The organism is Streptomyces sp. NPDC005402 (assembly GCF_040606575.1).
Classification (GTDB): Bacteria; Actinomycetota; Actinomycetes; order Streptomycetales; family Streptomycetaceae; genus Streptomyces.
Genome location: NZ_JBEXFB010000017.1, coordinates 170,021 through 219,784 on the forward strand (window position 1 = coordinate 170,021; position 49,764 = coordinate 219,784).

The following is a 49,764-nucleotide window of genomic DNA, read 5'->3' on the forward strand; positions in this document are numbered from 1 at the left end:
GAGACGCTGCGGTGGTCGCCGAGGACGAACAGGGCGTCGTCGGGAACCTCGACGTCGAAGGGCACCGAGGAGGGGCTGTCGCCGGGGTACAGGAAGCCCGACTCGTCGACCGACCGGCCGTTCACCTCGATCCTCCCCTTCTTGTCGCAGCAGACCACATGGTCTCCACCCACACCCACAACCCGCTTGATGTAGTCCCCGTCCCCGAAATACCCGGTTCCGTCGAACACGACCACATCTCCCCGCCGCGGCTCGGCACCGAAACGGTACGCCAACCTATTTACGAGAACGCGGTCCCCGATCCTCAATCCGTTTTCCATGGATCCGCTAGGAATCTGGAAAGGTCTGACCACGAACGTACTGATCAGCAAAAGAAGGACCAGGCAGAGCAGCAGGGTCAGGGAGATCCGGCCGCCGGGCAGCCACTGGGTGATTCTCGCCACCAACGCGAAACGCGACCGTCCCTCCACGGCCCCCGGTTCGGGGCGGGAGGAGCGGTCGCGCTCCGTCGGCTGTGCTTCGGTGTCCATCGGAGCCAGATGCTATCCGGCCCCGCTGTGACGTCCGAAAGGCGCTCAGTTGTCGCGCTTCTCCTTGATCTTCGCGGCCTTGCCGCGGAGCTCACGCAGGTAGTACAGCTTCGCGCGACGCACGTCACCGCGGGTGACGAGCTCGATCTTCTCGACGATCGGGGTGTGCACCGGGAAGGTGCGCTCGACGCCGACGGAGAACGAGACCTTGCGGACCGTGAAGGTCTCACGGACACCGGCGCCCTGGCGACGGATGACTACGCCCTTGAACTGCTGCACACGGGAGCGGTTGCCCTCGATGACGCGGACGTGGACGTTGACGGTGTCACCCGGGCGGAAGGCCGGGATGTCGCTGCGCAGCGACGCGGAGTCGACGGTGTCGAGCAGGTGAGACATTTTGTCTGCTTTCTTCGCCCATGCCACAGGTCATCGGCGGTAGCTAGGTTTCGTGAGGAGGCTGTCCGTGTCGGGGCGGGCGTCGTGTCCCCCTGTGGCAGGGGCGCGCGCCGGACGACGCACAACAGCGGCCTATTCTTCCACGCCTTCCGGCCTGCGCCAAAATCGGCCGTACGGCTCCCCCGCCGGGCCCGGCGCCCAGCCCAGGATGGAGAGCATCTCGCGGTCCTTCTTGTTGAAGGCCGCCGGGTCACAGCGCTCGATGAGGTCGGGCCGGTTGGCGGCCGTACGCCGGAGCGCCTCGTCCCGGCGCCAGCGGGCGATCTTGCCGTGGTGGCCGCTGAGCAGGACGTCCGGGATGCCGCGGCCGCGCCACTCGGGCGGCTTGGTGTAGACGGGCCCTTCGAGCAGGTTCGCCATGGCTCCGGGCGCGAAGGAGTCGTCCCGGTGCGACTCGGCGTTGCCGAGGACGCCGGGCAGCAGCCGGGCCACCGCCTCGGTGACCACCAGTACGGCCGCTTCGCCGCCGGCGAGGACGTAGTCGCCGATGGACACCTCGTGAACCGGCATCCTCGTGGCGTACTCGTCGATCACCCGCCGGTCGATGCCCTCATAGCGCGCGGGCGTGAAGATCAGCCAGGGCCGCTCGGAGAGCTCGACGGCGAGTTCCTGGGTGAAGGGGCGGCCGCTCGGGGTGGGGACGATGAGGGCGGGCGCGTGGGAGCCCGTCTCGTAGCCGTCCGCCAGCACGGCGTCCAGCGCGTCCCCCCAGGGATCGGTCTTCATGACCATGCCCGGGCCGCCGCCGTACGGGGTGTCGTCGACGGTGTTGTGGCGGTCGTACGTCCACTCGCGCAGATCGTGGACGTGCACGTCCAGCTGCCCACGCGCGCGTGCCTTGCCGACCAGGGAGACGTTCAGGGGGTCGAGGTACTCGGGGAAGATCGTGACGACGTCGAGGCGCATCTTCTACGACTCTCCCCGCGAGGACACGCTGGGCCCATCAGCGACTTCGTCGCCGACTGCCTGGTCGTCGATCAGCCCGGGCGGCGGGGTGATGACCGCCTTCTGCTCCGCCAGGTCGATCTCGGCGACGATCTCCTCCACGAACGGGATCATCACCTCGCTGCCGTCCGGCCGCTCCACGATGAAGAGGTCCTGGGAGGGCAGGTGCGAGATCTCGGTGATCCGGCCCACCTCCACGCCGTCCTCGGTCACGACGTCGAGGTCCATGAGCTGGTGGTCGTAGTACTCGTCCTCCTCCTCGGGCAGCTCCTCCGGATCGACCTCGGCGATCAGAAGGGTGTTGCGCAGCGCCTCGGCGGCGGTCCGGTCGCGGACGCCCTCGAAACGCAGCAGGAGGCGGCCGCTGTGGACACGGCCCGTCTCGATGGTGAGCGGGCCGGTGGCGGCCGGATCGGTCGCCAGTACGGCGCCGGGTGCGAGCCGGAGTTCCGGCTCGTCGGTACGGACCTCGACGGTGACCTCGCCCTTGATGCCGTGGGCGCGGCCGATCCGTGCGACTACGAGCTGCACTTCGGAAGATCTCCTGTCGTAGGGCCCGTAACGACTACGGGCCGGGGACGGCCCGATGGCCCTCCCCGGCCCGAGCCGGTGCTGCGTTTGACGTCAGCGGACGTGGTCGACGTCGACGAGGTCGACGCGGACACCACGGCCGCCGATGGCGCCCACAACGGTACGCAGGGCGCGTGCGGTGCGGCCGTTGCGGCCGATCACCTTGCCGAGGTCGTCGGGGTGGACCCGGACCTCAAGCACGCGCCCGCGGCGCAGGGTGCGCGAGGCGACCTGCACATCGTCGGGGTTGTCGACGATGCCCTTCACGAGGTGCTCGAGAGCCTCCTCGAGCATGCTCAGGCCTCGGTCGACTCGGACTCAGCCGCAGCCTCGTCCTTCTTCTCAGCCTTCTTCTTCTGGGTGATGGCCTCACCCTTGCCCTCGTCGTCGCCACCGAGGGCCTCGAACGAGGGACGCGCGGCCTTCTCGGCCGGCTGGAGCAGCGGAGCCGGGGCGGGCTCGCCCTTGAACTTCTGCCAGTCGCCGGTCTTCTTCAGGATGGCGAGCACGGGCTCGGTCGGCTGCGCGCCGACACCCAGCCAGTACTGCGCGCGCTCCGAGTCGACCTCGATGCGCGAGGGGTTCTGCACCGGGTGGTACAGACCGATCTCCTCGATCGCACGACCGTCACGACGGGTGCGGGAGTCGGCGACGACGATGCGGTAGTGAGGCGCACGGATCTTGCCCAGACGCTTCAGCTTGATCTTGACTGCCACGGGAGTTGGTTCTCCTGGATTTGACGTGGTTGGGCACGGCGAGACTGCCGCGTGGGGTTGCGGTACCCGAGTGCCCGATGGACGCGTCAGCCGGAGGCGAGAGGGTTCCTGTGCGGCTGTCGAGTACAGCTAGCCATTGTGCCACACCCCGGGGCTCTCCTCGGACCGAGGCCGCGCACGAGCATGCCCGAGGGGCACCCGGCACTCCAGGTGCCCCCGGGCAGGACCGCGACTGCCACGAGCAGCCGCGATCTCAGCTCGCCGCGCCGACGATCTCGGGAATACGGAACGGCTTCCCGCAGCCCCCGCAGACGATCGGCGCCTGGGCCAGGACGGAGGGGACGACCCGCACATTGCGGCCGCAGTCGCAGACCGCCTTGACCCGGACCCCGCCTCCGGAGGAGCCGTGACGCGCCGCCGGACCCCGGAAGGAGCGGGCGGTGTCGGCGGAGGTCGCCGCCGTGTGGGCCTTGAGGGCGCGCTGGAGCCGCTCGATGGTCGGGCGGTAGCGGCGCTTTGCCTCGGGGGTGAGCGTGACCAGTGAGAAGCCGCTGCTCGGGTGCGGCTCCTCGGGGTGGTCCAGGCCCATCTCCTCGGCGATCGCGAGGAATCTGCGGTTGTGGTAGCGGCCGGCGCGGGAGGTGTCGCGAATGCCTCGCGCGGCGGCGATGCCGTGGACTGCCTCATGAAGCAGTCGCTCGAAGGAGAGCTCGTGACCGCACGCGGACGACGACTCCCCGATCAGGGACTCTGGCGCGGCAAGGTCCGGCAGTTCGGGGTGGTACCGCTGAATGTCGGCCCACGCCTCTGCCAGCTCTGCGGCGAGAACTGGTGGTGTCTGTGTCGTGCTCACGTAATGACAACGAGCCAGAGTGCCCCTGTGTTCCTATTCCGGGGCATCCCAAATAATTTGCACGTACCCGTCAGTTGCCGCTGATGCGTGGAGACGAGGGCGGGTGCGCTGATCTGCGGAGAAGCCTCACAGCTCGTATCAAGCCGGTACGTAGTGTGAGGTACGCCCCGGCGCGTAGATCGTGTCCACGCGCCGGTGCGGTTGTGATCCGCAGGTGCGCAAGAGGCGTTTCGGTCGCTCTCGCACCGGAAGGGCGCTGCCTCAGTAAGCGCGCGCGACCACTGCGACGTTACCGGGGGCGTCATCGGTTCCCGGCACCGACCCGTCCTCAGCGACCAGACACCGTACGGTCACGGCGTGCCCGGCCAGCCTGGCCTCGCCTTCTTCGCCGAGAGTGGCCCACGGGATCCGCGCCCAGCCGCCGGCGACAGCGGCCTCGACGGCCTCGTCGAACGTCGACACGTCGGTCGTCCGGCACTCGCGGCGCTCGCGGGACTGGGCCAGCAGCAGCGCCTGGTCCTCCTCCAGGGCGGCGGGGAGCAGGCGTACGAGATCGTCGACGGCGACCGCCTCCTTGCCGCCCGGAATACGGCGGGCCACCATCGCGGTGCCGCTCTCCAGGTCACGGGGCCCGACCTCGACGCGGACCGGCACGCCCTTGAGCTCCCAGTCGACCGCGCGGCGGCCGAAGGGGGTGTCGGTGCGGTCGTCGACGTGGACGCGCAGCCCCGCCGCCTTCAGCCGGTCGCCGATCTCGCGGACCTTGGCCAGAACCGGCTCGTCGCCCTTGATCGCGAGGACGACGACCTGGGTCTGCGCCAGCCGCGGCGGGACGCGCAGGCCGTTGTCGTCGCCGTGCATCATCACCAGGGCGCCGATCATGCGGGTGGTGGAGCCCCAGGAGGTCTGCCAGACGAGTTCCTGGGTGCCCTCCTTCGACAGGTACGAGGTGTTGAAGGCCTTGGCGAAGTTCTGGCCCAGCTCGTGACTGGTGGCCATCTGGAGGGCCTTGCCGTCGCCCATCATGCCTTCGAGCGTGAGGGTGTTGATGGCGCCCGCGAAGCGCTCCCTGACGGTCTTGCGGCCGGGGACGACGTCCATGGCGAGGACGTTGGTCATGAAGTCCTCGTAGACCTGCCGGTGGATGCGTGAGGCGAACGCGCGCGCGTCCTGTTCGGTCGCGTGCGCGGTGTGGCCCTCCTGCCACAGGAACTCCGTCGTCCGCAGGAAGAGCCGGGGCCGGAGTTCCCAACGCACCACGTTCGCCCACTGGTTGATCAGCAGGGGCAGGTCGCGGTAGCTCTGCACCCACTTCGAGAAGTAGTCGTTGATGATCATCTCGGAGGTGGGGCGGACGACCGCGGGCTCCTCCAGCTCCTTGCCGCCGCCGTGGGTGACGACCGCGAGTTCGGGCGCGAAGCCCTCGACGTGGTCGGCCTCGCGGGCGAGGTACGACTGCGGGATCAGCAGCGGGAAGTACGCGTTCTGCGTGCCCGTCTCCTTGATGCGGGCGTCCATCTCGGCCTGCATCCGCTCCCACAGCCCGTACCCGTACGGTCGGATGACCATGGTGCCGCGCACCGGGCCGTTGTCGGCCAGTTCTGCCTTGGTGACCAGATCCTGGTACCAGCGCGGGAAGTCGTCCGTCCGGGGTGTGAGAACAGGTGCCTTTGCCATGGCGCGATGGTACGGGCGCACATTGCCGGGATGTGAATTCTTTTCCCCGGCACATGCCAACCCGCAAGCGGGGCCTTCTGCCTCTGGACGCGCGGTCGAGTGCGGAGTTACCTGGCCTACGGGGGAACTGCGAGCGCACATCACGGGGCTACGGAATCGGGCACCAAGTCAACTCTCGGCGGATTGGGGCGCTTATCCATGACATCTACGCTCGTGCGGCAGCACCTGCCTTCGACAGGAGAGACATCCCGTCGGGACCGCGGTGCACGCGCGCGTGACTGGTCCGAGATCCAGGAGCGGATGCTGGTTCCGCTGTACGAGGCCGTCTACGAGCGACTGGAAGTGGGCCCCGCGACGCGGCTGTTGGGCCTTGGCTGCGGCAGCGGGCTCGCCCTGCTGTTGGCGGCCTCCAGAGGCGCCGCGGTCGCCGGTGTCGAGCCCTCCTCCCCCGAACGCCTGGCGCTCGCGCGGGAGCGGCTGGTGCCGGAGGCGTGGGGCACGCGCGCGGGTGCCGGCGCCCGGCTCGTCGAGGGAGCGCCCGGGGGCGCCGCCGACGCCGGAACCGGCCCGTACACCCTGGTGACCGCCTTCGAGCCGATCGGGTGTCTCGCGGGCGACTCGGAGGGGCTCGGTGACCTTCTCGCCTCGGCGACACCGCTCGCCGAGCGGGGAGCGCCCGTGGCGCTCGTCGGCTGGGGTCCACCGGAGCGGTGCGCCACGTCGGCCGTGCTGCGGGTGGCCACCAAGCTGGCGGATCCGCTGCGCGGCACGGGCAGTTGGCGCCCGGCCCGGCGCGACGATCTGGAGGAGGTCGCGCAGCGGGCCGGCTTGAGGCCCGACGGCTCGGGGCGGGTCTCCTGCCCCTTCGGGTACGCCGACCTCGGCAGCGCGCTCAAGGGGCTGCTGTCGACCGGGCTCTTCGACGCGGCCATCGAGGCGACCGACCAGGCACAGGTGGACAAGGAGGTGACGGAGGCCCTGCATCCGTATCAGCGCCGGGACGGCACGGTGTGGATGCCGAACGTCTTCCGGTACCTGGTCGCCCGCGTGCCCTAGCCGTCGGTCTCACCGAGCGGCCGACCAGCTCCGGGAGGACCTGACCCTGCACAAGGTCATGGTCACCGCGGAGCCGGTCGCCGGCCGGTACACGCGGCGACGCACTCAGCCCATGAACTTCTTGAACTCGTCGGGCAGTTCGAAGTCCTGCGGGGCCTGCTGGCCGGGCACCCCGAAGGCGTTGCCGCCCTGGGCGGCCTTGCGCGCGGCCTCCTCGGCCTCCTGCTGCTTGCGCTTCATCGGGTTGCCGGAGCGCTGCTTGCCCTTGGCCTTCTTCGGCTGCTTCTTGGCGCGGCCGGGACCGCCGCCCATGCCCGGAATCCCGGGCATCCCCGGCATCCCGCCGCCCTGAGCCATGCGGGACATCATCTTGCGGGCCTCGAAGAACCGCTCGACGAGGTTCTTGACCGCGCTGACCTCGACGCCGGAACCCTTGGCGATACGGGCGCGGCGCGAGCCGTTGATGATCGTGGCGTCGGCGCGCTCGGCCGGGGTCATCGACTTGATGATGGCGGCGGTGCGGTCGACGTCACGCTCGTCGAGGTTGTTGATCTGGTCCTTGATCTGGCCCATGCCGGGGAGCATGCCGAGCAGCTTGGAGATGCTGCCCATCTTCCGGACCTGTTCCATCTGGGCCAGGAAGTCGTCGAGGGTGAAGTCCTCGCCCTTCTTGGACGCCAGCTTGGAGGCCATCTTCTCGGCCTCTTCCTGGCTGAACGTCTTCTCCGCCTGCTCGATCAGGGTGAGCAGGTCACCCATGTCGAGGATGCGGGAGGCCATCCGGTCAGGGTGGAAGGCGTCGAAGTCCTCGAGCTTCTCGCCGTTCGACGCGAACATGATCGGCTTGCCGGTGATCTGCCGGATCGACAGGGCGGCGCCACCGCGGGCGTCACCGTCGAGCTTGGAGAGCACCACACCGTCGAAGCCGACGCCGTCACGGAAGGACTCGGCCGTGTTCACGGCGTCCTGACCGATCATCGCGTCGACGACGAAGAGGATCTCGTCCGGAGAGACGGCGTCGCGGATGTCCGCGGCCTGCTGCATCAGCTCCTGGTCGATACCCAGACGGCCGGCGGTGTCCACGATCACGATGTCGTGGACCTTCGCCTTGGCGTGCTCGATGGAGTCCTTGGCGACCTTGACCGGGTCACCGACGCCGTTGCCCGGCTCGGGGGCGTAGACCGCGACCCCGGCGCGCTCGGCGACGACGCTCAACTGGTTGACGGCGTTGGGGCGCTGGAGGTCGGCGGCGACGAGCAGCGGCGAGTGGCCCTGCTCCTTCAGCCACCGGCCGAGCTTGCCCGCGAGGGTGGTCTTACCGGCACCCTGGAGACCCGCCAGCATGATCACGGTGGGCGGGTTCTTGGCGAACCGCAGACGCCGGGTCTCGCCGCCGAGGATCGTGACGAGTTCCTCGTTCACGATCTTCAGGACCTGCTGGGCGGGGTTCAGCGCCCGGGAGACATCGGCACCGAGGGCCCGCTCCTTGACGTTCTTGATGAACGACCGGACGACCGGCAGGGCCACGTCCGCCTCGAGGAGCGCGATACGGATCTCCCGCGCGGTGGCGTCGATGTCCGCCTCGGAGAGCCGTCCCTTGCCGCGCAGGTTCTTGAAAGTCGCTGAGAGGCGATCGGAAAGAGTATCGAACACGGCGCTCGCGGTCCTCGGGGTCGGTGGCAGCTGGGAATCGCCCTCCAGGGTATCCCGGCGACACACGTGGCCGGGATCCCCCGGTCAGCCCCGCAGGGTCTCCTCCAGCTTCCGGGCCACGGAAGCCGCTTCGCCGGCCCCGAGCGGGGCGCCCTTGCCGTCGGTGACGTAGAAGGCGTCCACCGCGTTGGCGCCCAGCGTCGACACATGTGCGCTGCGCATCCGTACCCCGGCGTCCTCCAGCGCGCGTCCGATGCGGAACAGCAGTCCCGGGGCGTCCTGGGCCCGCACCTCGATCACCGTGGCGTGCCGGGAGGCCGCCGAAGCGACCGTCACGCGCGCGGCGGGCGCGACGACACCCCGGCGCCTCGGATAGGCGGCGTCGCGCTCGGCGAGGCGCCCGGCGACGTCCAGCGACCCGTCCAGTGCCCGTACGAGATCGGCGCGCAGCCGGGCCGCCTGGGGCAGAGAGCCGTACTGGGCGGCGACCCGCCAGTTCAGCAGGAGCACGGAACCTTCGACACCGTCGGGCAGGTCCTGGGCGCTCAGCTCCGCGGTGCGGACGGTCAGCCGGTGCACGGCCAGGACTCCGGCGACCGCGGGCAGCACACCCGGCTGGTCCGGTACGGCGATCACGAGTTCCACGCCGAGCGGTTCCGGGTCGGCCGAGGGCTGGGCGTCCACGGGCGGTTCGGTCTGTGCGCGCAGGGACAGCACCGGGCCGCCCGTCGCGACCGCCTCGATGGCGAGCCGCTCCTGCTCGGCGGTGGGCGCGGCGGCCTCGGGCTCGTCGAGGTCGTCCCCGGCGAGCACCGCGGCCACCCGCTTGACCAGGTCGGCGACGAGCGAGCCCCGCCAGGACGACCAGGCGGCCGGCCCAGTGGCCAGGGCGTCCGCCTCGGTCAGCGCGTGCAGCAGCTCCAGCGTGCCCTGCGACCCGACCGCGTCGGCGACGGAGCGCACGGTGGCCGGGTCCTCCAGGTCACGCCGGGTGGCGGTGTCCACGAGCAGCAGGTGGTGCCGTACGAGAGCCGCGAGTACGGCGACGTCGTCGCGGTCGAAGCCGATGCGCGCGGCGACGTCCTTCGCGATGATCTCGCCGGCCACGGAGTGGTCGCCGGGCCAGCCCTTGCCGATGTCGTGCAGCAGCGCGGCGACGAGCAGCAGGTCGGGGCGGTGGACGCGCCGGGTGAACTCCGAGGCGCGCACGGCCGTCTCGATCAGGTGCCGGTCGACGGTCCAGATGTGCACGGCGTTGCGCTGCGGACGGCACCGCACCCGCTCCCAGTCGGGCAGCAACTGGGTGATCAGGCCTTCCGCCTCCAGCGCCTCCCAGACGTCGACCGTCGGGCGGCCGGAACCGAGCAGCGTGACCAGCTGTTCGCGGGCCTCGGCGGGCCAGGGCGTGGGCAGGGGGCGCGCGCCCGCTGCCATGCGCCGCACGGCGTGCAGGGAGAGCGGGAGTCCGGCCTGGGCGGCGGCGGCCGCGGCACGCAGCGGGAGCACGGGGTCCCGGTCGGGGCGCGCGGCACGGGCGAGCACCACCTCGCCGTCCTGCTCGACGACCCCCTCCGCCAGAGGTGACCTCTCGGCGACCGGCTTGCCGCCCCCGAGCATGGCGCGCAGCCGTGGCCGTACGGCACGCGACCTGAGGACGCGCCCCACCTCGCGCCAGGTGACGTCACTGGCGTACGAGATGACCCGGGCGGCCTCGTAGACCTGCCGCAGCAGGGTGTCGGCGTCGAGCAGGCCGAGTTCGGCGGCGACCTGGTCCTGTTCCTGGAGCGCGAGCCGGTCGGTCGCGCGGCCCGTGGTCAGGTGCAGGGCGTCCCGGACGTCGAGCAGCCGGCGCCGGGCGTCGTCGAGGCCCTCGCGCGGGGCGTCGGCCAGCCAGGAGGCGGCGACGGCGCGCAGGGCGGTGGCGTCCCGGAGACCTCCGCGGGCCTCCTTGAGATCGGGTTCCAGCAGGTACTGCAGCTCACCCTGGCGCTCGGCGCGCTCGGCGCACAGTTCCTGAAGCTCGGGGAGGCGCTTGGGGGCCTGGTTGCGCCAGTCGGCGAGGACGGTCGTACGCAATCCCGCCGTCAGGCCCAGGTCACCGGCGATGTGGCGGGCGTCCAGGAGGCCGAGCTGGACCTTCAGGTCCTCCGCGGCCGTCTTGCGGGCCTCGGCAGGCGTGCGCACGGAGTGGTCGAGGGCGAGGCCCAGGTCCCACACGGGGTACCAGATGCGGTCGGCCAGGGCGGCGACCGCGTCCGAGTCGCTGCCGTCGTGCAGCAGGACCAGGTCCAGGTCGCTGCGGGGCGACAGCTCGCCGCGGCCGTAGCCGCCGACGGCGATCAGGGAGACTCCGCGCAGCTGCTCGGCGCCCGCGGTGAACAGCCCGGAGAGCCAGTCGTCGGTCAGTTCGGCGAGGGCGGAACGGCGCGGCGGCCCGGACCGCGCCCCCTCCTGGAGGAGGCGCAGCCGGGCCGCCGCGTAGCCGCTGGGTCCCGAGTCCTCTGCATCCTTGCGCACGTTCGTGCTCGTCACCCAGCAGCTCCTGTTCTGTTCTTCGGTCAGAGCGCGTCCGGGCCGCGCTCGCCCGTCCGGACCCGTACGGCGGTCTCGACCGGCAGGGACCAGACCTTGCCGTCACCGATCTTGCCGGTGCGGGCCGCCTTGACGATGACGTCGATCAGCTGTTCGGCGTCGTCGTCCTCGGCGAGGACCTCGATACGGATCTTCGGGACCAGGTCCACGGTGTACTCGGCACCGCGGTAGACCTCGGTGTGGCCCCGCTGACGACCGTAACCGCTCGCCTCGGTGACCGTCAGGCCGTGGACGCCGAATGCCTGGAGGGCTTCCTTGATCTCGTCGAGCCGGTGGGGCTTCACGACGGCGGTGATGAGCTTCATGCGTCCACCTTCTTGGACTCGGAGGCGGGCGGGGTCGGCACGGCGCTGCGGTCGTAGCCACCGCCGGCGCCGCTGAAGTCGTATGCGGTCTCGGCGTGCTCGGCCTGGTCGATGCCCGAGATCTCCTCGTCCTCGTCGACCCGCATGCCGATCGTCTTGTCCAGCAGGAAGGCGAGGATGGCGGAGGCGATCAGGGAGTAGGCGAGGACCGCGAAGACACCGGCGCACTGCTTCCAGAGCTGGTCCGCGTTGCCGCCGTAGAAGAGGCCCTTGACCTCGGACTGGCCCGTGCCGCTGGCGAAGAAGCCGATCAGCAGGGAGCCGATGATGCCGCCGACCATGTGGACGCCGACGACGTCCAGGGAGTCGTCGTAGTTGAACCGGTACTTCAGGCCGACGGCCGCGGCGCAGGCGACACCGGCGATCGCGCCGATGCAGATCGCGCCGATCGGGGTGATCGCGCCGCCGGACGGGGTGATGGCGACCAGACCGGCGACCGCGCCGGAGGCGGCACCGAGGGTGGTGAACGCGCCGTGGCGGATCTTCTCGTAGATGAGCCAGGCCAGCATGGCGGCGGCGGTGGCGATCTGCGTGTTGACGAACATCAGCGAGCCGACGCCGTCGTCGTTACCGAGCCACGAGCCGGCGTTGAAGCCGAACCAGCCGAACCACAGGAGACCGGCACCGAGCATGACCAGCGGGAGGCTGTGCGGGCGCATGGGGTCCCGCTTGAAGCCGACGCGCTTGCCGATGACCAGGATCACGCCGAGCGCCGCGGCACCCGCGTTGATGTGGACCGCGGTACCACCGGCGAAGTCGATCACACCGAGCTCGAAGGCCCAGCCGCCGGTGCCCCAGACCCAGTGGGCGACCGGGAAGTACACGACCGTCGCCCAGAGCGCGACGAACAGCGCCCAGGCGGAGAACTTCACGCGGTCGGCGATCGCACCGCTTATCAGGGCGGGCGTGATGATCGCGAACATCATCTGGAAGACGGCGAAGGCGAGGACCGGGATCGTGTACCCGGACCAGATGTCGCCCTTGTCGATGCCGGTCCATCCGAAGAAGTCGGACTCCCAGCCGATGAGCGAGCCGTGGTCCGTACCGAACGCCATGGAGAAGCCGTACAGCACCCACAGGATGGTGACGATACCCATGCTGATGAAGCTCATCATCAGCATGTTGAGGGTGCTCTTGACGCGGACCATGCCTCCGTAGAAGAAGGCAAGACCCGGGGTCATGATCAGCACCAGGGCGGAACAGATCAACATGAAGCCTGTGTTCGCCACAGACAGCTTGTCTGCGGCGAGCGTGATGGCTGGTGCCATCGGCGTCTCCTCGTCGTAGGTACGGCCCCGTGCGGGAAGCCAGAGCGGATTGAGGGGTGGGCCGGTTATGCGCCATGAGATTCGCGCAGCGCGGTTTCGGTGGAAGCCCCTCGTTGTTTCGCCGCCGTGACGAAGACGCCTTGTGTGTTACGCGTCGATGAACTGGCAGATATGGGCCGCGCCGATCGTTATCGTGGCGCAACCTTCGCTCAAGGAGTCAAACCGGCCGCGGTCGGCCTTCCTATGACCTGGCATGGGGGAGCCGAGTCGGGCAGTTCGGGAAGGCCGGCCGCGGCCGGGGTTCTGGGGATTCAGACGGCTTCCGCGGTCTCGGGGAGTTCCACGGCGAGCTTGTCGGTGAGATCCACGACCTCGGCGAGATCACCGAAATCGCGTACGGCCGTGTCGACCGTCTTTCGAATACGAGTGTTGACGCGCTCGGAGCGGACCTTCTTGGCGATGTGCATGGCCTGTTCCACCAGTACGGTGCTCTGCTCGGGCTCGCGCCGCAGCAGATGCACGGTGGCCATGCCGACGAGATTGAGTGCGTACGACCGCTGGTGCTCGCCGTCCCCGGAGAAGAGCTCCACCGCCCGCTGCATGAGGGGCTCGGACAGCGAGGCGTAGGTGGGGCTGCGACCGGCGACGTAGGCCAGGTCGCGGTAGGAGTGGGAGTTCTCGCCGTACAGCTCCGCCTCGGAGAAGAAGCGGATCCAGTCGGGGTCCGGTTCGTCCCACTCGTCCGCCTCGGCGAAGGTGTCCTCGGCCATCCGGACCGCCCGCTTGCACTTGCCGGGCTGGCCCATGTTGGCGTAGGCGCGGGCCTCCATCGCATACAGCATCGACTGGGTGCGCGGGCTCGCGCAGTCCCGGCTGCCGTACTGCGCGAGGTGGATCAGCTCCAGGGCGTCCTCGGGCCGCCCGAGGTGGATCATCTGGCGGCTCATGCTGGACAGGACATAGGAGCCGAGCGGTTTGTCGCCGGCCTCCTTGGCCGCGTGCAGGGCGAGGACGAAGTACTTCTGCGCGGTGGGCTGGAGCCCCACGTCGTACGACATCCAACCGGCGAGCTCGGCCAGCTCGGCGGCGACCTTGAACAGCTTGCGGGTGGTGGTCTCGGGCTGGGGCTCCTGGAGGAGGTCCGTCACCTCGTGCAGCTGGCCGACGACGGCCTTGCGGCGCAGGCCGCCGCCGCACTGGGCGTCCCACTGGCGGAACATCACGGTCGTCGACTCGAGGAGCTCGAGCTCCGGCTTGGAGAGCCGGCCGACGCGGCGGGAGGCGGCGGGGTCGGGCTCCCGGTGCGGGGTGGCGGACGGGCCGGGGACCAGCCAGCGCTGCATGGGCTCGATGAGGGACGGGCCCGCGGACAGGGCCAGCGAGCTCCCGAGGAAGCCGCGCCGCGCCAGCATGAGGTCGCTGCGCGAGAACTCGCTGAGCAGGGCCACGGTCTGCGGGCCCGTCCAGGGCAGGTCGACCCCGGTCGTGGACGGTGACTGGCGGGCGGCGCGCAGTCCGAGGTCCTCGACGGAGACGACGCATCCGAACCGCTCGGAGAACAGCTCGGACAGGATTTTGGGGATGGGTTCGCGGGGGTTCTCGCCGTCCAGCCAGCGGCGCACGCGCGAGGTGTCGGTGGAGATGTGGTTGGCCCCCAACTGGCGGGCCCTGCGGTTGACCTGGCGGGCGAGCTCGCCCTTGGACCAGCCGCTGCGCACGAACCAGGAGGTGAGCAGCTCGTTGGGGCGTTTGTCGGCCGGAGAGGAGCTCTGCGCGGCGCTCCCGGCGCCCGTCCCGCTTCCGCTGTTGCCGCCCACTGGAACGCCCCCATCCCTGAGACCACTTGTCGCCGAGTGCGCCAAGCCCTATCAGAATGCCGGTAAATACGGCCGTTCGTCCGGCGGTTGTCAGCCTTCGAACGGTGAACCGACTTGCCTCCGGCATACCCACCAGCGCATGCGCCCCCAGGACTCGTGCACTCAAAGTAATCCTACGATCACGCGTCCAGCCATGGCGATCCCGGAAACGCCACCATTCGCCACCCCTTCGAATGAACTCACCGTCGCCTCCACACGATTCACTTGACATAGACCGAGCGGGATGGGCGGAGCGGTGCACTCAGGGGCGCACATGACCCTGCGCACCACCCGTAGCACTTCCGAGCGCCACCATCGCCCGGACGAAGCAACGGAGAGTGACTGGTCGCGTCCGCCTCGTAACCACCGGCGCGCTGGACCCGTTGGAGGGGGCATGGGCTTCACGATCGGCGGCATTCGGGAGATTCGTTCCGGTACGCGCAGGCGCGGCCGCTCCTCGGAGTGCACCGCCGTCGCCGAGTTCACCGGACTCTGGGGCTGGGACGTCGTCCCGGGCGCGCGGGCTTCGGCCGGCGCCTGCTCCTGCGGCCGCGCGGACTGCCGTCACCCCGGCGCCCACCCCCTCGACTTCGCGCCCCCGGTCCCGGCCGGGGCCACGCTCGACGACGTGACCAAGGCGTGGTCCGAGTTCCCCGGCGCCTCGGTGATGCTGCAGGTCGGCCGCGCCTTCGACGTCATCGAGGTCGCCGAGCCGGCCGGGCGCCGCGCCCTGGTCCGCCTGGAGCGCATGGGCCTGCCCCTCGGCCCGGTGACCGCGACCCCCGAAGGCCGCGCCCAGTTCTTCGTCGCCCCCGGCGCCGCGTCCGACCTGACCGGACTCCTCTACCGCATGGGCTGGGACGACGCCGCCTCCCTCGACCTGCGCGGCCTGGGCCCGGGCACGTACATCACCGCTCCGCCGTCGGACCGGGGCGGCCTGGGGCCGGTGCAGTGGCTGCGGCCACCTTCTCTGGACACGGCGACGAAGCCGCCGGCGGCCCGCCTGCTGCTCGGGACGCTGGCGTACGTGGCACACCGGTCACAGGCGTAGCCGTACACAGCGAAGCGCCCGCTCCCGACTGCACCTCGGGGGCGGGCGCTTCTTCGCACCTGTACCGGTGACCGGTGGCCTACTCGCCGATCAGCGCGTCCACGAACGCCTCCGGCTCGAACGGCGCCAGGTCGTCCGCGCCCTCTCCCAGACCGATCAGCTTGACCGGCACGCCCAGTTCGCGCTGGACCGCGACCACGATGCCGCCCTTGGCGGTGCCGTCCAGCTTGGTCAGGACGATCCCGGTGATGTCGACGACCTCGGCGAAGACGCGGGCCTGCACCAGGCCGTTCTGCCCCGTCGTGGCGTCCAGCACCAGCAGCACCTCGTCGAGCGGGGCGTGCTTCTCGACGACCCGCTTGACCTTGCCCAGCTCGTCCATGAGACCGGTCTTGGTGTGCAGGCGGCCCGCGGTGTCGATGAGGACCACGTCGACCCCCATCTCCTTGCCCTCCTTCACCGCGTCGAAGGCCACGGAGGCGGGGTCGCCTCCCTCGGGCCCGCGCACGGTGTAGGCGCCCACGCGCTCGCCCCAGGTCTGGAGCTGGTCGGCGGCGGCGGCCCGGAAGGTGTCGGCGGCACCGAGGACGACGGTCCGCCCGTCGGCGACGAGCACGCGCGCGAGCTTGCCGGTGGTGGTGGTCTTGCCGGTGCCGTTGACCCCGACGACCATCACGATGCCCGGCTTGCGCTCCTCGGGCTCGGTCCGCACCGTGCGGTCGACCTCGGTGCCGACCAGCTTGAGCAGCTCCTCGCGCAGCAGCCCGCGCAGTTCGTCGGGGGTCCGGGTGCCGAGCACCTTCACCCGCTCACGCAGCCCGTCGACCAGTTCCTGGGTGGGGGCCACACCGACATCGGCGGTGAGGAGGATGTCCTCGATCTCCTCCCAGGTGTCGTCGTCGAGGTGCTCACGCGACAGGAGGGTCAGCAGCCCCTTGCCGAGGGCGTTCTGCGAGCGGGAGAGCCGGGTGCGCAGTCGGACCAGGCGTCCGGCGGTGGGCTCCGGGATCTCGATCTCGGTCGGGGGGAGCTCTTCTTCGACGGGCGGCGCCGAGCCGCCCGGGAGATCGACCTCCTCTATGGTCCGGCGCGGTTCGTCGCGCGGCGTCTCGGCCTCGTCGCCGACGTGCGGCTCGGCCGGAGGGGCGGTGATGTCGGGCGCGGAAGGGGGCGGCGGGGGCAGCGGCTTCTTGCGCCGGCTGCCGACGACGAGTCCGCCGAGCACACCGAGCACGACCACGGCGATGACTACAGCAAGGATGACGGTTTCCATAACCCGTCCAGTATCCATCCCACCCTCGTCGCGGCGACTGCGCCGCTTCGCTCAGGCAAGCGAGCGGTTTCGGCAGGGAGCGGGCCCGGCTCGTCCGGCCTCGGCTTCCGGCAGGCCCTCGCCGTCGGCGTCGCGGCGCCGATCGTGTCGTACGGCCCGGTGAGGCCGATCGGCGGGAACCGGCCGGGCGGACGGCCGAACGGGACGTCCCTGGCCGCGACGGTCCTTTCCCCACGCTCCGTGCGCGCCACCCCCATAGCAATCTGACGCCCCGTCAGCTACCGTTCCCGCACCACCCGTCCGGCGAAGGGGGACCTCCCATGCCCGTCACGGTCGTCCGTTTCAACCTCGTCGAGCCCGGCGCGACGCCCGCCTCCCTCAGCGCCCGCTACCGGGCCGCCCTGGACATGGCCGCGTACGCCGACGAGCACGGGATCACCACCGTGCAGACCGAGGAGCACCACGGCGTCGACAACAACTGGCTGCCGTCGCCGTTCGCCTTCGCGGGCGCGGTGTTCGGCGCGACGCGCAGGATCGCGGTCACCGTCTCCGCCGTGATCGGCCCGCTGCACGACCCGCTCCGCCTGGCCGAGGAGATCGCCGTACTGGATCTGCTGAGCGGCGGCCGCCTGGTGACGGTCGCCGGGATCGGGTACCGCCCCGAGGAGTACGCCCTGTTCGACGTGGAGTGGAGGCGGCGGGGCCGCCTGCAGGACGAGCTCCTGGAGACCCTCCTCAAGGCCTGGACCGGCGAGGAGTTCGAGTACCGGGGCCGTACCGTACGGGTCACCCCGCGCCCCTTCACCGACCCGCACCCCCTCCTCCTGGTCGGCGGCTCCTCCAAGGCCGCCGCCCGTCGGGCCGCCCGCCTGGGTCTCCCCTTCTTCCCCAGCGCGCATCTGCCGGAGCTGGAGGCCTACTACAAGGAACGGCTCGTCGAGTACGGCACCGAGGGCTGGACCATGATGCCGACCGCCGAGACGCCGCTGCTGCACATCGCCGAGGACCCGGACGAGGTGTGGGCACGGCACGGAGAGCACTTCCTGCACGAGGCCCGGACGTACGCCTCCTGGCAGTCCGGTGACATCCGCTCGGCGGTGCGGTCGGCGGCCACGTCGGTGCAGGAACTGCGCGCGGAGGGCGTGTACCGGATCCTGACGCCCGAGGAGTGTGTGGAGCAGGGGCTCGACAACCTCGTCCTGCATCCGCTGGCGGGCGGGATGCCGGTGGCGGAGGGGTGGCGGAGTCTGCGGTTGTTCGCGGAACGGGTGCTTCCGGACCTGGGCGGCTGACCTGCGGCGCTATTCGATGGCCCGGCCGGGGGCAGCGGTGATCCACTGAGCCCATGAGCCTTTTGGTGGAAGTCTTCGTCCGGGAGCCGGACGGCAAGCGGCGGATACTCGACGTGCCGGAGGGCGTGTACCAGTCCGGCGGCTTCGAGTCGTGGCGTACGACGGTGTGGGGTTCGGAGTTCGTGCGCTCGCTCGGCGCCCGCTTCCTGCCCGTACTGGCCGCCGACGACCTCTATGTCGAGGCCGAGGACGTGCCCGAGTTCCAGCGCGAGGTGGCGCTCCTGCGCTCCCGCCTCGACGAGGTCGCCGAGGGCACGCAGCGGCCGCGGACCCTCGAGGAGCACCGGGACCAGATCGAGACCCGGCTGAGGATCATCGAGGAGAGCATCGGCAAGGCCCTGGAGATCGGCGGCGGCGTCCTCATCTGGTGACCCCCGCGCACCACACCGTCGCCCCCGGTCCAGGCGGTTGCCGGACCGGGGGCGACGGGTGGTACGGGGAGAGGGGCGGCGGGGTATGGGCCCATCCCCCCGGGACTGTGCGGGCCGTCAGCCCATCTCCTCCAGCGCCTTGCCCTTCGTCTCCTTGACGTACTTGAGGACGAACGGGATGGAGAGCGCGGCGAAGACCGTGTAGATCACGTAGGTCGCGGAGAGGTTCCAGTCGGCCAGCGACGGGAAGCTCGCGGTGATGGCCCAGTTGGCGATCCACTGCGCGGAGGCGGCCACACCGAGGGCGGCGGCGCGGATCCGGTTCGGGAACATCTCGCCGAGGAAGACCCAGACGACCACACCCCAGGACAGGGCGAAGAACAGGACGAAGACGTGGGCGGCGATCAGGGCGGTCCAGCCCTGCGCGGCCGGCAGCTTGCCGTCGACCAGGTCGAAGGAGAACGCCCAGGCCTCCAGCGCGAGACCGATCACCATGCCGACCGAGCCGATCAGGGCGAGTGGCCGGCGGCCGACGCGGTCCACGAAGATCATCGCGATCACGGTGCCGACGATGTTGATGATCGACGTCGTGAAGGAGTAGAAGAACGAGTCCGTCGGGTCGACACCGACCGACTGCCACAGCGTCGAGGAGTAGTAGAACGCGACGTTGATGCCGACGAACTGCTGGAAGACCGACAGGCCGATGCCGACCCAGACGATCGGCTTGAAGAAGAAGGAGCCGCCGAGCAGGTCCTTGAAGGTCGACTTGTGCTCGCTCTTCATGGCGTGCTCGATCTCGGCCACGCGCGCGTCGAGGTCGATCTTGTCGCCCTCGACCTCCGCGAGGATCTCCTTGGCACGCTCGTGCTTGCCGACGGAGATCAAAAAGCGCGGGGACTCGGGGATGGCGAAGGAGAGCAGCCCGTAGAGGACGGCCGGGATCACCATGACGCCGAGCATGACCTGCCAGGCCTCCAGGCCCATCAGCTTGCCGCGCTGGTCACCGCCGGCGGCGTTCAGCAGGCCCCAGTTGACCAGCTGCGAGATCGCGATGCCGATGACGATCGCGGCCTGCTGGAAGGAACCGAGCCGGCCACGGTAGGCGGGCGGGGCGACCTCGGCGATGTAGGCCGGGCCGATGACCGAGGCCATACCGATGGCGAAGCCGCCGACGACCCGCCAGAAGGCGAGGTCGTACAGCGCGAAGGGCAGTGCCGAACCGACGGCGCTGATGGTGAAGAGGACCGCCGAGATCTGCATGCAGCGGATACGGCCGATGCGGTCCGCGATGCGTCCGGCGGTCGCGGCGCCGATGGCACAGCCGATCAGGGCGATGGCGATGACCTGTGCCAGGGCCGCGGAGCCGACGTCGTAGCGGCCCCGGATGGCCTCGACCGCGCCGTTGATCACGGAGCTGTCGTAGCCGAAGAGGAATCCGCCCATCGCGGCCGCCGCCGCGATGAAGATGACATGCCCGAGATGATCGGGGTGAGCCGTACGGGCTCCTGGTTCGGATGCCTGTGCTGTGCTGGTCACGTTTACTCCTCGGGCCACCGGCAACGCTGTCGGTGTGGTCAGCCCCCAGATAGGTGGTACCTGAAGGTAAATCCAACGCTGCTGACCTTATGCCTTCAAGACTCAAATTCAAACGTGGTCAATTGTGAGAACTTAGACAGACGACCGCCACATACGTTCACTTCTTGAAGTCGTGGGAGGTCAGCGCAGCCGCTGGCTGATGACCTTCGACACCCCGTCGCCCTGCATGGAGACGCCGTACAGCGCGTCGGCGACCTCCATCGTCCGCTTCTGGTGCGTGATCACGATGAGCTGCGAGGCCTCCTGCAGCTCCTGCATGATGCGGATCAGCCGCTGGAGGTTGGTGTCGTCGAGGGCGGCCTCGACCTCGTCCATGACGTAGAACGGGCTGGGCCGCGCCTTGAAGATCGACACCAGCAAAGCTACGGCCGTGAGCGAGCGCTCGCCACCCGAGAGCAGGCTGAGCCGCTTGACCTTCTTGCCCGGCGGCCGCGCCTCGACGTCCACGCCCGTGGTGAGCATGTTGTCGGGGTCGGTGAGGATGAGCCGCCCCTCGCCGCCCGGGAAGAGCCGGCTGAAGACGCCCTCGAACTCACGGGCCGTGTCCCGGTAGGCCTCGGTGAAGACCTGCTCGACGCGCTCGTCGACCTCCTTCACCACTTGAAGCAGATCGGCGCGGGTCTTCTTCAGGTCCTCCAGCTGCTCACTGAGGAACTTGTGCCGCTCCTCCAGCGCCGCGAACTCCTCCAGCGCCAGCGGATTGACCTTGCCGAGCTGCTGGTAGGCCCGCTCGGCCGCCTTGAGTCGCTTCTCCTGCTCGGCCCGGTGGAACTGCTTCGGCTGGTTGCGCGGATGCTCGGGATCCTCGGGCAGCTCCTCGCCCTCGGCGGGCGGGGAGGGCGGGACGAGCTGGTGCGGGCCGTACTCGTCGACGAGACCCGCCGGTTCGACGCCCAGCTCCTCCAGGGCCTTCGTCTCCAGCTGCTCGATCCGCATCCGCTTCTCGGCTCCGAGCACCTCACCGCGGTGGACGGAGTCGGTCAGCTTGTCGAGTTCGGCCTTGAGATCGCGGCCGGTGTTCCGGGCGGCGGTCAACTCCCGTTCGCGCAGCGCCTTGGCGGCGTCGGCGGCGGTCCGCTCCGCGTCCGCGCGCGCGAGGGACACCTCGACGTGGGCGAGCAGCTGCCGCGCACCGGAGGCGACAGCCTCGGCCACGGCGGCCTCGTGCCGCAGCCGGGCCCGCCGCTGTTCGGCACGCGCGCGTGCGTCCCGCTCCGCGCGGGCGGCCCGGTCGAGGGAGTCGGCCCGGCCGGCGAGTCCCTTGACCCGCTCCTCGTGCGTACGGACCTGGAGGCGGGCCTCCATCTCGGTCTGGCGGGCGTTGGCCCCGTCGGCGGCGAGACGGTCCCGTACAGAGGTGTCGGGCTCCTCCTCCACCGGCATCTCCTCGGCCACCGCGAGCCGTTCGGCCAGTTCCTCGACCTCTTCGAGGGCCTTCTCCAGCGCGTCCTGCGCCCGAGCGGCAGCCGCGGTGGAGCGTTCCGCCTCGCCGGCGGCGCCCCTGGCCTGGCCGGACAGCCGACCGAGCTGCTGGGCCACGGCCGACTTCTCCCGGTCGGCGGCCCGGCGCCGCTCCCCCAGCTCCTCGACTCGGGCGGCGCACTCCTTGCGTTGCTCCACCGCCGTGTGCTGGGTCTCGGTGAGTTCCTCGCAGCGGATCGCCAGCTCTTCGAGTTCGGCCGCGGCCTCGTCCACGGAGGCCTGTACTTCGAGGAGGCTCGGGGCGCCCGCGGAGCCGCCGTGGGCGAAGTGGGCGCCGAGGAGGTCGCCCTCGGCGGTGACTGCGGTGAGGTGGGGGTGGGCGTAGACGAGGTCTTCGGCGTCTTCGAGGGTGTTGACGAGCACGATGCCGTGGAGAACACGTCTTACCGCGGGCATCAGTTCGGAGGGGGCGCGGACCAGATCTGCCGCGTGCTGATGAGTGGCGTCCGCGGGTCCGTCGTGGCTGGTCGCGCCCCGCGGCGGAGCCGCAGACTCATGCAGCCCCGCGCCCCCAGGTGATTCCGGTGCTCCGGCGAGAAGCAGTGACACTCTGCCTCCGTCCTGCTTCCGCAGCAACCGGATCGCGTCCGCCGCCGCCGAAGGCGAGGTCACCGCCAGCGCGTCCGCCGCCGCCCCGAACGCCGCCGCCAGCGCGACCTCGTGGCCCGGCGTCACCGTCAGCAGTTCCGCCGCCGGGCCCAGCAAGCCGGTGAGGCGGTCCTTCGCTCCCAGCAGCGCGCCCGTGCCGTCCTTCCTCCTCAAGCCCATCGCCAGCGCCTCATGACGAGCCTGCGTCGCCGCTCGCCTGCGCTCCGTCGCCGTAACCGCCTCGCGGGCGGCGGTCAGTGCGGCCTCCGCCTCGGCGAGCCGCCGTTTGGCCGCCTCGTGCTGCTCGGCGAGTGCCGCGTCGCCCGCGTCCAGGCCGTCGACCTCGGCCTTCAGCGCCTCGTACTCCTCCTGCGCGGCCACGGCCCGCTCCTGGGCCTCGTCCCGCGCGGCGGCGAGGCGGTCGATCTCGGCCTGGGCCGAGGCGGCGCGGGAACGGGCCGCGTTGACCTGGCCGCTGAGGCGGGCGAGGCCCTCGCGGCGGTCGGCGATGGCCCGGGCCACGTCCTTCAGACGCCGTTCCTCCTGAGCGAGCTCGCGCTCCAGCTCGGAGCGGTGGGCGACGGTGTCCTCCAGCGCGTGCTCGGCCGCCTCCAGGGCGGCCTCCAGCTCGGCCTCCTGCTCGCGGATGCGGGCGGCCTCGCGCTCCATGTCCTCGGGGTCACGGCCCCGCCGTTCCTCGGGCGGCGCCGAGGTCGCGCTCTTCACGCGCGCGTCGGCCAGCGAGATCGTGCCGCGCACCCGCTCGGCGAGCTGGGAGAGCTCGTACCAGGTCTGCTGGGCGCGCTGGAGCCGGGGCGTGAGCTGCCGCACCTCGTCCTCCAGAAGGGCCTCGCGCTGGAGGGCCTTCTTCAGTTCCTGCTCGGCGCTCTCCTTGCGCTCCTTCAGCGTGGCCTCGTCCGCGACCTCCGCCTGGAGCGCCTGTCGCAGCCGTACGAGATCGTCGGCGAGCAGCCGGAGACGGGCGTCGCGCAGGTCGGCCTGGATGACGGCGGCCCGGCGGGCGACCGCGGCCTGCCGGCCGAGCGGCTTGAGCTGGCGCCGGAGTTCGTCGGTGAGGTCCTGCACGCGCGCGAGGTTGGCCTGCATCGCGTCCAGCTTGCGCAGCGCCTTCTCCTTGCGCTTGCGGTGCTTGAGGACGCCGGCGGCCTCCTCGATGAAGGCGCGGCGGCCCGTCGGATCCGCGTGCAGGACGGAGTCGAGCTGGCCCTGGCCGACGATGACGTGCATCTCGCGGCCGATGCCGGAGTCGGACAGGAGTTCCTGGATGTCCAGGAGACGGCAGGTGTCGCCGTTGATCTGGTACTCGCTGCCGCCGTTGCGGAACATGATCCGCGTGATGGTGACCTCGGCGTACTCGATGGGCAGGGCACCGTCGGAGTTGTCGATGGTCAGGGACACCTCGGCGCGGCCCAGCGGCGGCCGCCCGGTGGTGCCGGCGAAGATGACGTCCTCCATCTTGCCGCCGCGCAGCGACTTGGCGCCCTGCTCACCCATGACCCAGCTGAGCGCGTCCACGACATTGGACTTGCCCGAGCCGTTCGGACCGACCACGCAGGTGATCCCCGGTTCGAACCGGAGCGTGGTCGCCGAGGCGAACGACTTGAACCCCCGGAGGGTCAGGGCCTTGAGGTGCACGCCGCTGGACTCTACCTTCCGGGGGTGTCTCACTCCATGAACGCGCGGTGGCCCGCGGTTTCACCATTGAACGTGGAGGGCACACCAAACGTTAAGAGAGTGAAAGGGTGCACGGGGGCAAGAAAGAAGGGACGCCGAAGCGTCCCTTGCAAACTCTGACAACTTAGCGATTGATACCGGTTAGCGGTTGATACGGGCCGCCCGGACCACTGCGTGAGCTGTCGTGTAGCGATGCAGTGATCAGGTGAGCGCAGGCTCCGCCTGGTGTGCGTCGATGCTCTCCATGATCCTGTCGTGAGAAGCGGCAGCCGCGAGCGCGTCGTTCTCCGCCTGGATCCGTACGAGCTCGGATTCCAGGTCCTGGACGCGCTGCTGGAGCCGTCGCATCTCGGCGAGGAGTCGAGGGTCCGAGCCGCCGACGTAACCGAGAAGCGCCTTTGCCATGATGGATGGTCCTCCACACTGAGTGACCGACCGATGCGGTGTGGGTCGTGAGGGATTCGCACCCGCGGTGCTTGACACTTTTTAGTTCGTGTTGCCGTTCTTCCATGCCAAACAGCTAAGGTGCGCGGGGTGCTTTCAGCGTCTCACCAAAAAGTTTGACGGTCAACACGATCACGCCCCGTATTGGTGGCAACCCGCGCCGGCGCGGCCTGAGAACGGCGGCGCTGCGGCTCCCTCGGGACCCCGGGGGCGTGACGATCATTCTTAGCCGGGGAGCCTGCCACGGCACGGGCTTCTTGGCAACCACCAGCGCCTTTCTGCTTCCGGCAGGTGCCGGTGGCATGTCCCTCCGCTACCGCCTGGGCCGTTTTACAGAAACGGCTCAGCGGATGGCGAAGCCGTCGTAACCCCCGCGAGGTGTGTCCCAGATCTCGGTGACACCGTCGACGCGTCCGGGCGTGTCGTCACCCAGGAGCCACTCCAGGAGTCCCTGACAGCCCTTGCGCGGCCCCTCCGCGACCACTTGCACGCGTCCGTCGTCCAGATTGAGAGCAAAACCACTCAGGCCACCGATCTCCAGGGCCTTGGCCCGCGTGAACCAGCGGAAACCCACACCTTGGACGCGTCCACGCACCCAGGCGACCAGTCGTACATCCTCGCTCATGGGTGCAACCTAACCGGCCAATGTCTCTCCCGACACTCCCTCCTCTGGCGCCATGCGGTACTGTCCGCTGCCAATGAATCTCATACGAAACTCACTCCATCGTGTGGGTTTTGTGACTTTGGTTGACCGGGGGGACGCGTCGACCTCAAGAACAGACGAGGAAGGCAAGGACATGGGACGCCACCGACGCTCCGCCGCCGGCCGCGCCGCCACGGGCCGCGCCACGGGAGTCACACAGACATTCAGCTCCTACGAGGGCGGGTACGACCCGCAGGACTCGTACAACTTCGCCTCGGTGGGCACCCCGACCCGCCTGAGCCACGAGGACGCCGACCCCTACGCGCGCAGTGACGCCTACCTGTTCGCGTCGGAGGAGGAGTACGCGCTGTACCGCGGCGAGGGCTACACGCCCGCCGACGGCCCGCGTCGCGGCGGCTCGCACCGCCGGCGCCGGAAGAACCTCGTGACGCCGGTCAAGACCGGTCTGCTCGGGGTCTCCGCCGCCGTCGCGATCGGCACGGTCGCCGTCGCCGCGGGCGTGGTGCCCGGCCTGGACAACTACAAGATCGGCGGCGGCAGCACCACCGGCGGTGACCTGCAGGCGGCGAGCTCGCCGACCAACTCCCCGGCCGAGCAGGGCGGCGCCTCCGGCAGCGCCGAGAGCCGCGAGGACGGCTCGTCGACGAGCCGGGACGCCGAGCGCGCCTCCTCGCCCGCGCCGGCCCCCTCGACCTCGACGGCCGCGCCGACCGAGAAGCCGAAGAAGCCGCCGAAGAAGCCGGCGGCCACGCCGAGCGAGAAGCCGGAGACCACTCCTTCACAGAAGGAGCGGGAGCCGGCGAAGCAGGAGACCACCGCGCCGGTGGAGGTCTCCACGGAGGCCGCGGCGGCGGCCCAGGTGCTGGAGCTCGTCAACGTCGAGCGGGCGAAGGTCGGCTGCAGCCCGGTCGCCGCCAACAGCGCGCTGGCCGACCTGGCCGGGGCCTTCAGCAAGGCCATGGCCGACCAGGGCTTCTTCGACCACACCGACCCGAGCGGCGCCACTCCGTGGGACCGGGCGGCGAAGGCCGGGATAACCACTCTCGGTGGCGAGAACATAGCCCGGGGGCAGGCCGACCCGGCCGCGGTCATGGAAGCCTGGATGAACAGCCCCGGCCACAAGGCCAACATACTGAACTGCGACTTCAAGACGCTCGGCGTGGGTGTGCAGTTCGGTGCGGGCGGCCCCTGGTGGACCCAGGACTTCGGGTACTAGAGGCCGCGGACCCGAGGCGCACTAACTTTTCGTTAGTGCGACCTGTCGGTTAGTGCTCTCTTCCAGTACGCTCGTGATATGGACACCACGCAGCAGCCCCTGGAGGCGCGGGACCTCCCGTACGACGTGTTCGCCAAGGCCTGCCCCTCGCGCGGCACCCTGGAGCACGTGACGGGCCGCTGGGGCGCACTCACCCTCGGCGCCCTGTACGAGGGCTCGCTGCGCTTCAACGAGCTGCGCCGCCGGGTCGACGGCGTGAGCGAGAAGATGCTCTCCCAGACGCTCCAGGCGCTGGAGCGCGACGGCCTGGTGCACCGCGAGGCCCAGCCCACCAATCCGCCCCGGGTCGACTACGAGCTGACCCCGCTGGGCCGCGACGTCGCCGAGCGGCTGCTGGGCCTCATCCACTTCGTCGAGGGCCGCATGGACGACGTCCTGGCCGCCCGCGAGCGCTACGACGTGACGCGCGGCGCCCGCTGACACCTCGGACAGAAGTAGCTGGACCGGTTCATCCAGGGCCGTCGGCGCATCGGCGTACCGCACCGCTTGCACGGCAGCCCCTCACGGCCGTACGCGTCGAGGGACCGGTCGAAGTACCCGGACTCGCCGTTGACGTTGACGTACAGGCTGTCGAAGCTGGTGCCGCCGACCGCGAGGGCCGCGTTCATCACATCCCTGACGTGGCCCAGGAGTTCGGCCGTGCGCGGGCGCGTGAAGCCGGCCGTGGGGCGCTCGTAGTGGATGCGGGAGCGCCAAAGGGCCTCGTCCGCGTAGATGTTGCCGACTCCGCTGATCAACGACTGGTCGAGCAGGGCCCGTTTGATGGTGGAGCGCTTGCGGCGCAGGGCCTGGTGGAACGCCTCGTCGTCGAAGAGCGGGTCGAGGGGGTCGCGCGCGATGTGCGCGATCACATCGGGCAGGCCGTCGGGGGTGTTGTCGTGCAACGACAGTCCACCGAAGGTGCGTTGGTCGACGAAGCGGAGTTCGGTGTCGACCTCGTCGGCGAACCTCACCCGGATCCTGAGGTGCTTCTCGTCGGGCGCCGCGTGCGGCTGGACCAGCAGCTGGCCGCTCATCCCGAGGTGGGCCAGGACCGACTGGTCCGTGTCCTCCAGGGGCAGCCAGAGGTACTTGCCGCGGCGGCTCGGGGTACCGACGCGGTGGCCCTTGAGACGGTGCGCGAAGTCGTCGGCACCGGCGAGGTGACGGCGGACCGCACGCGGGTGCAGCACCTCGGCCTCGGCGACCGTACGGTGGGCGACCCACCGTTCAAGGCCCCGCCGTACGACCTCGACCTCGGGCAACTCGGGCATGGGGCTCCCCCGTCACGGACCGGTGTATGAGCGGAGCGCCCGCCCCGGCGTTCAGGGGCAGGCGCTCGGCTGCGCTGTTCTTCCAGACGCGCTGGGTGCTTCCAGGCGTCAGGCGGAGACGGACGACGGACCTTCGTCGTCGTCCTCGGCGGCTTCGACGACCTCAACGGCCTCGACGGCCTTTTCGGCCACCGCCTTGGCGCGCTCGTCCGCGGCGGTCCGGATGGACCTCCAGGCGGACTCCGCGGCCTGCTGCTCCGCCTCCTTCTTGCTGCGGCCGGTGCCGGTGCCGTACGAGACGCCTCCGACGCGGGCGGCAGCAGTGAAGGTCTTCTCGTGATCGGGGCCGGTCTCCGTGACCAGGTACTCGGGCACGCCGAGCCCTTCGGTCGCGGTGAGCTCCTGGAGACTGGTCTTCCAGTCCAGGCCGGCACCGAGGTTCGAGGATTTCTCGATCAGGGGGTCGAACAGGCGGTGCACCAGTTCGGAGGCCGCCTCAAGACCCTGGTCGAGATAGACAGCGCCGATCACCGCTTCGAGGGTGTCGGCGAGGATGGATGCCTTGTCCCGGCCGCCTGTGCCCTCTTCACCCCGGCCGAGCCGGATGAAGGAACCCAGTTCGAGCCCACGGCCCACCTCCGCCAGCGCACGCGAGTTGACCACCGCGGCCCGCAACTTGGCCAGTTGGCCTTCGGGCAGGTCCGGGTGGGTGGTGTACAGCGTGTCCGTGACCACCAGGCCGAGCACGGAGTCCCCGAGGAACTCCAGGCGCTCGTTGGTGGGCAGGCCGCCGTTCTCGTATGCGTAGGAACGGTGGGTCAGCGCACGCACCAGAAGGGCGGACTCGAGCTTGTACCCGAGCCGCCCTTCCAACAGCGTGTGGGACGAGGCCTGGTTGTCGCCCGAGTTCTTCTTCGGCGTGGACACAGTGCCTCTCACCAGCCGCTCAGACCTCGAGGACCTGGCGCTTGTTGTAGGTGCCACAAGCGGGGCACGCGATGTGCTGCAGCTTGGGCTCGTGGCAGCGCTCGCACGCAACCAGGTTGGGGACCGCAGCCTTCCACTGCGACCGGCGGTGGCGCGTGTTGCTGCGCGACATCTTCCGCTTCGGAACAGCCACGGCTACTTCTCCTGCTTCTCGTTGGCGGGCGCCGATCGAGGCGCTTCGCCACTCATCTCGTCCTTCTCGCCGTCTTCGAGTGAACCGGCGAGTCCCTGCAGTGCCGCCCAACGGATGTCGACGGCGTCGTGGTGGTGGTCCGGGTCGTCCGTGAGCCGCTCTCCGCACTCGGAGCACAGGCCCAGGCAGTCGTCCTGGCACACCGGCTGCATCGGCAGTGCGAGCACCACCGCATCGCGCAGCACAGGCTCGAGGTCGAACAGACCGTCCTCGATGAAGAGCCTGTCCTCGTCTTCCTCGGCGTCGTCGGCCGGTTCCGCTTTCACGCGGCCACGGTCGTCGGCGTCAGGGTACGAGAACATCTCCTGGAAGTCCGCTTCGAGCGCCAGCTCAAGCGGCTCCAGACACCTTACGCACTCCCCCTCGGCCTGTGCACGGGCGGTGCCTGTGACAAGCACCCCTTCCATGACCGACTCGAGCCGGAGTTCGAGCACAACCGGGGCGCCTTCCGGCACTCCGATCACTCCCTGGATGCCGAGATCCTTGGGAGCGTCGATCTCACGGGTCAGGCGCTGCAGCGCGCCAGGACGCCGCCCCAGCTCGTGTGTGTCGAACACAAGAGGGTTGCGGTGGTCGAGGCGGGCGTTCAGGGCCATTCCTGCTTTCGATCTTCGAGCTCAGAGGGACGCCGCCCTTCGGTGTTCCCGGGCAGCGGTGATCGCGGACGTACACGCGACCGAAGAGCCAGGATACTGGACCTTTCGCTCACGGCCCAATCCGGTGTCTCCTACTGGCCGCGACCCTGCTCGTACGCCCTCAACTGCTCCGGCGTGATCATGCCGGTGTCGAAGAGGCTCGTCTCGTCGAGGGCGTAGTCCTGCTGCGGCTGGTGCGTCTGCTCCGGCTGGTGCGTCTGCTGCGCCTGGTGCTGGTCGTACGCGGCCTGCTGCTGGTCGTAGCCCTGATAGGCGTAGGGGTCGGCCTGCTGGTAGCCGTACGGGTCCTGCTGGGCGTAGGGATCGGGCTGCTGCTGATAGCCGGCGTAGGCGTCGGTCTGCTGCTGGTAGCCGTACGCCGGCTGCTGGGCGTAGTCCGGCTGCTCGGCCTGGTTCCGGGCCTCGGCCCGGGCGTCCTGCTCCGCGAGGGCGGTGAGGTCGGCCAGGTAGTCGGCGTCGCTGGAGTGCTGAACGGTGGCGGTGTTGTCGGCGAGGGCCCCGAGGTCGTCGGTGGCGATGCGGCCGTGCAGCTTCTGGCGGCCGCGGCCGACGGCCTCCAGGGTCTTGGCGAGGACCGCCTCGAAGGCGCCGAGCTTGGCGTCGACGTAGGAGTCGGCGTCCTTGCGCAGCGTCTCGGGGTCGTGGCTGCGCTCGGGGGCGTCCTCGTCCTCGTAGCCGTTCTCGTCGAGGCCCGGGCCGGTGCCGAGGAGCTTCTCCCGGCCGCGGCCGACCGAGCCGAGCGTCTTGGTGAGGACGACCTCGAAGTTGGCGAGCTTGGAGTCGACGTAGTCGTCGGCCTCCGCGCGGACCTCCTCGGCCTCCTGGCGGGCCTCGTTCAGGATCCGGTCGGCCTCGGCCTGGGAGCGGCGGGCGACCTCGGTGTCGGAGATCAGCGAGCCGCGCTCGGCGTGCGCCGTGGAGATGATGCGCTCGGCCTCCTGGCGGGCCTGCTCGACCATCTGCTCACGGTCGCCGATCAGCTCCTGGGCCTGCGCGAGGGAACCGGGCAGGGCCTGGCGCAGCTCTTCCAGCATCGCGAGCAGTTCGGCGCGGTTGACCATCACCGAGGCCGACATGGGCATCGACCGGGCACCGGAGACCGTGGCCACGATCTCGTCGAGCTTCTTCTGCACGTCCACCTGTGCTCGCCACTCTCTACAGCCGTGTTGGAGACGGACGGGACGACTGTAGCCCCATCAGCCTTTGCGGAGGCGCTCGTTCAGGGCTTCCAGAACCCTCGGGGGGACCAGGTGGGAGACGTCTCCGCCCCAGGTCGCGACCTCCTTGACGAGCGAGGAGGACAGGAAGCTGTAGGTGGGGTTGGTCGGCACGAAGAGGGTCTCGACACCGCTCAGGCCGTTGTTCATCTGGGCCATCTGCAGCTCGTAGTCGAAGTCGCTGACCGCGCGCAGGCCCTTGACGATGGCCGGGATGTCGCGCTCCTTGCAGTAGTCGACGAGGAGGCCGTGGAAGGCCTCCACGATCACGTTGCCGTACTCGGCGGTGACCTCGCGGATCAGGTCGATCCGCTCGTCGATCTCGAAGAGGCCCTTCTTGGACTTGTTGATCATCACCGCGACGTAGACCTCGTCGTACAGTCTGGAGGCGCGGGAGATGATGTCGAGGTGTCCGTTGGTGATGGGGTCGAACGACCCGGGACAGACGGCGCGGCGCACTTGAGATCCCTCGCTCTCCGGTCCGGTCATCGTGCGTCTTCGCACGTAGAGGCGGCGCGACCGTACCAAAACGTTCCCTCGCCGTAGCGACGGGCCTTGACCGCGTCGAATCCGGGCGGCCACTTGAATTCTCCACCTCTGGTGCTGCGCTCCACGGTGACGAGGGCCTCCGGCGCGAGCCAGTGTTCCGCGCGGAGTGTGAGCAGAATCTCGCGAAGATCGTGATCTGTGACCCGGTAAGGGGGGTCCAGGAAGACGATGTCGTACGGCTGTGCCGGCGCCGGTTGTTGAATGACCTGTTCCGCTTTGCCCGCCCTCACCTCGGCACCGGGGAGGCCGATGTTCTTGACGTTCTCCCGGATCGTGCGGGCGGCGCGGGCGTCGGCCTCGACGAGCAGGGTGTGGGCTGCGCCGCGGGAGAGGGCTTCCAGACCGACCGCGCCTGATCCGGCGTAGAGGTCGAGGACCCGCTCACCTGCCAGGGGGCCGCCGAGGAGGGACTGCCAGGTGGAGAAGAGTCCTTCGCGCGCGCGGTCGGAGGTGGGACGGGTGCCGTTGCCCGGCGGGACGGCCAGACGGCGCCCACCCGCCTTGCCGGCGATCACGCGGGTCATCTTCGGTCCTTGTTCGGGGATGGTTACGGGTCCAGTTTCTCAGCCCTTTTCCAGGTACTGCTCCCTCTCCTCGTCCAGCAAGGCGTCCAGGGCCGTGCGCAGGCCGGGAAGGCTGGTCAGCTCCGGGTCCGCCGCCACCACCGCCGTCGCCTCCTCCCTGGCCTCCGCGATGATCTCCTCGTCCTCGATCACGGCGAGGACCCGCAGCGAGGTCCGGGCGCCGGACTGGGCCTGGCCGAGGACATCGCCCTCGCGGCGCTGCTCCAGGTCGATGCGGGACAGTTCGAAGCCGTCCAGGGTCGACGCCACCGCGTTCAGGCGCTGGCGGGCCGGGCTCGCCTCGGGCATCTCCGAGACCAGGAGGCACAGGCCGGGCGCCGAGCCCCGGCCCACTCGGCCGCGCAGTTGGTGGAGCTGGGAGACGCCGAAGCGGTCGGCGTCCATGACGACCATGGCCGTGGCGTTGGGGACGTTGACACCGACCTCGATGACCGTGGTGGCCACCAGGACGTGGGTCTCGCCGGCGGCGAAGCGGCGCATGACCGCGTCCTTGTCGTCGGGGTGCATCCTGCCGTGCAGGACCTCGACCCGCAGCCCGCTCAGGGGGCCTTTGGTGAGCTGGTCGGCGATGTCCAGGACGGCGAGCGGCGGGCGCTTCTCGGCCTCGTCCTCCGCGGACTTCCTGGCCTTCTTCGGGTCGTCCTCCTCGTCGCCGATGCGGGGGCAGACGACGTACGCCTGGTGGCCGTTCTCCACCTCCTCGCGGACGCGTTCCCAGGCGCGGGCGAGGAAGTGGGGTTTGTCCGCGGCGGGCACCACATGGCTGGCGATCGGGGAGCGGCCGGCCGGGAGCTGGTCGAGGACGGAGGTCTCCAGGTCGCCGAAGACGGTCATGGCGACCGTGCGCGGAATGGGGGTGGCCGTCATGACGAGGAGGTGGGGCGGCTGCTTTCCCTTGCCGCGCAGGGCGTCCCGCTGCTCGACCCCGAACCGGTGCTGTTCGTCGACCACGACCAGGCCCAGGTCGTGGAACTGCACCTTGTCCTCGATCAGCGCGTGCGTGCCGATCACGACCCCGGCCTCACCGGTGACCAGATCCAGCATCGCCTGCCTGCGCGCGGCCGTCCCCATCGAACCGGTGAGCAGCACGACCTTGGTGGCGTGCTCGGTGCCGCCGAGCATGCCGCCCTCGGCCAGGTCGCCCATCATCTCCACGATCGAGCGGTGGTGCTGCTGCGCGAGCACCTCGGTGGGGGCCAGCATGGCGGCCTGTCCGCCGGCGTCGACGACGGCGAGCATCGCGCGCAGGGCGACCAGGGTCTTTCCCGATCCGACCTCGCCCTGGAGCAGCCGGTGCATCGGATGGTCCGTCGCCAGGTCGTCGAAGATCTCCTTGGAGACCTTCTGCTGCCCTTCCGTGAGGGTGAAGGGGAGGCGGTCGTCGAAGGCCGAGAGGAGGCCGTCCGGAGCCGGTTTCCTCGGAACCGCCGGGAGTTGGGCGTCCGCGTGGCGGCGGCGGGCGAGGGCCACCTGGAGGACGAAGGCCTCGTCCCACTTGAGGCGGGCGTGGGCGTCGGCGACGTCGGCCTTGGTGTGCGGGCGGTGGATCTTGAGGAGGGCCTCGGGGAGGGGGACCAGACCGCGGCCCTCGCGGAGGGACTCCGGCAGGGGGTCCGTCGCCGCCTGCGCACTCGGCAGGACCGTCTGGATCGCCTTGCCGATCTTCCAGGACTCCAGTTTGGCGGTGGCCGGGTAGATGGGGATCAGGGCCCCTGCCCAGGTCTCCACCGTCTCCTCCGCATCCCCGCGCAGCAACTCGTAGGCCGGATGCGCCAGTTGGAGGCGGCGGTTGAAGAGGGAGACCTTGCCGGAGAACATCGCGCGGGTGCCCGGGAGGAGCTCCTTGTGGGGCTTGTGGACGCCGTTGCCGAAGAAGACCAGTTGGAGGCGGCCGCTGCCGTCCGTGATGGTGACCTCCAGGCGCTGCCCCTTGCCGCGCGGCGCCTTGGCGGAGGCGAAGGTGTGCAGACGGGCGTCGGCGACCTGGGCGACCACGGTGACGTGCTCGTCCATGGGCAGGTCGGCGAGGTGGGTCAGCTGCCCCCGCTCCTCGTATCTGCGCGGGTAATGGTGCAGGAGGTCGCCGACGGAGTGCAGGCCGAGATGCTCGGCCATCACCTTCGCGGTGGCGGGGCCGAGCACCTTCTTCAGTGGTTCTTCCAGTGCGGGCACGAGATCCATTGCACACCACGCCACTGACATTGCCGTATACATACCGGGAAACCCCTGGTCAGACGGCTGGTTGGGGGCATACGATGGCGCGCTCCGGCCATCCGCCCGCGGTCACCGCCCCACCCGGGACCGCCCGACCCCGCGCCGCGCGAACGTTCCCCCCACCGGCGCTGCGACGATGGATTCCCAGACCTCACAGTCACAGACACCCCAGGTACCTCAGCAACCTCATACGTTCCAGGTCGACCTGCGCGGTCTGGTGGACCTCCTCTCCCATCACCTCTACTCCAGCCCCAGGGTCTATCTCCGCGAGCTGCTCCAGAACGCGGTGGACGCGATCACGGCCCGGCGTGCCGAGCAGCCCGACTCCCCTGCCCGCGTGCGGTTGTACGCGCAGGAGGGCGCCCTGCGGGTCGAGGACTCCGGGGTCGGGCTCACCGAGGCGGACGTGCACGACCTGCTGGCCACCATCGGACGCAGTTCCAAGCGGGCCGAGGGCCTTCAGGAGGTGCGCTCCGACTTCCTCGGGCAGTTCGGGATCGGTCTGCTCGCCTGTTTCGTGGTCGCCGAGCGGATCCGGGTGGTCAGCCGCAGCGCCCGTACGCCGGACGCGCCGCCCGTGGAGTGGACGGCGAGCGACGACGGTTCGTACCGGGTGCGGACGCTGCCCCACGACGCCCGTCCGGAGCCGGGGACCACGGTGCATCTGGTGGCCCGGGCGGGCGCCGGCGAGTGGCTCGCGCCCGAGCGGGTCCTCCGGCTCGCCCGGGACTTCGGCTCGCTGCTGCCGTACGACGTCCGGGTCGGCGACGAGGCGATCACCGACCTGCCCGCGCCCTGGGACCGGCCGTACCCCTCCCCCGCCACCCGCAGGGTGGCCCTGGCCCGGCACTGTCATGACCTGTTCGGCTTCACCCCGCTGGACTCGATCGAGCTGAACGTGCCGCTGGCCGGGATCCGCGGGGTGGCGTACGTCCTTCCCTCGGCGGTCAGTCCCGCCCAGCGGGCGACCCATCGCGTCCACCTCAAGGGCATGCTGCTCACCGAGCGGGCCGAACAGCTGCTGCCGGACTGGGCGTTCTTCGTGCGCTGTGTCCTGGACACCGACAGCCTGCGGCCCACGGCCTCGCGCGAGTCGCTGTACGAGGACGAGACGCTGGCCGCCGTACGGGAGGCGCTCGGCGAGCGGATCCGGTCCTGGCTGACGGGCCTTGCCGCCGGGGACCCGGAGCGGCTCGCGGCCTTCCTGTCCGTGCACCACCTCGGCGTGAAGTCGCTCGCGCGGCACGACAAGGACATGCTGCGCACGATGCTGCCGTGGCTGCCGTTCGAGACGACCGACGGGCGGCTGTCCCTCGAGGAGTTCGCTCAGCGGCACCCGGTGGTGCACTTCACGCGGACCGTCGAGGAGTACCGGCAGGTCGCGCCGATCGCGTCCGCGCAGGGCATCGGGGTGGTCAACGGCGGTTACACCTACGACAGCGACCTGGTCGAGGCGCTGCCCTCGGTGCGGCCGGGGACGGTCGTCGCCGAGCTGGACGCGGACACCGTCACCGCCCACATGGACCTGGTCGATCCGGCCGAGGAGCTGGCGCTGTCGGGCTTCCTGGCGGCCGCGCGGGCCAGACTCGACCCGCTGGGCTGCGATGTCGTCCTGCGTGCCTTCCGGCCGCTGTCCCTGCCCGCGCTGCACCTGGACGACCGGGACGGCCGGCACGAACAGGCCCGCGCGGAGGCCGAGGACCAGGCGGACGACCTGTGGGCCGGCATCCTCGGCTCGCTGCGCGGGAGCGCCCCACGCGCGCGTCTCGTGCTGAACCATCTCAACCCGCTGGTACGGCGGATCGGCTCACTGGGCGATCCGGAGCTGATCGGCACCGCCACCGAGTCCCTGTACGGGCAGGCGCTGCTGATGGCCCAGCGCCCGCTCAGGCCCGCGGACTCGGCGTTGCTGAACCGGGCCTTCATAGGCCTGCTGGAGTGGGCCACCAACGGCGAGGAGGGCCGCTGATGAGCGGAGCCGACGGGAACGCGGCCTTCGACGCACTGCGCCGGGCGATGGCGGAGAACGCCGAGCAGCCGGAGGGGCCCGCCCGCAACGCGCGCGCGGAACAGCTGCTCGCCGAGGCCGAGAAGCTGAACATCCCGCTCGCGGTGATCGAGGCGCTCGGGCACCAGCTGAAGGTCTACAACTACAGCTCCGAGAAGGCCAAGATGTTCGTCCCCTTCGCGCGGCTGCTGCGCATGTGGGACGAGCACCCCGAGGACTTCGACGAGTACGAGACGCACTCCCTGCACTGGGTCTTCAAGTGGATGACCACCGGCATGCTCGACCAGCCGCACATCCCGCTCGCCGCCATGGAGAAGTGGCTCGGCGAGATGGAGCACCGCTACCGGCTGGCCGGGCACTCCGAACGGGCCGTGCGCAGCGCCGAGTACAGCGTGGCCGCGCACGTCGGGGACCTGGAGCGGGCCGAGCGCGCGTACGCCGCGTGGCTGGCCGCCGACCGGGACAGCATGGCCGACTGCCACGCCTGCGAGCTGCACGAGCAGGGCTGGTGGCAGTCGCAGCGCGGGCGGGACGAGGAGGCGCTCGACCTGTGGGCGCCGGTCCTGCAGGGCGAGTTCACCTGCGCCCACGAGCCGCACGCGGTTCTCGCGTCCTCCCTCAGGCCGCTGCTGCGCCTGGGGCGTCTCGACGAGGCGCGCGCCAACCATCTGCGGGGCTTCAGGCTCGTGCGGTCCATGGAGAGCATGCGCGGCGCCTACGCGGACCACGTCGAGTTCTGTGCGCTCAGCGGCAACGAGGCACGCGGCCTGGAGCTGCTCGCGGAGCGTCCCGCGTACTTCACTGCCGACGGCCACCCGCGCAGCAGGCTGGACTTCACAGCCGTGGTGGCCCTGCTGATGGACCGGCTGACCGAGCTGGGCCTGGGCGAGCGGCCGGTGCCGGGGCCCGCGGGTCGGTCCTGGACCGCGGCCGGACTCGCCGCCCACGCGCGCGAGGAGGCCCTCGCGCTGGCCGCCCGCTTCGACGAGCGCAACGGCACGACCCACGTCAGTGAACAGGCACGCGCGCGTATGGCGCAGCGGCCGCTGGTGGAACGGCTGCCACTGGGAGTACGGGCGGTCCGCACGGCCGCCGCTCCCGTGGTGGCGCCCGCGGCCCCCGCTCCCGCGCGGGAGCCCGGTCTGCCCGCGCTGGTCGCCGAGGCCCGGCGCCTGTCGGACACCCTCCAGCCGAACGCGGTGGAGGCGTGGGCGGCGGTCGCACGGGCCGCCGAGGGCGTCGAGCTGGACCCGCGCGACCGGGCCGAGATCGCCGACCACGAGGCGATGGACCTGGGCCCCGAGGGCATCGAACTGTTCGAGCGGGCGGCCGAGTTGTACGCGGAGGCGGGCGACCTGGGCGAAGCGCTGGCCGCCAGCGCGCGTGCCGCGTACGTACGCGCGCTGGCGGGCGAGGTGGACGAGGCGCTCACGGCGGTCGCCGGGCCGTACGACGAGGTCCTCGCGCTGTACTCCGCGGACGACACGGGCGTACCGCAGACGGCGTCGGTGCTGATGTCCCGGGCACGGATCCTGATGCGCCGGGTGCAGGAGGGCGAGGACGAGACGTTCCTGACCGACGCCGAGTCGGCCGTACGGGAGGTGCTCGCCCTGGTCGAGGGGCGGGCCGGGGACGACGTGCGGCTCGCCGCGCGGGTCGCCGAGGCGCAGGCGATGCTGGCGGAGCTGGCCGCGCGGACCGGCGACCTGGAGGCCGCCGCGGAGCTGTTCGCGGGCGCCGCGGCCCGGTTCGTGGCGGCGGGCCTGCCGTGGTTCGCGGTGGAGTACGAGGCCAGGCTCGCCGGGCTCAGGCACCACCTGGGCGACCCGGCCGGGACGGAACGGGCGCTGCGGGCGGCTCTGGAGCACGGTGGGCCGCACCTGGAGGCGGTCGGACGGGCCCAGCTGCATCTCCAGCTGGCGGAGGTCGTGGCCGGCCAAGGGCTCGCGGAGGAGGCCGCCGAGCATGCCCTGGAGGCCGCTCACTGGGCCGACGAGGCCGGGGAGGGGCCGACGCTGGGTGCCCTGGCCCGGCACCAGCTGGGCGGGTTCCTGCTGCGCCTGGGCCGCTGGGCCGAGGCCGCGGAGGTGCTGGAGTCGGCGCTGCCCGACCTGAGCGCGGAGACGCACGGCGAGGGGACGGTCGTACAGACGCAGTGGTGGCTCGGCGACTGTCTGAGCGCGCTGGGCGAGCACCGGGAGGCGGCCCAGCGGCGCCTTCAGGCCGCCGAGACAGCCCGGCACTGGCCCGAGCAGCACGACCACGCGACCCTCGCCCACCTCGCCGCCGAGTCCCTCGGGGCCGCGGGGCTGCCCGCCGAGGCCGACCAGGCGTACGCGCGCGCGGGCGCTCTGTGGCGTGAGCTCGGCAACGTGCACGGCCTCGTCCGCGCGCTGCGCGCCCGCGCGTGGCTCGCGCTGCGCGCGGAGGACGGGGCGGACCGGGCACGGGAGTTGATGGCGGACGCGGTCCGGGAGTGCGAGGCCGCGCTGGGTGACACGCGGGCCGACGAGGCGGCGCGGCAGCGGCTGGTCGGCGAACTCGGGCACACCCACCGGCAGTTCGGGGACCTGCTCGCGCGTTCCGCACCCGAGGACGCCGATGACGGGTCGATCCAGGCCGTGCTGGAGGAGGCACTGGCCCAAGTGGTCGAGGCGATCGTCGTGTTCGCCTCGCTGGGGGACGACGCCCTGGACGCCCGGACCGGTGCCGAGCTCGCGGCGGGCTGGCTGGCGGCCGACCTGAGCCGGCCGGCCGAGGCTGCGGCACGCGCGCGTGCGGTGCTCGACGCCTACGGCGACGCGGACGGGCCCGACGACACGGCACGGTCACGGCGGGCCGAGGCGGAGCAGATGCTGAGGCTCATGGAGGGGCAGGACAGCTGATCGCCCAGGGGTTCTACTCGACCCCGATGAGCAGCACGGCACCCTGCCGTCCGCCCCGGTACACCACCGTGTCCACGGCGAGGTAGGACTCCCGTACGCGCGCCTCCAGGTGGTCGGCGACGGTCTCGGGGGCCTCGTCGCCGAGGACGAGGGTGACCAGCTCGCCGCCGGCCGAGAGCATGCGGTCGAGGACGGCCTCGGCGGTGCCGGTGACGTCCGAGCCGATCACCGCCACGTCCCCGTCGATGAGCCCGAGGACGTCACCGGCCTGGCAGATGCCGGCCATGGTCCAGGACTGGCGTTCGGCGACGGCGACCTCGGCGTAGCGGGTCGCGCCGGCCGCCGAGGTCATCTGGACGACGTCCTCGTCGAACCGGCGCTCCGGTTCGTGCACGGCGAGCGCCGCGATGCCCTGGACCGCGGAGCGGGTCGGGATCAGCGCGACCCGGATGCCCTCCGTGCGGGCCTGCTCGGCCGCGGCGGCCGCGGTGTGGCGCAGATCGGCGTCGTTGGGCAGCAGCACGACCTCGCGCGCGTGGGCCCGTCGTACGGCCTCCACGAGCTCCCCGCTCGCGGGCGGCTCCCCGGGGCGGGCGAGCACGGCGGTCGCCCCGGCCTCGGTGTACAGCCCGGCCAGGCCCTCACCGGGCACGACGGCGACGACGGCCCGCTGGGCGCGCTCGCGGGGCGGCCGTTCGGCGCCGGTGGTGTGCACGTCACCGAGGCCGAAGTGGGTGACGCGGATCCGGTACGGCCGCCCGGCCTCGACGCCCGCCTCCACGGCGGCGCCGGCGTCGTCGACGTGCACATGGACGTTCCACAGTCCGTCGCCGCCGACCACCACGAGGGAGTCCCCGAGTCCGCCGAGCCGCTGCCGCAGTCGCGCGACGGCGGTGTCGTCGGCCTCCAGGAGGTAGATCACCTCGAAGGCCGGGCCTCCGGTGGCCGGGCCGTCGGCGCACTCTTCGGGGGAGGCCGCGAAAACCTCGGCAGAGACTTCCAGGGAGCTCGCCGACGCTTCCGGGGACGTCCTGCTCACCACCGGCACCGCCCTGGGCACCTCCCCCGTGAAGGTCTCCACCAGGGCCCCGAGCACCGCCACCAGCCCCCGTCCGCCGGCGTCCACCACTCCCGCGCGCTCCAGGACGGCCAGCTGGCGGGGTGTCGCGGCGAGGGCGGCGCGTGCTCCGTCGTAGGCGGCCCGGGCGACCGTCCCGCAGTCGCCCTCCGCTGCCCCGGCCGCGTCGGCGGCGGCCGAGGCGACCGTGAGGACCGTGCCTTCGACGGGGTGGGCCACGGCCTGGCGGGCGGAGTCGGCGGCGTGCCGCAGGGCGAGCCGGAGTCCGTCGCCGTCCGTGTGAGCCGTCTCACCTTCGGCGGCGAGCACCTGGGCCATGCCCCGCAGCAGCTGGGCGAGGATCGTGCCCGAGTTGCCGCGGGCGCCTATGAGGGCTCCGTGGGCCATGGCGCGCGCGGCGTCGGCGAGTGCCGGTTTCCCCGAGCCATGGGTGTCGTGGGCCTCGAAGACGGCCTCCACGGCCGCGGCCGCCGACTCCGCCGTCAGATACAGGTTGGTGCCGGTGTCCCCGTCGGCGACCGGGTAGACGTTGATCGCGTCGATCTCCTCGCGGGCCCGGCCCAGCGCCCGCAGCGCGAGACTGCACCAGGTGCGCACCGCGAGAGCATCGAAGAATGTCTGCGGCACCTGCGCCACCTGCGCCTCCTCGGGCTGCTGGACTGGACGCAGCGTAGACCCCGGGCGGGTGTCCGCCGGAAGAGGGCCGGGAGCGGGTGCCTGATCAGCCATGGTAGTTTCGTTCTGCTGGCGCAGTCGTTGTATGCTGCTCCGGTTGCCCGATGCAGATCGGGCCAATCCCCCTGGCAGCGCCACTCAGATCTCTGATCCTGCGATCTCGATCCCGGCATGCCGGGATCCACCGTAAGTGCATCTGAAGTCTTTGGAGTGACCCGTGGCTGCCAACTGCGACGTCTGCGGCAAGGGGCCGGGCTTCGGCAACAGCATCTCGCACTCGCACCGCCGTACGTCCCGTCGCTGGAACCCGAACATCCAGCGCGTACGTACCGTGGTCGGCGGGACGCCGAAGCGCCTGAACGCTTGCACCTCGTGCATCAAGGCCGGCAAGGTCTCGCGCTGACGCACAGCTAAGCGCGCGGCCACTGCTGGTTCGCTGCACTGAGCCGGTCCACCTCAGGGTGGGCCGGCTTTTTGCCGTGCCCTGAGGCCGGCCCGGCCCTGCGCGACGTCCGGAAGCGGACGTCAGGCTCCCGGAGCACCCCGCGTGAGCGCCCAGCCGTGATCCACGGGTCCGATCCCGCCGCCCAGCGCGAACCCGGCGGCGATCGCCCCGGTGACGTACTCCTTGGCGGCCGTCACCGCCTCCGGCACGGACCGCCCCTTCGCGAGCTGTGAGGCGATCGCGGAGGCGAGTGTGCAGCCGGTGCCGTGGGTGTGCCGGTTGTCGAGGCGGGGCGCACGCAGCCAATGCTCCTCGGAGCCGTCGGTCAGAAGGTCGACGGCGTCACCCGGGAGGTGGCCGCCCTTGATGAGCACCCACTTCGGTCCGTACGACAGGACGGCGTCGGCGGCGTCTCGCAGGTGGATCTCCGACTCGACCCGGACGCCGGTGAGTTGGGCCACCTCGTCGAGGTTCGGGGTGGCGACGGTGGCCGCCGGGAGCAGCCGTCGGCGTACGGAGTCCAGGGCGGAGGAGGCCAGCAGCGAGTCGCCGTGCTTGGAGACACCGACGGGGTCGATCACGGCCGGAGCGTCCGTGGCGTCGATCAACTCGGCCACCGCCTCGACGAGTTCGGCCGAGGCGAGCATCCCGGTCTTCACGGCCTGGACGCCGATGTCGTCCACGACGGCGCGGTACTGGGCCCGCACCGCCTCCACCGGCAGCTCCCAAGCACCCTGCACGCCGTGGGAGTTCTGCGCGGTGACGGCCGTGACGACACTCATGCCGTGCACGCCGAGCGCGAGCATGGTCTTCAGGTCGGCCTGGATCCCGGCGCCGCCGCCGGAGTCGGAGCCCGCAACCGTGAGCACCAGCGGCTTCACGACTCGATGTCCCCGCCGAAGTGGTCCCAGCCGCCCTTGCTCGTCCAGGGCGCCCCGTCGACCGTCACCTGGGGCAGCGCCGAGGGGTTGAGGACCTCGCCGATCACCTTCCAGCGGGCCGGGAGCTTCACGTCCGGCGAGAAGGTCGCCACGATCGCGTGGTCCTCTCCCCCGGTCAGCACCCACTGGATCGGGTCGACACCGACGGCCTGCCCGATGTCGCTCATCTGGGTCGGGATGTCGATCGCGCCGGAGCGGATGTCGATCCGGACCTTGCTGGCCTCGGCGATGTGTCCGAGGTCCGCGATCAGCCCGTCGCTCACGTCGCACATCGCGGTCGCGCCGAGCGCGGCGGCGGCCGGGCCCGCGTGATACGGCGGCTCGGGGCGCCGGTGCGCCTCCACGAAGGCACGGGGCGAGCGGAAGCCGCGGGCGAGCACCGCGTACCCGGCCGCCGACCAGCCCAGCCAGCCGGTCACCGCCACCAGGTCGCCGGGTTGGGCGCCGGCCCGGGTCACCGGCTCCTGGCCCCGCAGATCGCCGAGGGCGGTGATGGAGACCATGATCGTGTCTCCCCGTACGACGTCCCCGCCGACCACCGACGCGCCCGCGACCTGGCACTCGTCGCGCAGGCCGTCCATGAGCTCCGAGGGCCAGGTCACGGGGAGTTCGGCGGGCACGACCAGGCCGAGCAGCAGGGCGGTCGGGACGGCACCCATGGCGGCGATGTCCGCGAGGTTCTGCGCGGCCGCCTTGCGTCCGACGTCGTAGGCCGTGGACCAGTCGCGGCGGAAGTGCCGGCCCTCCAGGAGGATGTCGGTGCTCGCCACGACCCTGCGGTCGGGCGCGGCGACCACCGCGGCGTCGTCGCCGGGGCCCACCCGGACCGCCGGGGTGGTGGTGAGACGGGAGGTGAGCTCCCTGATGAGCCCGAACTCGCCGAGCTCACCAACAGTGCCCTTCATGGCCCTTACGCCCCTTCTGTGCCGTGCCGTGCCCGGTCGCGCGTCATCAGTGTCCTCGATACGGTCGAGGGGACCGTGAACTTCTGTCGTGTCCGCACCCCGGCACGGGTGTCCGCGTCCCCGCGGGTCTCCCCGCGACGCGCGGCGACGCGATACCGTGGCGTTCCTTTTCCCCACATGATCCTCGTGGCCGCCCTGGAGGTTCCGTGGTACAGGCGTACATCCTGATCCAGACGGAGGTCGGCAAGGCGTCGACCGTCGCCGAGACGATCAGCAAGATCCCTGGAGTCATCCAGGCCGAGGACGTGACAGGACCGTATGACGTGATCGTCCGAGCACAAGCCGACACCGTGGACGACCTGGGCCGGATGGTGGTCGCCAAGGTCCAGCAGGTGGACGGCATCACCCGCACCCTGACCTGCCCGGTCGTCCATCTGTAGCCCCCGTCTACCCTTGGCCGGTGAACTTCTTCCGTCACCGGCCTCTCGGTCTTTCCGCGCTCGCCCTGCTGATCACGGTCGCGGGCTGCTCCTCCGCAGACGACAGCGCGTCGGCGGCGGTTCCCTCGCCGGGGACGGGCGTCACGAAGCTGTGCCGAGAACTGGACCGGGTACTGCCGTCCAAGGTCGACGACCAGGACCGTCGGGATCCCGAGCCCGCGTCCGCGCTGACCGCGGGCTGGGGTGACCCGGCGATCATACTGCGGTGCGGTGTGAAGCGGCCCTCGAAGATGGACGATCCGGAGGCCGACGGGGTCGAGGCGGACGGAGTCGGGTGGCTGCTGGAGAAGCGGGACGACGGGGCGTTCCGGTTCACCACGACCCTGCGGAAGGCGTACGTCGAGGTGACGATCCCCGAGGGCCGCACCGCGGACGGCATGGCGCCGCTGGTGGACCTGGCGCCGGGCATAAAGAAGGCGATCCCCGAAGGGATCGCCGACTAGCCGCCGACCGGCTGCCGAGGCCGTGCCGACCGGCTACCGAAGCCCCGTCGACCTGCGAAGTGCCGCCTCGATGAGCCGGTCCACCAGCTCCGGGTAGCTGATCCCGCTCTTCTCCCACATCTGCGGGTACATCGAGATCGGCGTGAAGCCCGGGAGCGTGTTGATCTCGTTGATCACGAACTCGCCGTCCTCGGTGAGGAAGAAGTCCGCGCGGACCAGGCCCTCGCAGGAGGCCGCGTCGAAGGCGTCGACCGCGAGCCTCTGCACCTCGGCCGTCTCCTCGGGCGTGAGCGGTGCCGGCACGATCCCCGGGGTCGAGTCGATGTACTTCGCCTCGAAGTCGTAGTACGCGTGCTCCTGCGGCGGGGGGATCTCGGCCGGGACCGACGCGCGCGGGCCGTCCTCGAACTCCAGGACACCGCACTCGATCTCGCGGCCCCGCAGCGCCGCCTCCACGAGGATCTTCGGGTCGTGGCTCTGCGCCTCGGCGATCGCCTCGTCCAGGCCGGAGAGGTCGTCGACCTTGGTGATGCCGATCGACGAACCCGCGCGCGCGGGCTTCACGAACAGCGGCCAGCCGTGCTCACCCGCGAAGTCGACGATCTTCTTGCGGGCCGCCGACTCGTCCCGCTCCCACTCGCGCGGCCGGATCACCACGTACGGGCCGACCTTGAGCCCGAAGGAGGTGAACACCCGCTTCATGTACTCCTTGTCCTGGCCGACGGCCGAGGCGAGCACGCCCGAGCCGACGTACGGGACCCCGGAGAGCTCCAGGAGGCCCTGGAGGGTGCCGTCCTCGCCGTAGGGGCCGTGCAGGACGGGGAAGACGACGTCGACCTCGCCGAGCGCCTTGGGCACCGATCCCGGCTCGCTGTAGACGACTTCACGGTTCGCGGGGTCGACCGGGAGCACCACGCCGCCCTCGCTCGACTCGGCGAGTTCCTCGACACTCGGCGTACGGCGCTCGGTGATCGCCATGCGTTCCGGTTCGTCGGCGGTGAGCGCCCAGCGGCCGTCCCGGGTGATGCCGATCGGCAGCACGTCGTACTTGGTCCGGTCGATGGCCCGCAGTACCGCGCCGGCGGTGACCACGGAGATCCCGTGTTCGGAGCTGCGCCCGCCGAACACGACGGCCACGCGCGGCTTGCGAGGCGGCTGCTGAGGGCTCTGGGGGAGGTTCTCGGTGCTCATATCGCGTTGAGAGTACCCGTTGGTAGTGGCGTGAGACAGCGTCCACCTCTGCGGCGAACGAGGCAAAAACCTACGTCGTGGCTCAGCGTCGCTCGGGCTTCGCGCTGCGCGACATCAGCTCCTTGACGGCGACCACCGGGGACTTGCCCTCGTGCACGATGCCGACGACCGTCTCGGTGATCGGCATGTCGACGCCGTGCCTGCGGGCCAGATCCAGCACCGACTCACAGGACTTGACGCCCTCGGCGGTCTGCCTGGTGACCGCGATGGTCTCCTGCAGGGTCATGCCCTTGCCGAGGTTGGTGCCGAAGGTGTGGTTGCGCGACAGCGGCGAGGAGCAGGTCGCCACCAGGTCGCCGAGACCGGCGAGGCCGGAGAAGGTCAGCGGATCGGCGCCCATGGCGAGGCCGAGCCGGGTCGTCTCGGCGAGACCGCGTGTGATGAGCGAGCCCTTGGCGTTGTCACCGAGTCCCATGCCGTCCGCGATGCCGACGGCGAGGCCGATGACGTTCTTCACGGCACCGCCGAGTTCGCAGCCCACCACGTCGGTGTTGGTGTAGGGGCGGAAGTACGGCGTGTGGCAGGCCGCCTGGAGCCGCTGGGCGACCGCCTCGTCGGTGCAGGCGACCACGGCGGCGGCCGGCATCCGGGCGGCGATCTCCCGCGCGAGGTTGGGTCCGGTGACCACCGCGATGCGGTCGGCGCCCACCTTCGCGACGTCCTCGATCACCTCGCTCATCCGCATGGCGGAGCCGAGCTCGACGCCCTTCATGAGGGAGACCAGGACGGTGTCGGGGGCGAGCAGCGGGGTCCACTCGGCGAGGTTGGCGCGCAGGGTCTGCGAGGGGATCGCGAGGACGGTCAACTCGGCGTCGCGCGCTGCCTCCGCGGCGTCCGCCGTAGCCCTCACGTTCTCGGGGAGTTCGACGCCGGGGAGGTAGTCCGGGTTCGTGCGCGTGGAGTTGACCGCTTCCGCGAGTTCGGGGCGGCGCGCCCACAGGGTGACCTCGCACCCCGCGTCGGCCAGCACCATGCCGAAGGCGGTGCCCCATGAACCGGTGCCGAAGACGGCCGCCTTGACGGGCTTGCTCACTTGCTCTTCTCCCCCTCGTGACCGCTCTGGGTCTGCGTCCGGCGCCGCTGCTCGATCCGCTCGCGGCGTGGGTCGTACGCCGTCCCGGGTGCCTTCTCGCCCCGGATGATCTCCAGCTGGGCGGTGACGGCGGCCATGATGACCTCGGTGGCCTCCTTCAGGAGGTCCGGGGTCATCTCCTTGCCGTAGAACGGCGACAGGTCCACGGGCGGCCCCGCGAGGACGTGCGAGGTCTTGCGCGGAAGGACGTGGAGCTTCTTGGCGTACGGCGGCAGCAGTTCGTTGGCGCCCCACTGCGCGACCGGGACCACCGGGCACTTGGTCTGCAGGGCCACGCGCGCGGCGCCGGTCTTGCCGATCATGGGCCACTGGGCGGGATCCCGGGTGATGGTGCCCTCGGGGTAGAACGCGACGCATTCACCGCGTTCCACGGCGTCGATGGCGGCCCTGAAGGCGCTGAGCGCGTCCGTGGTCTCGCGGTAGACGGGAATCTGCCCGGTGCCGCGCATCATGGCGCCGATGAATCCCTTGTTGAAAAGAGGGCTCTTCGCGAGGAATCGCGGAACGCGGCCGGTGTTGTACTGGAAGTGCGCGTACGCGAAGGGATCGATGTGCGAATTGTGGTTGACCGCGGTGATAAATCCGCCGTCAGCCGGAATGTGTTCCATTCCACGCCAGTCCCGCTTGAGCAGAACCATGAGCGGCGGTTTGGCGATCACCGCTGCCAGGCGGTACCAGAAGCCGATTCTGCGGCGGGGCACGCGGACACCTTCCTCTAGGGCCTGGGGGGCCGCACAAGTGTCGCCCCAGGCCGCCTGTCTGTCGAGAACACCGTACGCCCCGCCACGGACACCGCCAGATGGGGCGCGTGACGACTGAGTGACAATGGCCGCGACAAGAGAAGGACGGAACGCTCGTGCAGTGGACGTTGGTCATCCCGTTGAAGCCTCTGGCGCGGGCCAAGAGCAGGCTCTCGGACACCGCGGACGACAGGGTGCGCCCGGGTCTGGCCCTCGCCTTCGCCCAGGACACCGTGGCGGCCGCGCTGGCCTGCCCGGCGGTCGGGGATGTGGCGGTGGTCACCGACGACTCACTGGCCGGCCGGGAGCTGGCGGCCCTGGGCGCCCGCATCGTCCCCGACGAGCCCCGAGGAGGCCTGAACGCGGCCCTCGCGCACGCGGCGGCCGTCGTACGCTCGGCACGTCCCGAAAGCGCCCTCGCCGCCCTGAACGCCGACCTTCCGGCGCTACGGCCTCTGGAATTGGCCCGGGTCCTCGACGCCGCCGCGGAATTCCCGCGCGCTTTTCTCGCGGACGCGGCGGCAATCGGCACCACTCTGCTGGCGGCCGGGGAAGGCGCCGAATTGCGTCCCGCCTTCGGCCCGGATTCGCGCGCCCGGCATCGCGCCTCGGGAGCGGCGGAACTCCCCCTCGCCGAGGTGGATTCCGTACGGCAGGACGTCGACACCGGCGATGACCTGCGGGCCGCGCTCGCGCTCGGGGTGGGGCCCCGGACGGCCGCCGCCGCGGCGCGGCTGCTGATTCCCGGGCAGTAGGCTGCGGCCATGCAGGCGACCGCGTACACGTACGACCCCGAAAGCCGCAGTGGGCAGGTGCTTCTGGACGACGGCACCCCCGTGCCCTTCGACGCGCCGGCGTTCGACGCGGGAGGTCTGAGGCTGCTGCGTCCCGGACAGCGCGTGCGCATCGAGATGGCCGGCGACAAGGTCACCCTGGTGACTCTCCAGACCTTCTGAACCCCCTTGCACACGCCGCGGGCCGGACTCCGACGCGGAGTCCGGCCCGGCGCGTGAGTGCCCCTGTGCCCTTACCTCTTGCGGGCCGTGGCCTTCTTGGCGGTGGTGGTGCGAGCAGCCGACTTCTTGGCGGGCGCCTTCTTGGCGGTCGCCTTCTTCGCCGGGGCCTTCTTGGCCGTCGTCTTCTTTGCGGTGGTCTTGTTCGCCGCGGTGCTCTTGGCGGCGGTCCCGGTCGTCTTCTTGGCGGTGGCCTGCTTGGCCGTCGTCTTCTTGGCGGTGGCCGTGGTCTTCCTGGCCGTCGTCTTCTTCGCGGTGGTCTTCTTCGCGGCGGCGGTCTTGGCGGTGGCCCTCTTCGCGGCCGCCTTCTTGACCGTGGCCGAAGCCCCGCCGGTCAGGCTGCCCTTGGGCGCCTTCTTGACCGCGACGTCGTTCTTCGGGAGCTTCTTCGTGCCGCTCACCAGGTCCTTGAAGCCCTGGCCCGCGCGGAAGCGCGGCACGGAGGTCTTCTTGACCCGAACCCGCTCGCCTGTCTGGGGGTTGCGGGCGTAACGGGCCGGCCGGTCGACCTTCTCGAACGAACCGAAGCCGGTGACCGAGACCCGGTCGCCCGCGACCGTCGCGCGGACGATGGCGTCCAGGACCGCGTCGACCGCGTCGGCGGCCTGCTGGCGGCCGCCGACCTTGTCGGCAATCGCTTCTACGAGCTGCGCCTTGTTCACGTCTTCCCCTTCGGAGACATTGCCAGAACGAAACTGTTCAAGCTTTTTCGCACGTTAGGCAGATATATACCGCAAATCAAACACGAAACGGGCTTATCACCCTTGTGCCGCAACGAACTCGACTGCTCTGGACTTGTTCAGCGTTCCTCTTCCGGGATTCGACCCGCGTCGAGGTCAGTCATGAACCCCTCCAGACGCCTTGTCGCTTCGACGACGTCGTGCTTGGCCGCGGCCGTAATGACCAGCAGCTTCCGGGTCAGCGCCATCCGTACGCCCTCCGGGACTTGCAGTGCGCGCACCCTTGCGTGCGCTTCCTTCAGTTGGTCCGCGACTGCCGCATAGAGCTCGAGTTGGCCGTCGTGTTCCATGCACAGATTGTGCCATCTGGGGCGAGTTGTCGCCTGCTAGGGGTGCAACTGCCGCCTCAAACGGCCTTCCGGGCACATCCGGGAGTCACGGCTACAAGGGACGCGTACCCCGACAACACCCGCCGTAACGTGGGAAGTTGAGCGGGCGTGTCGCGCGGTGCGAGGCCATCCGGGCGCAGACACGGCCGTACCCCCGATCGGGCTGATCGGGGGTACGGCAGGGGGGTTGGGCTGGCCGAAACTCGACCTGTTCAGTTGCTCCGAAGGAGGGGCGGCGTCACGCCTGCAGCGTCCGCGGCTTGTACGAGGGCCGCTTGGCCTCGTACGCGGCGATGTCGGGCTCGTTCTGGAGGGTGATGGAGATGTCGTCCAGGCCGTTCAGCAGCCGCCAACGGGCGTTCTCGTCGAGCTCGAAGGCGGCGGTGATGCCCTCGGCGCGCACCTCGCGGGCCTCGAGGTCGACCGTGATCTCGGCCGTGGGGTCGTTCTCCGTGAGCTCCTGGAGCGCGTCCACGATCTTCTGGTCCAGAACGACCGTGAGCAGGCCGTTCTTGAGCGAGTTGCCGCGGAAGATGTCGGCGAAGCGGGAGGAGATCACGGCCTTGAAGCCGTAGTTCTGCAGGGCCCACACCGCGTGCTCACGGGAGGAACCGGTGCCGAAGTCGGGGCCGGCGACCAGGACCGTGGCGCCCTTGCGCTCGGGCTGGTTGAGGATGAATTTCTCGTCCTTGCGCCAGGCCTCGAACAGTCCGTCCTCGAAGCCGTCCCGGGTCAC

General features: G+C 70.6%; 48 protein-coding genes (1 of these 48 running past the window's edge). 13 read left to right on the forward strand and 35 right to left on the reverse strand.

Translation table 11 applies throughout. The features are described 5' to 3' along the window. The 8 genes from lepB to proS form a co-directional block, all read right to left on the reverse strand. Window positions 1-530, reverse strand: partial view of a signal peptidase I gene (gene lepB / locus ABZT02_RS29980; RefSeq protein WP_356022874.1) — the 5' portion only. The gene continues 166 nt to the left of window position 1, outside the view; the window shows 530 of its 696 coding nt (coding positions 1-530); it begins with the start codon at window positions 528-530; its stop codon lies off the left edge, out of view. Between the two features lie 45 nt (window positions 531-575). Continuing rightward, window positions 576-926, reverse strand: coding sequence for a 50S ribosomal protein L19 (gene rplS, locus ABZT02_RS29985; RefSeq protein ID WP_030797849.1), 351 nt, complete (start codon window positions 924-926; stop codon window positions 576-578). Between the two features lie 132 nt (window positions 927-1,058). Then, a complete protein-coding gene (trmD, locus tag ABZT02_RS29990) occupies window positions 1,059-1,892 on the reverse strand; it encodes a tRNA (guanosine(37)-N1)-methyltransferase TrmD (protein WP_356022877.1) in 834 nt (277 codons plus the stop codon). Window positions 1,893-1,895: 3 nt separating this feature from the next. Then, window positions 1,896-2,462, reverse strand: a complete 567-nt coding sequence (gene rimM / locus ABZT02_RS29995; protein ID WP_356022880.1) for a ribosome maturation factor RimM — start codon at window positions 2,460-2,462, stop codon at window positions 1,896-1,898. Between the two features lie 93 nt (window positions 2,463-2,555). Continuing rightward, window positions 2,556-2,795, reverse strand: coding sequence for an RNA-binding protein (locus ABZT02_RS30000; RefSeq protein WP_007384965.1), 240 nt, complete (start codon window positions 2,793-2,795; stop codon window positions 2,556-2,558). A gap of 2 nt (window positions 2,796-2,797) precedes the next feature. Beyond that, window positions 2,798-3,217, reverse strand: coding sequence for a 30S ribosomal protein S16 (rpsP, locus tag ABZT02_RS30005; protein WP_356022882.1), 420 nt, complete (start codon window positions 3,215-3,217; stop codon window positions 2,798-2,800). Between the two features lie 253 nt (window positions 3,218-3,470). Then, complete coding sequence (locus ABZT02_RS30010; protein ID WP_356022885.1) at window positions 3,471-4,070, reverse strand: hypothetical protein; 600 nt, start codon at window positions 4,068-4,070, stop codon at window positions 3,471-3,473. Window positions 4,071-4,331: 261 nt separating this feature from the next. Then, window positions 4,332-5,747, reverse strand: a complete 1,416-nt coding sequence (gene proS / locus ABZT02_RS30015) for a proline--tRNA ligase (RefSeq protein ID WP_356022888.1) — start codon at window positions 5,745-5,747, stop codon at window positions 4,332-4,334. A 198-nt stretch (window positions 5,748-5,945) separates the two neighbouring features. Between proS and ABZT02_RS30020 the strand changes: the two genes are divergently transcribed. Further along, a complete protein-coding gene (locus tag ABZT02_RS30020) occupies window positions 5,946-6,803 on the forward strand; it encodes an SAM-dependent methyltransferase (RefSeq protein WP_356022890.1) in 858 nt (285 codons plus the stop codon). A 105-nt stretch (window positions 6,804-6,908) separates the two neighbouring features. Here the strand turns inward: ABZT02_RS30020 and ffh are convergent, their stop codons facing one another. The 5 genes from ffh to ABZT02_RS30045 form a co-directional block, all read right to left on the reverse strand. Continuing rightward, window positions 6,909-8,456: a signal recognition particle protein gene (gene ffh, locus ABZT02_RS30025; protein ID WP_356022893.1), complete on the reverse strand. Its 1,548-nt coding sequence runs from the start codon at window positions 8,454-8,456 to the stop codon at window positions 6,909-6,911. A gap of 84 nt (window positions 8,457-8,540) precedes the next feature. Further along, a complete protein-coding gene (locus ABZT02_RS30030; RefSeq protein ID WP_356022895.1) occupies window positions 8,541-10,988 on the reverse strand; it encodes a [protein-PII] uridylyltransferase in 2,448 nt (815 codons plus the stop codon). Between the two features lie 26 nt (window positions 10,989-11,014). Beyond that, window positions 11,015-11,353, reverse strand: coding sequence for a P-II family nitrogen regulator (locus tag ABZT02_RS30035; protein WP_003997576.1), 339 nt, complete (start codon window positions 11,351-11,353; stop codon window positions 11,015-11,017). Beyond that, window positions 11,350-12,681, reverse strand: a complete 1,332-nt coding sequence (locus ABZT02_RS30040) for an ammonium transporter (RefSeq protein ID WP_356022898.1) — start codon at window positions 12,679-12,681, stop codon at window positions 11,350-11,352. Before ABZT02_RS30040 ends, ABZT02_RS30035 begins: the two co-directional genes overlap by 4 nt. A gap of 311 nt (window positions 12,682-12,992) precedes the next feature. After that, window positions 12,993-14,498, reverse strand: coding sequence for a hypothetical protein (locus ABZT02_RS30045; protein WP_356022900.1), 1,506 nt, complete (start codon window positions 14,496-14,498; stop codon window positions 12,993-12,995). A gap of 433 nt (window positions 14,499-14,931) precedes the next feature. Here ABZT02_RS30045 and ABZT02_RS30050 point away from each other — a divergent pair, with 433 nt between their 5' ends. Next, window positions 14,932-15,588 (forward strand): bifunctional DNA primase/polymerase, encoded by a 657-nt coding sequence (locus tag ABZT02_RS30050; protein ID WP_356022902.1) that lies wholly within the window; start codon window positions 14,932-14,934, stop codon window positions 15,586-15,588. A gap of 79 nt (window positions 15,589-15,667) precedes the next feature. Here the strand turns inward: ABZT02_RS30050 and ftsY are convergent, their stop codons facing one another. Further along, window positions 15,668-16,861 (reverse strand): signal recognition particle-docking protein FtsY, encoded by a 1,194-nt coding sequence (gene ftsY, locus ABZT02_RS30055; protein WP_356022905.1) that lies wholly within the window; start codon window positions 16,859-16,861, stop codon window positions 15,668-15,670. Window positions 16,862-17,181: 320 nt separating this feature from the next. On the opposite strand from ftsY, the gene ABZT02_RS30060 reads away from it, so the two are divergent. Both ABZT02_RS30060 and ABZT02_RS30065 read left to right on the forward strand, forming a co-directional pair. After that, a complete protein-coding gene (locus tag ABZT02_RS30060) occupies window positions 17,182-18,153 on the forward strand; it encodes an LLM class flavin-dependent oxidoreductase (protein WP_356022907.1) in 972 nt (323 codons plus the stop codon). 53 nt (window positions 18,154-18,206) lie between these two features. Further along, a complete protein-coding gene (locus tag ABZT02_RS30065; protein ID WP_356022909.1) occupies window positions 18,207-18,584 on the forward strand; it encodes a hypothetical protein in 378 nt (125 codons plus the stop codon). Between the two features lie 117 nt (window positions 18,585-18,701). On the opposite strand, the gene ABZT02_RS30070 is transcribed toward ABZT02_RS30065, so the two are convergent. From ABZT02_RS30070 to ABZT02_RS30085, 4 genes are all read right to left on the reverse strand, one after another. Next, on the reverse strand, window positions 18,702-20,120 hold the full coding sequence (locus tag ABZT02_RS30070; RefSeq protein WP_356022911.1) for a sugar porter family MFS transporter: 1,419 nt from the start codon (window positions 20,118-20,120) through the stop codon (window positions 18,702-18,704). A gap of 180 nt (window positions 20,121-20,300) precedes the next feature. Further along, window positions 20,301-23,906: a chromosome segregation protein SMC gene (smc, locus tag ABZT02_RS30075; RefSeq protein WP_356022914.1), complete on the reverse strand. Its 3,606-nt coding sequence runs from the start codon at window positions 23,904-23,906 to the stop codon at window positions 20,301-20,303. 240 nt (window positions 23,907-24,146) lie between these two features. Beyond that, window positions 24,147-24,350 carry a hypothetical protein gene (locus tag ABZT02_RS30080; RefSeq protein ID WP_016432419.1) on the reverse strand — a complete coding sequence of 68 codons (204 nt, stop codon included), beginning with the start codon at window positions 24,348-24,350 and terminating at the stop codon, window positions 24,147-24,149. A 382-nt stretch (window positions 24,351-24,732) separates the two neighbouring features. Next, entirely contained in the window at window positions 24,733-25,014 is a 282-nt protein-coding gene (locus ABZT02_RS30085; RefSeq protein WP_031041224.1) for an acylphosphatase, read from the reverse strand. Between the two features lie 172 nt (window positions 25,015-25,186). Here ABZT02_RS30085 and ABZT02_RS30090 point away from each other — a divergent pair, with 172 nt between their 5' ends. Then, window positions 25,187-26,269 carry a CAP domain-containing protein gene (locus ABZT02_RS30090; protein ID WP_356022917.1) on the forward strand — a complete coding sequence of 361 codons (1,083 nt, stop codon included), beginning with the start codon at window positions 25,187-25,189 and terminating at the stop codon, window positions 26,267-26,269. 78 nt (window positions 26,270-26,347) lie between these two features. Next, window positions 26,348-26,749: a helix-turn-helix domain-containing protein gene (locus ABZT02_RS30095; protein WP_356022919.1), complete on the forward strand. Its 402-nt coding sequence runs from the start codon at window positions 26,348-26,350 to the stop codon at window positions 26,747-26,749. Here ABZT02_RS30095 and mutM read toward each other — a convergent pair. The 8 genes from mutM to recG form a co-directional block, all read right to left on the reverse strand. Beyond that, the gene (gene mutM / locus ABZT02_RS30100; RefSeq protein WP_356022922.1) at window positions 26,722-27,582 is read right to left on the reverse strand and encodes a bifunctional DNA-formamidopyrimidine glycosylase/DNA-(apurinic or apyrimidinic site) lyase; all 861 of its coding nucleotides are present in this window, start codon (window positions 27,580-27,582) and stop codon (window positions 26,722-26,724) included. The genes ABZT02_RS30095 and mutM overlap by 28 nt on opposite strands. A 108-nt stretch (window positions 27,583-27,690) precedes the next feature. Then, window positions 27,691-28,509: a ribonuclease III gene (gene rnc / locus ABZT02_RS30105; protein ID WP_356022980.1), complete on the reverse strand. Its 819-nt coding sequence runs from the start codon at window positions 28,507-28,509 to the stop codon at window positions 27,691-27,693. 19 nt (window positions 28,510-28,528) lie between these two features. Next, window positions 28,529-28,702 (reverse strand): 50S ribosomal protein L32, encoded by a 174-nt coding sequence (gene rpmF, locus ABZT02_RS30110; RefSeq protein ID WP_033321093.1) that lies wholly within the window; start codon window positions 28,700-28,702, stop codon window positions 28,529-28,531. A 2-nt stretch (window positions 28,703-28,704) separates the two neighbouring features. Then, window positions 28,705-29,358 carry a DUF177 domain-containing protein gene (locus tag ABZT02_RS30115; protein WP_031041209.1) on the reverse strand — a complete coding sequence of 218 codons (654 nt, stop codon included), beginning with the start codon at window positions 29,356-29,358 and terminating at the stop codon, window positions 28,705-28,707. 131 nt (window positions 29,359-29,489) lie between these two features. Next, a complete protein-coding gene (locus ABZT02_RS30120; protein WP_356022925.1) occupies window positions 29,490-30,557 on the reverse strand; it encodes a cell division initiation protein in 1,068 nt (355 codons plus the stop codon). 57 nt (window positions 30,558-30,614) lie between these two features. After that, a complete protein-coding gene (coaD, locus tag ABZT02_RS30125) occupies window positions 30,615-31,094 on the reverse strand; it encodes a pantetheine-phosphate adenylyltransferase (protein WP_020138732.1) in 480 nt (159 codons plus the stop codon). 26 nt (window positions 31,095-31,120) lie between these two features. Beyond that, window positions 31,121-31,708, reverse strand: a complete 588-nt coding sequence (gene rsmD / locus ABZT02_RS30130; RefSeq protein WP_356022927.1) for a 16S rRNA (guanine(966)-N(2))-methyltransferase RsmD — start codon at window positions 31,706-31,708, stop codon at window positions 31,121-31,123. A gap of 39 nt (window positions 31,709-31,747) precedes the next feature. Beyond that, window positions 31,748-33,949: an ATP-dependent DNA helicase RecG gene (gene recG / locus ABZT02_RS30135; protein ID WP_356022929.1), complete on the reverse strand. Its 2,202-nt coding sequence runs from the start codon at window positions 33,947-33,949 to the stop codon at window positions 31,748-31,750. A gap of 169 nt (window positions 33,950-34,118) precedes the next feature. Here recG and ABZT02_RS30140 point away from each other — a divergent pair, with 169 nt between their 5' ends. Beyond that, window positions 34,119-35,951, forward strand: a complete 1,833-nt coding sequence (locus ABZT02_RS30140; protein ID WP_356022931.1) for an HSP90 family protein — start codon at window positions 34,119-34,121, stop codon at window positions 35,949-35,951. After that, entirely contained in the window at window positions 35,951-38,875 is a 2,925-nt protein-coding gene (locus ABZT02_RS30145) for a tetratricopeptide repeat protein (RefSeq protein ID WP_356022934.1), read from the forward strand. The genes ABZT02_RS30140 and ABZT02_RS30145 overlap by 1 nt, the downstream gene beginning before the upstream one ends. Before the next feature lie 13 nt (window positions 38,876-38,888). Here the strand turns inward: ABZT02_RS30145 and ABZT02_RS30150 are convergent, their stop codons facing one another. After that, entirely contained in the window at window positions 38,889-40,589 is a 1,701-nt protein-coding gene (locus ABZT02_RS30150) for a DAK2 domain-containing protein (protein ID WP_356022982.1), read from the reverse strand. Between the two features lie 256 nt (window positions 40,590-40,845). On the opposite strand from ABZT02_RS30150, the gene rpmB reads away from it, so the two are divergent. Then, window positions 40,846-41,031, forward strand: a complete 186-nt coding sequence (gene rpmB / locus ABZT02_RS30155; RefSeq protein WP_217234690.1) for a 50S ribosomal protein L28 — start codon at window positions 40,846-40,848, stop codon at window positions 41,029-41,031. Between the two features lie 122 nt (window positions 41,032-41,153). Here rpmB and thiD read toward each other — a convergent pair whose 3' ends face one another. Further along, a complete protein-coding gene (thiD, locus tag ABZT02_RS30160; RefSeq protein WP_356022937.1) occupies window positions 41,154-41,954 on the reverse strand; it encodes a bifunctional hydroxymethylpyrimidine kinase/phosphomethylpyrimidine kinase in 801 nt (266 codons plus the stop codon). Further along, on the reverse strand, window positions 41,951-42,919 hold the full coding sequence (locus tag ABZT02_RS30165) for a thiamine-phosphate kinase (protein WP_356022939.1): 969 nt from the start codon (window positions 42,917-42,919) through the stop codon (window positions 41,951-41,953). The genes thiD and ABZT02_RS30165 overlap by 4 nt, the downstream gene beginning before the upstream one ends. Before the next feature lie 206 nt (window positions 42,920-43,125). Here ABZT02_RS30165 and ABZT02_RS30170 point away from each other — a divergent pair, with 206 nt between their 5' ends. Beyond that, a complete protein-coding gene (locus ABZT02_RS30170) occupies window positions 43,126-43,359 on the forward strand; it encodes an Lrp/AsnC ligand binding domain-containing protein (protein WP_003997603.1) in 234 nt (77 codons plus the stop codon). 20 nt (window positions 43,360-43,379) lie between these two features. Continuing rightward, the gene (locus ABZT02_RS30175; RefSeq protein WP_356022943.1) at window positions 43,380-43,862 is read left to right on the forward strand and encodes a DUF3515 domain-containing protein; all 483 of its coding nucleotides are present in this window, start codon (window positions 43,380-43,382) and stop codon (window positions 43,860-43,862) included. 33 nt (window positions 43,863-43,895) lie between these two features. On the opposite strand, the gene ABZT02_RS30180 is transcribed toward ABZT02_RS30175, so the two are convergent. The 3 genes from ABZT02_RS30180 to ABZT02_RS30190 all read right to left on the reverse strand — a co-directional run bounded on the left by ABZT02_RS30180 (window position 43,896) and on the right by ABZT02_RS30190 (window position 46,907). Beyond that, complete coding sequence (locus tag ABZT02_RS30180) at window positions 43,896-45,053, reverse strand: D-alanine--D-alanine ligase family protein (RefSeq protein ID WP_356022945.1); 1,158 nt, start codon at window positions 45,051-45,053, stop codon at window positions 43,896-43,898. 82 nt (window positions 45,054-45,135) lie between these two features. Next, on the reverse strand, window positions 45,136-46,146 hold the full coding sequence (locus ABZT02_RS30185) for an NAD(P)H-dependent glycerol-3-phosphate dehydrogenase (RefSeq protein ID WP_356022948.1): 1,011 nt from the start codon (window positions 46,144-46,146) through the stop codon (window positions 45,136-45,138). Beyond that, window positions 46,143-46,907: a lysophospholipid acyltransferase family protein gene (locus ABZT02_RS30190; protein WP_356022950.1), complete on the reverse strand. Its 765-nt coding sequence runs from the start codon at window positions 46,905-46,907 to the stop codon at window positions 46,143-46,145. Before ABZT02_RS30190 ends, ABZT02_RS30185 begins: the two co-directional genes overlap by 4 nt. A 155-nt stretch (window positions 46,908-47,062) precedes the next feature. Here ABZT02_RS30190 and cofC point away from each other — a divergent pair, with 155 nt between their 5' ends. Together cofC and ABZT02_RS30200 are read left to right on the forward strand one after the other, a co-directional pair. Continuing rightward, complete coding sequence (cofC, locus tag ABZT02_RS30195; RefSeq protein WP_356022953.1) at window positions 47,063-47,701, forward strand: 2-phospho-L-lactate guanylyltransferase; 639 nt, start codon at window positions 47,063-47,065, stop codon at window positions 47,699-47,701. A gap of 9 nt (window positions 47,702-47,710) precedes the next feature. Continuing rightward, window positions 47,711-47,902 carry a hypothetical protein gene (locus ABZT02_RS30200; protein ID WP_356022956.1) on the forward strand — a complete coding sequence of 64 codons (192 nt, stop codon included), beginning with the start codon at window positions 47,711-47,713 and terminating at the stop codon, window positions 47,900-47,902. Window positions 47,903-47,973: 71 nt separating this feature from the next. On the opposite strand, the gene ABZT02_RS30205 is transcribed toward ABZT02_RS30200, so the two are convergent. From ABZT02_RS30205 to leuD, 3 genes are all read right to left on the reverse strand, one after another. After that, on the reverse strand, window positions 47,974-48,621 hold the full coding sequence (locus ABZT02_RS30205) for an HU family DNA-binding protein (protein ID WP_356022958.1): 648 nt from the start codon (window positions 48,619-48,621) through the stop codon (window positions 47,974-47,976). Between the two features lie 137 nt (window positions 48,622-48,758). Continuing rightward, entirely contained in the window at window positions 48,759-48,989 is a 231-nt protein-coding gene (locus ABZT02_RS30210) for a hypothetical protein (protein WP_280849110.1), read from the reverse strand. A gap of 277 nt (window positions 48,990-49,266) precedes the next feature. Next, the coding region (leuD, locus tag ABZT02_RS30215; protein WP_356022961.1) for a 3-isopropylmalate dehydratase small subunit at window positions 49,267-49,764 on the reverse strand (498 nt) is incomplete at its 5' end.

What these genes read in the sequence shown, in the direction of transcription:
- rplS (WP_030797849.1), bottom strand. Translation starts at nt 926, where the DNA reads ATGTCTCACCTGCTCGACACCGTCGACTCCGCGTCGCTGCGCAGCGAC.
- trmD (WP_356022877.1), bottom strand. Translation starts at nt 1,892, where the DNA reads ATGCGCCTCGACGTCGTCACGATCTTCCCCGAGTACCTCGACCCCCTG.
- ABZT02_RS30000 (WP_007384965.1), bottom strand. Translation starts at nt 2,795, where the DNA reads ATGCTCGAGGAGGCTCTCGAGCACCTCGTGAAGGGCATCGTCGACAAC.
- proS (WP_356022888.1), bottom strand. Translation starts at nt 5,747, where the DNA reads ATGGCAAAGGCACCTGTTCTCACACCCCGGACGGACGACTTCCCGCGC.
- ABZT02_RS30020 (WP_356022890.1), top strand. Translation starts at nt 5,946, where the DNA reads ATGACATCTACGCTCGTGCGGCAGCACCTGCCTTCGACAGGAGAGACA.
- ABZT02_RS30035 (WP_003997576.1), bottom strand. Translation starts at nt 11,353, where the DNA reads ATGAAGCTCATCACCGCCGTCGTGAAGCCCCACCGGCTCGACGAGATC.
- ABZT02_RS30040 (WP_356022898.1), bottom strand. Translation starts at nt 12,681, where the DNA reads ATGGCACCAGCCATCACGCTCGCCGCAGACAAGCTGTCTGTGGCGAAC.
- ABZT02_RS30050 (WP_356022902.1), top strand. Translation starts at nt 14,932, where the DNA reads ATGGGCTTCACGATCGGCGGCATTCGGGAGATTCGTTCCGGTACGCGC.
- ftsY (WP_356022905.1), bottom strand. Translation starts at nt 16,861, where the DNA reads ATGGAAACCGTCATCCTTGCTGTAGTCATCGCCGTGGTCGTGCTCGGT.
- ABZT02_RS30060 (WP_356022907.1), top strand. Translation starts at nt 17,182, where the DNA reads ATGCCCGTCACGGTCGTCCGTTTCAACCTCGTCGAGCCCGGCGCGACG.
- ABZT02_RS30065 (WP_356022909.1), top strand. Translation starts at nt 18,207, where the DNA reads ATGAGCCTTTTGGTGGAAGTCTTCGTCCGGGAGCCGGACGGCAAGCGG.
- ABZT02_RS30080 (WP_016432419.1), bottom strand. Translation starts at nt 24,350, where the DNA reads ATGGCAAAGGCGCTTCTCGGTTACGTCGGCGGCTCGGACCCTCGACTC.
- ABZT02_RS30085 (WP_031041224.1), bottom strand. Translation starts at nt 25,014, where the DNA reads ATGAGCGAGGATGTACGACTGGTCGCCTGGGTGCGTGGACGCGTCCAA.
- ABZT02_RS30090 (WP_356022917.1), top strand. Translation starts at nt 25,187, where the DNA reads ATGGGACGCCACCGACGCTCCGCCGCCGGCCGCGCCGCCACGGGCCGC.
- ABZT02_RS30095 (WP_356022919.1), top strand. Translation starts at nt 26,348, where the DNA reads ATGGACACCACGCAGCAGCCCCTGGAGGCGCGGGACCTCCCGTACGAC.
- mutM (WP_356022922.1), bottom strand. Translation starts at nt 27,582, where the DNA reads ATGCCCGAGTTGCCCGAGGTCGAGGTCGTACGGCGGGGCCTTGAACGG.
- ABZT02_RS30115 (WP_031041209.1), bottom strand. Translation starts at nt 29,358, where the DNA reads ATGGCCCTGAACGCCCGCCTCGACCACCGCAACCCTCTTGTGTTCGAC.
- rsmD (WP_356022927.1), bottom strand. Translation starts at nt 31,708, where the DNA reads ATGACCCGCGTGATCGCCGGCAAGGCGGGTGGGCGCCGTCTGGCCGTC.
- recG (WP_356022929.1), bottom strand. Translation starts at nt 33,949, where the DNA reads ATGGATCTCGTGCCCGCACTGGAAGAACCACTGAAGAAGGTGCTCGGC.
- ABZT02_RS30140 (WP_356022931.1), top strand. Translation starts at nt 34,119, where the DNA reads ATGGATTCCCAGACCTCACAGTCACAGACACCCCAGGTACCTCAGCAA.
- ABZT02_RS30145 (WP_356022934.1), top strand. Translation starts at nt 35,951, where the DNA reads ATGAGCGGAGCCGACGGGAACGCGGCCTTCGACGCACTGCGCCGGGCG.
- ABZT02_RS30165 (WP_356022939.1), bottom strand. Translation starts at nt 42,919, where the DNA reads ATGAAGGGCACTGTTGGTGAGCTCGGCGAGTTCGGGCTCATCAGGGAG.
- ABZT02_RS30180 (WP_356022945.1), bottom strand. Translation starts at nt 45,053, where the DNA reads ATGAGCACCGAGAACCTCCCCCAGAGCCCTCAGCAGCCGCCTCGCAAG.
- ABZT02_RS30200 (WP_356022956.1), top strand. Translation starts at nt 47,711, where the DNA reads ATGCAGGCGACCGCGTACACGTACGACCCCGAAAGCCGCAGTGGGCAG.
- ABZT02_RS30210 (WP_280849110.1), bottom strand. Translation starts at nt 48,989, where the DNA reads ATGGAACACGACGGCCAACTCGAGCTCTATGCGGCAGTCGCGGACCAA.